The organism is Bradyrhizobium sp. 186, assembly GCF_023101685.1.
Classification (GTDB): Bacteria; Pseudomonadota; Alphaproteobacteria; order Rhizobiales; family Xanthobacteraceae; genus Bradyrhizobium.
This window is the reverse complement of the sequence record NZ_CP082164.1, coordinates 3,313,448-3,369,010: the sequence shown is the minus strand read 5'-3', so window position 1 is coordinate 3,369,010 and position 55,563 is coordinate 3,313,448. Positions and strand designations below refer to the sequence as shown.

56 protein-coding genes and 7 pseudogenes (1 of these 63 running past the window's edge) are annotated in these 55,563 nt (G+C 60.7%); 28 read left to right on the top strand and 35 right to left on the bottom strand.

Annotated features, from left to right (window positions below; translation table 11 throughout):
• Positions 1–116: 116 nt before the first annotated feature.
• Positions 117–1,097: a LysR family transcriptional regulator gene (locus tag IVB18_RS16100; protein WP_247990020.1), complete on the top strand. Its 981-nt coding sequence runs from the start codon at positions 117–119 to the stop codon at positions 1,095–1,097.
• Positions 1,084–1,491, top strand: a complete 408-nt coding sequence (locus IVB18_RS16095) for a hypothetical protein (RefSeq protein ID WP_247990019.1) — start codon at positions 1,084–1,086, stop codon at positions 1,489–1,491. Before IVB18_RS16100 ends, IVB18_RS16095 begins: the two co-directional genes overlap by 14 nt.
• A gap of 138 nt (positions 1,492–1,629) precedes the next feature.
• Here the strand turns inward: IVB18_RS16095 and IVB18_RS16090 are convergent, their stop codons facing one another.
• From IVB18_RS16090 to IVB18_RS16045, 10 genes are all read right to left on the bottom strand, one after another.
• A complete protein-coding gene (locus IVB18_RS16090) occupies positions 1,630–2,598 on the bottom strand; it encodes a branched-chain amino acid ABC transporter permease (protein WP_247990018.1) in 969 nt (322 codons plus the stop codon).
• A complete protein-coding gene (locus tag IVB18_RS16085; protein ID WP_247990017.1) occupies positions 2,598–3,464 on the bottom strand; it encodes a branched-chain amino acid ABC transporter permease in 867 nt (288 codons plus the stop codon). Before IVB18_RS16085 ends, IVB18_RS16090 begins: the two co-directional genes overlap by 1 nt.
• Before the next feature lie 29 nt (positions 3,465–3,493).
• Positions 3,494–4,207 (bottom strand): ABC transporter ATP-binding protein, encoded by a 714-nt coding sequence (locus IVB18_RS16080; protein WP_247990016.1) that lies wholly within the window; start codon positions 4,205–4,207, stop codon positions 3,494–3,496.
• Positions 4,200–4,955, bottom strand: coding sequence for an ABC transporter ATP-binding protein (locus tag IVB18_RS16075; protein WP_247990015.1), 756 nt, complete (start codon positions 4,953–4,955; stop codon positions 4,200–4,202). The genes IVB18_RS16080 and IVB18_RS16075 overlap by 8 nt, the downstream gene beginning before the upstream one ends.
• Before the next feature lie 147 nt (positions 4,956–5,102).
• Positions 5,103–5,744: an isochorismatase family protein gene (locus IVB18_RS16070; RefSeq protein ID WP_247990014.1), complete on the bottom strand. Its 642-nt coding sequence runs from the start codon at positions 5,742–5,744 to the stop codon at positions 5,103–5,105.
• Positions 5,741–6,721 (bottom strand): 2,5-dihydroxypyridine 5,6-dioxygenase, encoded by a 981-nt coding sequence (locus IVB18_RS16065; RefSeq protein WP_247990013.1) that lies wholly within the window; start codon positions 6,719–6,721, stop codon positions 5,741–5,743. The genes IVB18_RS16070 and IVB18_RS16065 overlap by 4 nt, the downstream gene beginning before the upstream one ends.
• A 105-nt stretch (positions 6,722–6,826) precedes the next feature.
• The gene (locus tag IVB18_RS16060; protein ID WP_247990012.1) at positions 6,827–7,645 is read right to left on the bottom strand and encodes an alpha/beta hydrolase; all 819 of its coding nucleotides are present in this window, start codon (positions 7,643–7,645) and stop codon (positions 6,827–6,829) included.
• Positions 7,646–7,674: 29 nt separating this feature from the next.
• Complete coding sequence (locus IVB18_RS16055; protein WP_276581217.1) at positions 7,675–8,427, bottom strand: Asp/Glu racemase; 753 nt, start codon at positions 8,425–8,427, stop codon at positions 7,675–7,677.
• Between the two features lie 19 nt (positions 8,428–8,446).
• A complete protein-coding gene (locus tag IVB18_RS16050; protein ID WP_247990010.1) occupies positions 8,447–9,334 on the bottom strand; it encodes an amidohydrolase family protein in 888 nt (295 codons plus the stop codon).
• 224 nt (positions 9,335–9,558) lie between these two features.
• Positions 9,559–10,761, bottom strand: a complete 1,203-nt coding sequence (locus tag IVB18_RS16045; protein WP_247990009.1) for an ABC transporter substrate-binding protein — start codon at positions 10,759–10,761, stop codon at positions 9,559–9,561.
• 191 nt (positions 10,762–10,952) lie between these two features.
• On the opposite strand from IVB18_RS16045, the gene IVB18_RS16040 reads away from it, so the two are divergent.
• The 4 genes from IVB18_RS16040 to IVB18_RS16025 all read left to right on the top strand — a co-directional run bounded on the left by IVB18_RS16040 (position 10,953) and on the right by IVB18_RS16025 (position 14,225).
• The gene (locus IVB18_RS16040; protein ID WP_247990008.1) at positions 10,953–11,501 is read left to right on the top strand and encodes a MarR family winged helix-turn-helix transcriptional regulator; all 549 of its coding nucleotides are present in this window, start codon (positions 10,953–10,955) and stop codon (positions 11,499–11,501) included.
• Between the two features lie 113 nt (positions 11,502–11,614).
• Entirely contained in the window at positions 11,615–12,634 is a 1,020-nt protein-coding gene (locus IVB18_RS16035; RefSeq protein ID WP_247990007.1) for an ABC transporter substrate-binding protein, read from the top strand.
• The gene (locus tag IVB18_RS16030; RefSeq protein WP_247990006.1) at positions 12,621–13,409 is read left to right on the top strand and encodes an ABC transporter ATP-binding protein; all 789 of its coding nucleotides are present in this window, start codon (positions 12,621–12,623) and stop codon (positions 13,407–13,409) included. Before IVB18_RS16035 ends, IVB18_RS16030 begins: the two co-directional genes overlap by 14 nt.
• 36 nt (positions 13,410–13,445) lie before the next feature.
• A complete protein-coding gene (locus tag IVB18_RS16025; RefSeq protein ID WP_247990005.1) occupies positions 13,446–14,225 on the top strand; it encodes an ABC transporter permease in 780 nt (259 codons plus the stop codon).
• Positions 14,226–14,449: 224 nt separating this feature from the next.
• Here IVB18_RS16025 and IVB18_RS16020 read toward each other — a convergent pair whose 3' ends face one another.
• From IVB18_RS16020 to IVB18_RS16000, 5 genes are read right to left on the bottom strand one after another with little or no spacing between them, the layout of a single operon-like run.
• The gene (locus IVB18_RS16020; protein ID WP_247990004.1) at positions 14,450–15,595 is read right to left on the bottom strand and encodes a 2Fe-2S iron-sulfur cluster-binding protein; all 1,146 of its coding nucleotides are present in this window, start codon (positions 15,593–15,595) and stop codon (positions 14,450–14,452) included.
• Between the two features lies 1 nt (position 15,596).
• Positions 15,597–16,433, bottom strand: a complete 837-nt coding sequence (locus tag IVB18_RS16015) for an FAD binding domain-containing protein (RefSeq protein WP_247990003.1) — start codon at positions 16,431–16,433, stop codon at positions 15,597–15,599.
• Positions 16,430–18,805: a xanthine dehydrogenase family protein molybdopterin-binding subunit gene (locus IVB18_RS16010; protein WP_247990002.1), complete on the bottom strand. Its 2,376-nt coding sequence runs from the start codon at positions 18,803–18,805 to the stop codon at positions 16,430–16,432. The genes IVB18_RS16015 and IVB18_RS16010 overlap by 4 nt, the downstream gene beginning before the upstream one ends.
• Before the next feature lie 59 nt (positions 18,806–18,864).
• A complete protein-coding gene (locus IVB18_RS16005) occupies positions 18,865–19,383 on the bottom strand; it encodes an aromatic-ring-hydroxylating dioxygenase subunit beta (protein ID WP_247990001.1) in 519 nt (172 codons plus the stop codon).
• Positions 19,384–19,408: 25 nt separating this feature from the next.
• On the bottom strand, positions 19,409–22,264 hold the full coding sequence (locus IVB18_RS16000) for an FAD-dependent oxidoreductase (protein WP_247990000.1): 2,856 nt from the start codon (positions 22,262–22,264) through the stop codon (positions 19,409–19,411).
• A gap of 333 nt (positions 22,265–22,597) precedes the next feature.
• Between IVB18_RS16000 and IVB18_RS15995 the strand changes: the two genes are divergently transcribed.
• The gene (locus IVB18_RS15995; protein ID WP_247989999.1) at positions 22,598–22,939 is read left to right on the top strand and encodes an SDR family NAD(P)-dependent oxidoreductase; all 342 of its coding nucleotides are present in this window, start codon (positions 22,598–22,600) and stop codon (positions 22,937–22,939) included.
• 228 nt (positions 22,940–23,167) lie between these two features.
• Here IVB18_RS15995 and IVB18_RS15990 read toward each other — a convergent pair.
• The 8 genes and pseudogenes from IVB18_RS15990 to bioB all read right to left on the bottom strand — a co-directional run bounded on the left by IVB18_RS15990 (position 23,168) and on the right by bioB (position 30,889).
• Positions 23,168–24,009, bottom strand: a pseudogene (locus tag IVB18_RS15990) (IS5 family transposase).
• A 94-nt stretch (positions 24,010–24,103) separates the two neighbouring features.
• Positions 24,104–24,941: pseudogene (locus tag IVB18_RS15985) on the bottom strand (IS5 family transposase).
• Between the two features lie 404 nt (positions 24,942–25,345).
• Positions 25,346–26,149 (bottom strand): 3-methyl-2-oxobutanoate hydroxymethyltransferase, encoded by an 804-nt coding sequence (gene panB, locus IVB18_RS15980; RefSeq protein ID WP_247991651.1) that lies wholly within the window; start codon positions 26,147–26,149, stop codon positions 25,346–25,348.
• Positions 26,150–26,356: 207 nt separating this feature from the next.
• A complete protein-coding gene (locus IVB18_RS15975) occupies positions 26,357–27,622 on the bottom strand; it encodes an adenosylmethionine--8-amino-7-oxononanoate transaminase (protein WP_247989998.1) in 1,266 nt (421 codons plus the stop codon).
• Positions 27,619–28,251 carry a dethiobiotin synthase gene (bioD, locus tag IVB18_RS15970; RefSeq protein ID WP_247989997.1) on the bottom strand — a complete coding sequence of 211 codons (633 nt, stop codon included), beginning with the start codon at positions 28,249–28,251 and terminating at the stop codon, positions 27,619–27,621. The genes IVB18_RS15975 and bioD overlap by 4 nt, the downstream gene beginning before the upstream one ends.
• Positions 28,248–29,402, bottom strand: coding sequence for an 8-amino-7-oxononanoate synthase (locus tag IVB18_RS15965; protein WP_247989996.1), 1,155 nt, complete (start codon positions 29,400–29,402; stop codon positions 28,248–28,250). Before IVB18_RS15965 ends, bioD begins: the two co-directional genes overlap by 4 nt.
• An 86-nt stretch (positions 29,403–29,488) precedes the next feature.
• Positions 29,489–29,842 carry an aspartate 1-decarboxylase gene (panD, locus tag IVB18_RS15960; RefSeq protein WP_247989995.1) on the bottom strand — a complete coding sequence of 118 codons (354 nt, stop codon included), beginning with the start codon at positions 29,840–29,842 and terminating at the stop codon, positions 29,489–29,491.
• Between the two features lie 3 nt (positions 29,843–29,845).
• Positions 29,846–30,889, bottom strand: coding sequence for a biotin synthase BioB (gene bioB / locus IVB18_RS15955; protein WP_247989994.1), 1,044 nt, complete (start codon positions 30,887–30,889; stop codon positions 29,846–29,848).
• Positions 30,890–31,018: 129 nt separating this feature from the next.
• On the opposite strand from bioB, the gene IVB18_RS15950 reads away from it, so the two are divergent.
• The 7 genes and pseudogenes from IVB18_RS15950 to IVB18_RS15920 form a co-directional block, all read left to right on the top strand.
• A complete protein-coding gene (locus tag IVB18_RS15950; protein WP_247989993.1) occupies positions 31,019–31,654 on the top strand; it encodes a GntR family transcriptional regulator in 636 nt (211 codons plus the stop codon).
• A 169-nt stretch (positions 31,655–31,823) separates the two neighbouring features.
• Positions 31,824–32,117, top strand: a complete 294-nt coding sequence (locus IVB18_RS15945) for a Dabb family protein (RefSeq protein ID WP_247989992.1) — start codon at positions 31,824–31,826, stop codon at positions 32,115–32,117.
• Between the two features lie 128 nt (positions 32,118–32,245).
• A pseudogene (locus IVB18_RS15940) lies at positions 32,246–32,509 on the top strand (aminodeoxychorismate synthase, component I); the annotation flags it as partial.
• A complete protein-coding gene (locus tag IVB18_RS15935) occupies positions 32,449–32,736 on the top strand; it encodes a hypothetical protein (protein WP_247989991.1) in 288 nt (95 codons plus the stop codon). The pseudogene IVB18_RS15940 and the gene IVB18_RS15935, both read left to right, overlap by 61 nt.
• Before the next feature lie 103 nt (positions 32,737–32,839).
• Positions 32,840–33,037 carry a chorismate-binding protein gene (locus tag IVB18_RS15930; protein ID WP_247989990.1) on the top strand — a complete coding sequence of 66 codons (198 nt, stop codon included), beginning with the start codon at positions 32,840–32,842 and terminating at the stop codon, positions 33,035–33,037.
• 46 nt (positions 33,038–33,083) lie between these two features.
• Positions 33,084–34,109 (top strand): transposase, encoded by a 1,026-nt coding sequence (locus tag IVB18_RS15925; protein ID WP_247989989.1) that lies wholly within the window; start codon positions 33,084–33,086, stop codon positions 34,107–34,109.
• A gap of 69 nt (positions 34,110–34,178) precedes the next feature.
• Positions 34,179–34,374: pseudogene (locus IVB18_RS15920) on the top strand (chorismate-binding protein); the annotation flags it as partial.
• A 105-nt stretch (positions 34,375–34,479) separates the two neighbouring features.
• Here IVB18_RS15920 and IVB18_RS15915 read toward each other — a convergent pair.
• Positions 34,480–34,800 carry a 2Fe-2S iron-sulfur cluster-binding protein gene (locus tag IVB18_RS15915; protein WP_247989988.1) on the bottom strand — a complete coding sequence of 107 codons (321 nt, stop codon included), beginning with the start codon at positions 34,798–34,800 and terminating at the stop codon, positions 34,480–34,482.
• Positions 34,801–34,810: 10 nt separating this feature from the next.
• A complete protein-coding gene (locus IVB18_RS15910) occupies positions 34,811–35,992 on the bottom strand; it encodes a cytochrome P450 (protein ID WP_247989987.1) in 1,182 nt (393 codons plus the stop codon).
• 142 nt (positions 35,993–36,134) lie between these two features.
• Between IVB18_RS15910 and IVB18_RS15905 the strand changes: the two genes are divergently transcribed.
• Positions 36,135–37,043, top strand: a complete 909-nt coding sequence (locus tag IVB18_RS15905) for a LysR family transcriptional regulator (RefSeq protein WP_247989986.1) — start codon at positions 36,135–36,137, stop codon at positions 37,041–37,043.
• A 201-nt stretch (positions 37,044–37,244) separates the two neighbouring features.
• Here the strand turns inward: IVB18_RS15905 and IVB18_RS15900 are convergent, their stop codons facing one another.
• Together IVB18_RS15900 and IVB18_RS15895 are read right to left on the bottom strand one after the other, a co-directional pair.
• On the bottom strand, positions 37,245–37,478 hold the full coding sequence (locus tag IVB18_RS15900) for an NAD(P)H-dependent oxidoreductase (RefSeq protein ID WP_247989985.1): 234 nt from the start codon (positions 37,476–37,478) through the stop codon (positions 37,245–37,247).
• Between the two features lie 35 nt (positions 37,479–37,513).
• Positions 37,514–38,005 (bottom strand): annotated as a pseudogene (locus IVB18_RS15895) (pyruvate ferredoxin oxidoreductase); the annotation flags it as partial.
• A gap of 4 nt (positions 38,006–38,009) precedes the next feature.
• Between IVB18_RS15895 and IVB18_RS15890 the strand changes: the two are divergent.
• A pseudogene (locus IVB18_RS15890) lies at positions 38,010–38,186 on the top strand (Lrp/AsnC ligand binding domain-containing protein); the annotation flags it as partial.
• 29 nt (positions 38,187–38,215) lie between these two features.
• Here the strand turns inward: IVB18_RS15890 and IVB18_RS15885 are convergent.
• A complete protein-coding gene (locus IVB18_RS15885; RefSeq protein ID WP_247989984.1) occupies positions 38,216–38,701 on the bottom strand; it encodes a MarR family winged helix-turn-helix transcriptional regulator in 486 nt (161 codons plus the stop codon).
• Positions 38,702–38,846: 145 nt separating this feature from the next.
• On the opposite strand from IVB18_RS15885, the gene IVB18_RS15880 reads away from it, so the two are divergent.
• From IVB18_RS15880 to IVB18_RS15855, 6 genes are read left to right on the top strand one after another with little or no spacing between them, the layout of a single operon-like run.
• Positions 38,847–39,968: an ABC transporter substrate-binding protein gene (locus tag IVB18_RS15880; protein ID WP_247989983.1), complete on the top strand. Its 1,122-nt coding sequence runs from the start codon at positions 38,847–38,849 to the stop codon at positions 39,966–39,968.
• 13 nt (positions 39,969–39,981) lie between these two features.
• Positions 39,982–41,145 carry a glycoside hydrolase family 88 protein gene (locus IVB18_RS15875; RefSeq protein WP_247989982.1) on the top strand — a complete coding sequence of 388 codons (1,164 nt, stop codon included), beginning with the start codon at positions 39,982–39,984 and terminating at the stop codon, positions 41,143–41,145.
• A complete protein-coding gene (locus IVB18_RS15870; protein ID WP_247989981.1) occupies positions 41,142–41,471 on the top strand; it encodes an antibiotic biosynthesis monooxygenase in 330 nt (109 codons plus the stop codon). The genes IVB18_RS15875 and IVB18_RS15870 overlap by 4 nt, the downstream gene beginning before the upstream one ends.
• A 23-nt stretch (positions 41,472–41,494) precedes the next feature.
• The gene (locus IVB18_RS15865) at positions 41,495–42,532 is read left to right on the top strand and encodes a branched-chain amino acid ABC transporter permease (protein ID WP_247989980.1); all 1,038 of its coding nucleotides are present in this window, start codon (positions 41,495–41,497) and stop codon (positions 42,530–42,532) included.
• Positions 42,529–44,301 (top strand): branched-chain amino acid ABC transporter ATP-binding protein/permease, encoded by a 1,773-nt coding sequence (locus tag IVB18_RS15860; RefSeq protein ID WP_247989979.1) that lies wholly within the window; start codon positions 42,529–42,531, stop codon positions 44,299–44,301. Before IVB18_RS15865 ends, IVB18_RS15860 begins: the two co-directional genes overlap by 4 nt.
• A complete protein-coding gene (locus IVB18_RS15855) occupies positions 44,298–45,056 on the top strand; it encodes an ABC transporter ATP-binding protein (RefSeq protein WP_247989978.1) in 759 nt (252 codons plus the stop codon). The genes IVB18_RS15860 and IVB18_RS15855 overlap by 4 nt, the downstream gene beginning before the upstream one ends.
• Before the next feature lie 67 nt (positions 45,057–45,123).
• Here IVB18_RS15855 and IVB18_RS15850 read toward each other — a convergent pair whose 3' ends face one another.
• On the bottom strand, positions 45,124–45,444 hold the full coding sequence (locus IVB18_RS15850) for a LysR substrate-binding domain-containing protein (protein ID WP_247989977.1): 321 nt from the start codon (positions 45,442–45,444) through the stop codon (positions 45,124–45,126).
• Positions 45,445–45,483: 39 nt separating this feature from the next.
• On the opposite strand from IVB18_RS15850, the gene IVB18_RS15845 reads away from it, so the two are divergent.
• Both IVB18_RS15845 and IVB18_RS15840 read left to right on the top strand, forming a co-directional pair.
• Complete coding sequence (locus IVB18_RS15845) at positions 45,484–45,804, top strand: hypothetical protein (RefSeq protein WP_247989976.1); 321 nt, start codon at positions 45,484–45,486, stop codon at positions 45,802–45,804.
• Between the two features lie 27 nt (positions 45,805–45,831).
• The gene (locus tag IVB18_RS15840; protein WP_247989975.1) at positions 45,832–46,770 is read left to right on the top strand and encodes a LysR family transcriptional regulator; all 939 of its coding nucleotides are present in this window, start codon (positions 45,832–45,834) and stop codon (positions 46,768–46,770) included.
• On the opposite strand, the gene IVB18_RS15835 is transcribed toward IVB18_RS15840, so the two are convergent.
• Both IVB18_RS15835 and IVB18_RS15830 read right to left on the bottom strand, forming a co-directional pair.
• On the bottom strand, positions 46,743–46,985 hold the full coding sequence (locus IVB18_RS15835) for a DUF2274 domain-containing protein (protein ID WP_247989974.1): 243 nt from the start codon (positions 46,983–46,985) through the stop codon (positions 46,743–46,745). The genes IVB18_RS15840 and IVB18_RS15835 overlap by 28 nt on opposite strands.
• A 1-nt stretch (position 46,986) precedes the next feature.
• Positions 46,987–47,481, bottom strand: a pseudogene (locus IVB18_RS15830) (TrbI/VirB10 family protein); the annotation flags it as partial.
• Between IVB18_RS15830 and IVB18_RS15825 the strand changes: the two are divergent.
• Complete coding sequence (locus IVB18_RS15825) at positions 47,480–48,013, top strand: hypothetical protein (protein WP_247989973.1); 534 nt, start codon at positions 47,480–47,482, stop codon at positions 48,011–48,013. The pseudogene IVB18_RS15830 and the gene IVB18_RS15825 overlap by 2 nt on opposite strands.
• Before the next feature lie 83 nt (positions 48,014–48,096).
• Here the strand turns inward: IVB18_RS15825 and IVB18_RS15820 are convergent, their stop codons facing one another.
• On the bottom strand, positions 48,097–48,879 hold the full coding sequence (locus tag IVB18_RS15820; RefSeq protein WP_247989972.1) for an enoyl-CoA hydratase/isomerase family protein: 783 nt from the start codon (positions 48,877–48,879) through the stop codon (positions 48,097–48,099).
• A 165-nt stretch (positions 48,880–49,044) separates the two neighbouring features.
• Between IVB18_RS15820 and IVB18_RS15815 the strand changes: the two genes are divergently transcribed.
• Complete coding sequence (locus IVB18_RS15815) at positions 49,045–50,442, top strand: caspase family protein (RefSeq protein WP_247989971.1); 1,398 nt, start codon at positions 49,045–49,047, stop codon at positions 50,440–50,442.
• On the opposite strand, the gene IVB18_RS15810 is transcribed toward IVB18_RS15815, so the two are convergent.
• Positions 50,439–52,532 (bottom strand): molybdopterin-dependent oxidoreductase, encoded by a 2,094-nt coding sequence (locus IVB18_RS15810; protein WP_247989970.1) that lies wholly within the window; start codon positions 52,530–52,532, stop codon positions 50,439–50,441. The genes IVB18_RS15815 and IVB18_RS15810 overlap by 4 nt on opposite strands.
• A 233-nt stretch (positions 52,533–52,765) precedes the next feature.
• Between IVB18_RS15810 and IVB18_RS15805 the strand changes: the two genes are divergently transcribed.
• Entirely contained in the window at positions 52,766–53,740 is a 975-nt protein-coding gene (locus tag IVB18_RS15805) for a tripartite tricarboxylate transporter substrate binding protein (protein ID WP_247989969.1), read from the top strand.
• An 18-nt stretch (positions 53,741–53,758) separates the two neighbouring features.
• Positions 53,759–54,460, top strand: a complete 702-nt coding sequence (locus tag IVB18_RS15800; RefSeq protein ID WP_247989968.1) for a substrate-binding domain-containing protein — start codon at positions 53,759–53,761, stop codon at positions 54,458–54,460.
• A gap of 15 nt (positions 54,461–54,475) precedes the next feature.
• Here IVB18_RS15800 and IVB18_RS15795 read toward each other — a convergent pair whose 3' ends face one another.
• Positions 54,476–55,282 carry an SDR family oxidoreductase gene (locus tag IVB18_RS15795; protein ID WP_247989967.1) on the bottom strand — a complete coding sequence of 269 codons (807 nt, stop codon included), beginning with the start codon at positions 55,280–55,282 and terminating at the stop codon, positions 54,476–54,478.
• A 22-nt stretch (positions 55,283–55,304) separates the two neighbouring features.
• Positions 55,305–55,563: the final stretch of a TRAP transporter large permease gene (locus IVB18_RS15790; protein ID WP_247989966.1), read on the bottom strand. 1,034 nt of this gene lie beyond the right edge of the window; 259 of the gene's 1,293 nt are visible here — the last part of the coding sequence; its start codon lies beyond the right edge, outside the window; the stop codon is at positions 55,305–55,307.

Genomic DNA, 55,563 nt, shown 5'->3' with positions numbered 1-55,563 from the left:
AAATGTTCAAGCTTCGGTCCTCGATCACAGATACTCCACGATTAGTCGGACGGCGGCCTTTAAGTTGCAATGGCTATAATTCTTATGTATTCATATGTTTTCGATTATGAAATGCCATGAACATCACCATCCGACAGATCCAGTCGTTCCTGAACGTCGCAGCCCTCGGCAGCTTCACGCGCGCCGCTGAGAAGATGCACACAATGCAGCCCGCGCTCTCGCAGCAGGTGCGCGATCTGGAAGCCGAACTGGGCATTCGCTTGTTCGATCGCACCACGCGCCGAGTGGAACTGACCGAGGGGGGCGCCGAATTCCGCAACATCGCAGCGAAGATCATCGAAGATCTGGAATCGGCGGCACGCAACGCGCATGAACTCGCGGAGCGGAAGCGCGGACGCGTCATTATCGCGGCGCCGCCGTTGCTCGCAGCCGCCATTGTGCCGCGCGCGATCGCCGATTTCCGGAGCAGATACCCCGGCATCGAGGTCAGGCTGATCGATGCCAGAACAGACCAGATCATCGAAAACGTCCGTTCCGGGCAGGTCGATTGCGGGCTCGGCACGTTCCACGCGGGTGAAGAAGGTATCAGTGCGACGCTGCTGGCGCGCGACAGCCTGATGGTGTTCTGCACCTCGAACCATCCATTGGCACAGCGGCAAGCGGTCAACTGGCGCGAGCTTGACGGCCTTCCGCTGATTACGTTGACGCGTGACAGCGGCATCAGGCTGCTGGTCGAAGTCGGCTTTGAGACTGCTCAAATCAGGCTTGTTCCCGCCTACGAAGTCGGACAGATCACAACGGCGCTGGCGATGGTCGAGGCCGGCTTAGGGATCGCCGTGCTGCCGACCTATGCATGGGCCGGCGCCAAAGCAATGAAGATATCAGCCACGGCGCTCACTCCAGGCATCGCTCGCGACATCGCGATGATCACCCGGACCGGACGCAGCATTGCTCCCGCAGTCTCGGCATTCGCGCGGTTCCTCGCCAAATACACCAACGTGTCGGTGCCGGGCGGAGCCACTACTGCAGGGAGACTTCCATCTGCCCGCAAGCCAGCGCGTGTCAGCACGCGGGGCGAAATGAATGCTCGAAAGTAGGCCGGCGCAGATCGAGGAACCGCCGAAAACGCCGACCGACGCGCGATACGATATAAATTCAACTGAAATGCGCAAAGGGCTGCGCAGCGAGCGACAAAAGGTTTCGCAATCATCAGATTTCTGTCACCGAGATCGCCAGTTTGTGCAGCGCACCGCCATTCAGACCTTCGAGCATGCTAAAATGATGGCCGGCAACGATTTGCGACTTCGGCGCGCTCCAAGCGATCGAGAGTTGATGCGATTGCTGTTTGAACTCGTCAGATTCGTCTTCGCCGACAGCGATGCCCCACCGGCATTCCGGCGGGCGGAGGCAGCATCACGGGCGAGAGCGCCGCCACGCGACGCGGCTTCAACTTCAGCAACTTCCCGATCGGCAGAAGCGCTATTGGCGTGAGGTCGAAAAGACCCGAAAGCAGCAGCACCGATCGAATGGTCGCGACAGTGCCGCGTGTTGCCAGCATTGCAACAATATGCGCGCCGGCGGAATGTCCTGCGAGATGCAGCCGCGCGCCATCGATGCCGAGATTATTCATCAGAGATTCAGCCTCAGAAGCGCGGCAAACTCGCCGACGACTCCCCGCCGGAACGAAAGCACGCCGACCACGAAGATGAGCCCTTGGATCACGGTCACCCACTGACCGAAGCCGGCGAGATACTGCTGCATGGCGACGATGACGAATGCACCCACAACCGGACCGAACATCGTCCCCAGTCCGCCGACGAGCGTCATCAAGACAACTTCGCCGGACATCGTCCAGTGAACGTCGGTCAACGAAGCGTTCTGCGCGACGAACACCTTCATTGCACCGGCTAGTCCCGCAAGCGTCCCGGAAAGCACGAAAGCCAGAAGCTTGTAGTGATCCGTGATGTATCCCAACGACGTCGCGCGCGGCTCGTTCTCTCGGATCGATTTCAGCACTTCGCCGAACGGCGAGTTGACCGCGCGATGGATGAGAACAAAACCGCCTATGAAAATCACGACGACGACGTAGTAAAGCGTTATCGGGTTTTCGAGGTCGAGCAATCCGAACATGCGGCCGGCAGGAACTCCCTGGATGCCGTCTTCGCCATGGGTAAAGGGTGTCTGCAGGAACACGAAATAAAGCAATTGGGAAAGCGCCAGGGTAATCATCGCAAAGTAAATGCCCTGACGGCGGATGGCAACCAGACCCGTTACGAGAGCAAGGACGCCCGCGGCCGCTGCGCCGGTGACAATTCCGAGCTCCGGAACGAAATGCCATTCCTTGACGACGTGCGCAGTGACGTAGCCCGCGGTGCCAAGGAACATTGCGTGACCGAACGAAAGCAACCCTCCGAACCCGATCAGCAGATTGAATGCGCACGCAAACAGAGCGAAGCACAGTGCTTGCATCACGAAGTACGGGTAGATTCCGGTCAGCGGCAACAGCAGCAGCATCGCCGTCATCAGAAGGAAAGCGGTCGTTTCGCTCCCAAGCGAGCGGACAGGCGCTTGGGCGGGTATGTCTGCAATCGCGGTCATCAGGCGGTCCGTCCGGTTAGGCCTGCCGGCTTGAGCAGGAGAACAAGCACCATCAGGACGAACACGACCGTATTGGATGCTTCGGGATAGAAATACTTGGTCAGCCCTTCCACAATGCCGAGGCTGAACCCCGTGATGATGGATCCCATGATGGATCCCATGCCACCGATGACGACGACGGCAAACACCACAATGACGATGTCGGCCCCCATCAATGGCCGTACCTGGTTGATCGGCGCGGACAGCACGCCGGCTACCGCCGCCAACGCCACTCCGAAACCGTAGGTCAAGGTCAGCATGAGTGGCACGTTGATGCCGAATGCGCGAACCATGACCGGGTTTTCGGTGGCCGCACGCAAGTATGCGCCGAGTTTGGTCCGCTCGATCAGGAACCAGGTCGCCAAGCAGGTCAGCAGCGAGAATAGGACGACCCAAGCACGGTAGGTTGGAAGATACATGAAGCCGAGATTGAAACCACCCTGCAGCAATAGCGGAATGGCGTATGGAAGCCCTGACGAGCCGAAGTAGTTCTGGAATACTCCCTGAATGATGAGCGCAAATCCGAACGTAAGGAGAAGACCGTAGAGATGGTCCAGACCGGCGAGCCGATGCAACATGGTCCTTTCCAGCAGCGTGCCGAAGCAACCGACTGCGAGCGGAGACAGTAGCAGCGCCCACCAGTAGTTAAGCCCGAGCAGATTCAGCAGGAAGTAAGCAACGAACGCTCCCATCATATAGAGCGCCCCGTGAGCGAAATTGATGATGCTCAACATCCCGAAGATCACTGCCAACCCCAAGCTGAGCAGCGCATAGAAGGAGCCGTTGATCAGTCCGACCAGAAGCTGCGCATAGAGTGCCTGATTCAAGAATAATAATCCCCCTTGGTCCGTAGCCTTCACACGCCAAGATAGACGTGGAGCTTGTGCATGTTGGACTTGAGCTCGGCGTTACTGAATCCGTCGATGACCCGTCCGTGCTCGACGACGTAAAACCGGTCGGCCAGCGTCGATGCGAATTTGAAGTTCTGTTCGACTAAAAGAACCGTGAGGCCTTCCGCCTTCAGCCTGGATATGAGCCGGCCGATCTGCTGAACGATCACGGGCGCCAGTCCTTCCGTTGGCTCGTCCAGCATCAAGAAGCGCGAGCCGGTACGCAATATGCGAGCGATTGCCAGCATCTGCTGCTCTCCGCCCGACAGCTTCGTTCCCTGACTGCGCAGCCGCTCCTTGAGATTAGGAAACAGATCGAAGATAGTCTCGAGCGAGAGGCCTCCGTCACGGATGACGGGCGGAAGCATCAGATTTTCCCCCACGTCCAAGGTCGAGAAAATGGCCCTCTCCTCCGGACAGAACGCGATGCCGAGCTTCGCGATCTTGTCCGAACTCAAATGAATGACGTCTTTGCCCTGAAACTTCACTTGTCCCGACCGCTTGCCGAGAATGCCCATAATTGACTTAAGGGCGGTCGTCTTGCCTGCGCCATTTCGCCCAAGCAGGGTCACGACCTCACCTTCCCTGACGTCGAAGCTCATCCCGTGGAGAATGTGGGATTCGCCGTACCAAGCCTCCAGATTGGAAACTTCGAGCGACATCTTCGTCGAGCTAGTCATGACCAGCTCCCAAATAGGCTTCCTTGACTGCTTCGTTCGTCAAGAGTTCTTGATAGCTGCCCTCCGCGAGGACGCGACCGCGGGTCAGTACCGTGATCTTGTCCGAAAGGCTCGCGACCACGTTGAGATTGTGCTCCACCATCAGGATCGTGAATTTTGCGGAAATACGCTTGATGAGCGTCGCCGTCCTGTCGATATCTTCACGACCCATTCCGGCCATGGGTTCGTCGAGCAGCATGATCTTCGGATCAAGCGCAATCGTAGTGGCAATCTCCAGCGCCCGTTTCCGTCCGTATGGCATCTCCACGGCTGGCCTGTCCGCGAATTCCCCGAGGTCCATCTCGTCGAGCAATTCCGCGGCTCGGTGATCGTATTTCTTCAGCACCGCCTTTGAACGCCAGAAGTCGAATGACATACCGTGCTTGCGCTGCAGCGCGATGCGCACGTTCTCAAGACCGGTGAGATGGGGAAACACGGTCGATATCTGGAAGGATCGCACCAATCCCAATCTTGCAATTCGCGCCGGCGGGATGGATGTGATGTCCCTGCCCTCGTAAAAGATCTGACCGCGAGACGGAGTCAGAAACTTTGTCAACAGATTGAAGCAAGTGGTCTTGCCTGCACCGTTCGGGCCGATCAACGCGTGAATGCTCCCGCGGCGGATCTTCAAGTCGACGCCGTTCACCGCGGTGAACCCTGCGAAGTCCTTCGACAGCCCGCTTGTCTCCAGAATTAGGTCGTCAACCATCGGTATGAGCCTGAGTTTTCAAAGCATTCATTTCCGAAGTCGAACCCATGAATTGCGTCTTTTCTAATGATCGCGTGATCTCGGACATGAGACTAAATCCAACACGCTACTCGCGGCCTACTGTTGCTTACAGCCATTGGCCGTCGCTTAACCAGGCGCTACCGTGCCCGTACTATCGATCGCTGTGAGCGCTTGATCCCTCGTCATCACGGATGCGTACTTTTGCTCAATATCGAACAGATTTGCGTTATGGGGGCCGATCGCCCGATCACCAACGCAATCACTCAAAACTAGCGGTCGGAGACCGAGCGACATGGCGTCGACGACGCTTGCGCGCACGCAGCCGCTCGTCACGCAACCCGCGACGACCAGCGTGCGGACGCCGCGCTGGGTAAGCCACGGTGCCAACGACGTCGCAAAGAACGCCGAAGGCACCGTCTTGCGGACGACCAATTCGCCCGGCTCCGGAGAAAGTTCGGGTACGATAGCGCTGCTCGGATCCCCCTCCTTCAGCGTCAGCATTCCCGGCACCTTCATCGCGAACACGTTTCGATCCCCGTCGTCGTCCGCGAAGACGATCCTCGTGTGTGCGATGGGCCACTTTCGATGGCGCGCCTCCCGAAGTAGGACAACCGTGCTCTTCATCGCCGACGGGATGTTACCTCCACCGAACTTATCGGGATCGAGAAACCCCCGGACAAAGTCGACGATCAGCAAACCGTATGGGGGAGCGAGCTCGAGATCGCTCCCGAATCCCTGACGTTGGTAGATCGGTGTTTCATTGCTCATTCTGCGGCCTGCTTTACCGGACCGCCGTCGAGGACTTTGCCTTCGCGGACGACCTCCTCGCCGTCGAGCGCGACGGTGCAGTTGCGCATCGGAATGTCGATATGGCATGCGGTCGTCCGGCTGCCGCCGGCTTCATTATTCGGACCGAACGAGAACAGGAAGTTGCCCTCGAAGGCGCGCGCATCCATTCCGATGGTCGCCTCGCGGTCATAGAGGCCGAGCGTCGACCACTTAGCCCGGGGCTGGAGACCCCAACCGATATGCGACATCGCGTAGGCGTCCGGATCGTCGTAGGACGCCATGTATTCTCGCAGTATCGCCGCGTCGACGCCACCCTCGATCGAGGTGACGAAACCTTTCTCGATCTTGAAGTGAATCCGTTCCTGAATATAGGACTTCATCGGAAGGACGATGTCGCCCTTTTCAAGCACGATTTTTCCTTCCGCTTGACCCTCGTTCGCCCAGGTCAGCGCGAAGCCGCTTGGCCAGTGGTCCCAACGGCCCGGCTCGTCGACGAATCCGTATTCGCTGATCGCCGGGAACTGCCCGAGGCTGAATCGGACATCCGTGCCTGCGGGCGACGTCACGTGCATTTCCTTGGCTTTGCCAAGCTTGACGCTTGCCGCCATTACGCGGGTGCGGTCCGCAAGGGTCGGAACCATGCGAACCAGCACTTCCGGTGGCTCGACGGCGAGGAGTATCTTCGTGCCGGACTTCAGGATGTCGTGCTGTTCGGGGGAGAACAGGAGTGTCATCAGGTCCAGCACAAGGTCGCTTTCCTTTAGAGCGGCGATGGCGGCGCGGTTTCCGGTCAGGGGCGTGGTGCCCAGATAGGCCAGGGAATCGCGGCTCAGCGCCTTGTCGCCGTTTACGGGAAGGACATCGAGCCGATTGACCGTAGCGCCCATAGCCGCCGCAGCGAGAATTGCGGTCGACAGCGTCTGGGGATGAGTGGACGAACTGGTGAGCACCGTCACGAGTTGGCCGGGCTCCAGTTTTGAGAGCGTAAGTACCTGCTTCCAAGCCTGGATCAGATCATGATCGCTAACTGACATATGCCATCTCCTCGCTCTTTGATGCCTCTAGAAGTCCAGTGTGACGCCGAGAAAATCAGCGAACGCAGCGTAGAAGCCTTCCTCGTTATCCCACGGGATCATGTGCCCAGCGTTATCAACGCGTACGACCTTGATTCCGGAAACGAGCGAACAAATCTCTTCGATGTCTTCGTTCCGGATCACGTCGCCCCGCCCGGCCACAATCAGGCGCGCTGGGACGTCAAGGTGAGGCAGATCAGAATGGATGTCGTCGGTGTGGAAGCTCTCAAAGCTGGAGCGGATCGCTCGCTCGTCGCAGGTATGCAGCCACTCGGAGCGTAGACGCAGTTGCCCGTCCGTCCAGGTCGGACAGAACGACCGCATCCCCTCCAGGTCGCAACCCTTCCTCGCGAGGTTGATCGAGTCGACGTACCAGGACAGGTTGGACGGATAGGCTCGTCGACCGGGTCCGGAGATTGGCGGGTCAACCATCACGATGCGAGCCAACCCCGCGGGCTGACTGCGCGCAGCACGAATCGCAATGCGCGCACCCATCGAGTGACCGACGACCGAATATCGAGACAGACCGAGCACCGACGTTAGTTCGATCAGGTCGGCAGCCTGTGCATCCAGGCTGTAGTCGAGCGAAGCCGAGGCTTCCGACAGGCCCCGCCCCCGGATATCGACGACGTAGGTATCGAACTCCTGGCCGAAGCGCTCACCGACGAAGCCCCAGGTAATTGCCGGGCTCGTGATGCCTGGGAGAATAATGACCGGGTCACGGTGCGGTCGGGTGCCGCCGTACCGCAGATAGTGCTGCCGAATCCCGTTGGCGTTTACATTCGCGCCGTACTGAAAAGTGGTCATCGTCTCATCCGTATTGATTGGTCGTGCACTCAATAGGCGCCGGACAGGAGCGCTCCCGCACCCGGGACCAGGGTCTTAAGCTTGAGCACCTTGAGCATCGCGTAAGTCGTGGCGACGGCCGCGGTAATGACCGGCTTGCCTGTGCGGGCCTCGACCTCGGCAATCGACGGCAGCGACGGCATCTGAACACACGCCGACAGCACGATCGCATCGACATCGGATACGTTCATTCCGGCAACGATCCCAGGCAACTTCGCCGGATCATGGCGGCCGACCTCGATATTGTCCGGAATTTCCAGCGCCCTGGAATCCGTAACCTTCACGCCCTCATGCTCGATGTACTCTATCACAAGCTGCGTGAGCGGCTTCATGTACGGCGCCACTACCGCGATCCGCTTGGCTCCAACGACTTTGAGCGCATCGACGAGGGCGCCGGCGCTGGTGACCACGGGGGCCGGCGCGCCGTTTTCGACGGTGCAGCCATGAAGCCGATCTTGCGACACCCGGTGATATGACTTCCCCATACTCATGATGGCGACAAGACATGCATAACCGAGCACGTCGACGCGAGCGTCAGACAACTCGAGCGCGCAGCGATCCGACTCCGAGTCCATCGCCGCGAGTTCTTCCTTCTTCACAGTCTTCATCCGCATGCGGCTGGAATGGAACGTGAAGCGTGCGCCGTGCGCGACGGAATGCGCATTCAGCATCGCCGGAATCTCGGTTTCCATGGTCGTGTTCGAGCTCGGAACGATTTGTCCGATGCGAAAGAGCTTCTGCATGTCTAACTCCGAAAATTGGTCAGCGTCGATCGAGCTTCAGAAGACGTTCCGCGTTTCCGGAGCAGACAAGCTCCCTGACGTCGTCCGCCATCGGCGAGCTCTCGATAAAGTCAGCGGCTATGGCCGTGGATTCGTAAGGGTAGTCGACCGAGAACATCACCGCGTCGGTTCCCATCTCGGCAATGGCGCTAGTGAGCGCGGCCGGCGAACAAACCCCAGACGTCGTGATGACGATGTTGCGACCGAGGTACGCGGATGGCGCGTGTTGAAGCGTGATGCCATGCGAATAGACCGCAAAGCGGCTGTCGAACCGCCAGCGCATCATCGGCAACCCCTCGCCCATGTGTCCCAATATGATCTTGAGCTTCGGGAAACGGTCGAATACGCCGCCAAACAGAATGCGCAGTGCGTGGGTACCCGTTTCCACGCCCCAGCCCCAGACTGCGCCGACCAGTTCGGGATGTCCGTCGTAGGCTTTCGGGATCACGAACGGGTCCGTGGGATGCAGGTACAGCGGGACGTCCAGTGCCTGCATGCGCTCCCAGAATTCGTCGTATGACGGGTCGTCGTAATAGACTCCATGGGTATGTCCGTTTACCAGCGCACCCTTGAAGCCCAGGGATTCTACAGCGCGCGTCAGTTCGTCCGCGGCCGCCCTCGGCGAGTGCATGGCGAGCGAGGCAAAGCCACCGAACCGCTTTGGATGACGCGCGACTTGCCCCGCAAGAAAATCATTATTCTCGATGGCGCGGCGAGCGGCGGTCTTCGGATTGAGTTCGCCCTGCACACTCGGACCGGTCTGGGACAAGACGACGAAGTCAATCCCGGCCTTGTCCATTTCGGCAAGCCGCATGTCGTCGAAGTCGCCGAGGCGCGATGCGAGATAGGACTGCGCCGCGACATCCATGTGCTTCGTGAACACCTTCGAGTACGTCTCAAAGCCGGGCGCCATAAAATGCTCTTCGAGAGCGATCTTGCGAATTCTGTTTGCCATATTCCCACATTTCGGAATTAGATTTGCTGCCGCGCAGCGCCTTTATCGGCGCCGCGAGAATTCCAGCAAGACCGGAGCAACGACTCTGTTTGGACGGCGACGAAAACGCTTCTCGCCGCCACCATTGATTGGCTCGACTACTTCTTGACGAGCGGACACTCGCTTTCCGCAAGAGGCTTGAACGCCTCAGCGGCGGGAATCGTCGCGAGCACCCTGTAGTAATCCCAAGGAGCCTTCGATTCCGCGGGCTTCTTGACCTGGACGAGATACATGTCGTGCACCATGCGCCCGTCTTCGCGCACCGTTCCGGTCTGGGTGAAGGAGTCGCGCACTGGTAGTTCGCGCATCTTCGCGGCGACCGCCATTGCGTCATCGGTGCCTGCGGCAGCCATCGACTTCAGATAGTGGAGGACGCCGGAATAGACGCCGGCTTGCGCCATGGTGGGCATCACCTTGCGACGCTTGTAGAACTTTTCGGCGAACGCACGCGTCTTGTCGTCGAAGTCCCAATAATAGCCTGTGACGAACGTCAGTCCCTGCGCTACCGAGAGACCGAGGCTGTGGACGTCGGTAATGAACGTGACCGGCGTGACGAGGGTCTGCCCGCTCTCCACGATCCGGAATTCGTTCGCCTGCTTGACCGCGTTAACGGTGTCGCCGCCGGCATTGGCCAACGCAATGACCTTCGCCTTGGATCCCTGCGCTTGTAGAAGGAAGGATGAGAAGTCCGGCGTGTTGAGCGGATGTCTGGCACCGCCGAGAACTTTTCCGCCCGCTGCCTTGACTGCCTTCGACGCTTCCGCCTCCAGCGACAGCCCGAACGCATAATCCACGGTGATGAAATACCAGCTATCGAAGCTCTTCTTCACCAGCGCCTGAGCGACGCCCGCCGCGTTGGAATAGTTGTCGTAGGTCCACTGGAAGCCAGTCGGAGAACAGGCCTTTCCGGAAAGGTCCATCGTCGCGGCGGTCGAATAGATCGCGATCCTCTTCTTCGTGCGCGCGATTTCCTGTACGGCCAGGGCGACGCCCGAATTCGGGAAGTCGATGACCATGTCCACATTATCGACATCGAACCAGCGGCGAGCCAGCTGCGAGCCAATGTCCGGCTTGTTCTGGTGGTCGCCCGAAAGAACCTTGATCGGTTTGCCGATGACGCTGGTGCCGAATTCCTCGATCGCGATCTCCGCGGCAGCGACGGAGCCCGGCCCGCCGAGGTCCGCATAGACGCCGCTGAGATCGTTCAGCACGCCGACCGTAATGGCATCCGGCCCGGCCTTGGCGGACGTTTGTCCGAGCACTAGTATTAGTGCGAGCACGGGAAACGTGAATCTGCGCATGAGCTACCCTCCGTTGGCGGTAAAGGCCGATCGCTTATTGGCTCTTTTTTCGTACGGGCCCTGAAGCGAACAGTATCGCCCGCAATAAAACGACGTACACTGAGTAATTATGACCCCGAAGCGACGGGAGTCAATAGGCCGCGCGCCTGATTTTGGGGCTGCCGCCGCCTAAAGAATGGAAGGATCTGACGTTGTCGAAGAAGCAAACCAACAAGTCGCCGAAACCGGAACCGAAGGCGGAAGGGTCGCCGCGAATGCCCCTAAGCGCCCGGCCCGGGTACCTTGTGCGGCGCCTGCACCAGATACATTCCGCGATATTTCTCGAAGAATGTCAGGCGTTTGCCATCACTCCGGTGCAGTACGGGCTCATATCCACGTTGCTTGCCAATCCCGGTATCGACCAGGTGACGCTGGGCGGAGAAGTCGGCATTGATCGCACCAACGTAGCAGATGTTTTGAAGCGCCTGTCCGAACGCGGCCTTGTGCGCCGCGAGAGAAGCAAGACCGACGGACGCTCGATGGTAGCGTTCCTAACCAAAGAAGGAGAGAGCGTCGCCGAGGAGATGTACGACAGTATGCGACGCGCGCAGGACCGCCTGTTATTGCCGCTGCGGCCGGAGTTTCGAGCAGCCTTTCTTGCAATGCTGACTGAACTTATCGAAGGAAATAGCAAGTACGGTTTGCCGGACGCAGCCTCGGACACGAAGAGCCGCAAGCGAGCTCCCGACCTGGACGACTGACCAGACTTACGCCCACTAATGGGCACTAATTTAATCAGTGTACATCGTAATTGTGCTTGTAATGCCTCTCTTCCTGCATGTAGGTTTCCCCCAATTCAAAAAGGGAGGCGTCAATGCGGGTTCTCTCGGCAATCTATCTTCTGGCGGTTCTTTCACTTTCGGCGGCTGTTGCCGACAATGCCCACGCGGCGGACACCCTCAAGGTACGCCTGGACTGGACGCCTTGGGGCGTTCAAGCACCATTCCATCTGGCGGCGAAGAAGCAGCTCTTCACCAACCATGGTTTGGACGTTGCGCTGGAAGACGGTAACGGCTCCGTCGCCACCGTGCAGATCGTGGGAAATGGTACCTACGACCTCGGCCATGCATCTCTCGCCACGATGGCGATCGCCCGTTCGAAGGGACTTCCGATCCGGGCCATCGCCAACTTTATCAGGCGGAACGATATCGGATTGATGGTGGGCACCGATCTCGGCATCGACGGGCCGCGAGACCTGAAGGGAAAGAAGCTTGCATTCACCGCAGGATCGTTGGAGACGCCGTTTCTCGATCGGTTTCTCGCCAAAGGAGGTCTGAAGCGCACGGACGTTGAATTAACGAACGTCGATGCCGCGAACAAGGGCGGCCTCTATATCTCGGGCCGAGTAGACGGCGCATTCTCATCGGCACCCTTTATGCAGCCGGTTCTCGAACAGCAAAGACCGACCAAGACGATCCGCTTCAGCGACTACGGTTTCGATCTACCGAGCTTTGGTCTCTTCGCTACCGAAGCCTCCATCGCCAGCAAGGGCGATGCACTGAAGAGGTTCGCGAGCATCACGGCGGCGTGCTGGACGTACATCTTCGACGGCCATGAAGACGAGGCAGTCCAGGCGATCATCGATGCGCGACCGCAGGCCAAGCTCAATCCGGTCGTGCTGCGTCGTCAGATCGAGACCTTGAAGGGCCTCGTCGTCACTCCTGCCACTCAAGGCAAGACGATCGGCCTGATGACGGACACCGATTGGGAAAAGTCGGTGGAGACGCTCAAGCAGGCAGAACTGATCGATCGTATCGACCCGCCCGGCTTCTTCTACACGAACGACCTGATCGACGATCGTCTGGTTCAGGAGGTCGCCCGTGAACTCAAGTAACGCCCCGGCCCCCCTTATCTCGGCATCCGGAATCGTAAAGCGCTTCGGAGGCACAAATCCGCTCACGGCGATCGACAACATATCGATCGATATCGCCGAGGGGGAATTCGTGAGCCTGCTCGGACCGAGCGGGTGTGGCAAGAGCACGCTGCTGAGGTGCCTTGCCGGACTGGAGACCCAGACGGCGGGATCACTCCTGCTGGACGGCTCGAAGATCGAAGGTCCGCCGGAGCGGCTCGGCATAGCGTTCCAGCGCGACGCGCTGCTGGACTGGTTCAACATACTCGACAACACGCTGCTGCCGGCGGACTTCGGAGGGCTCGACAAGAAGGCGTATGAAGGACGGGCGCGCGAGCTTCTCGCGATGGTCGGACTCAAGGATTTTGCCGGCGTGTATCCGAATGCATTGTCTGGCGGCATGCGGCAGCGTGCGGCGATCTGCAGGTCCCTCCTTCTAGATCCGCGGCTGCTTCTCATGGACGAGCCGTTCGGCGCCCTGGACGCACTTACCCGCGACCAGTTGAACGTCGATCTTCATCACTTCTGGGCCAGGCAGCGAATGACGGTGGTCTTCGTCACGCACAGCATTACCGAGGCTGTCTTCCTGTCCACTCGCGTCGTCGTGTTCAGTCCCCGTCCGGGAACGATCGTGGAAGACATGGTTCTCGACCTTCCCGCGGAACGAAAACTTGCCGTGCGCGAAACGCCCCAATTCGCCAAATACACCCAGCACATCCGCGGGCTGTTCGAGAAAATGGGCCTCATTCACGATTGATGCGCCAAACAACGAACTCGTTGCACAGGAGTTATCATGAAAGCTACCTCACCCGTCGTTCGCGCCGCTTTACCATTCGTGGGAGCCCTCATTTTCGTCCTGGCGTGGGAATTGGTGGTCCAAATTGGACATGTACGGCCTGTCTTCTTTCCGGCCCCTTCGCTCATCATCTCGGAACTCTCGAAGGAGCCGATCTGGTTCGCCGAGCAGACAGCCTACACGATCGGAATCACGCTGTTGGGGTTCGCGCTCGCGACGGTCGCGGGAATCCTGTTCGCCATTGTCATCGTCGAGTGGACGCTTCTGGACCGGATGCTCTTCCCCCTTTTCATCGCTCTCAACAGCGTACCAAAGGTGGCGATAGCACCACTCTTCATTATCTGGTTCGGAACCGGAGCCACGCCGAAGGTCGCCATCGCCTTTCTGATCGCAGTCTTTGCGGTCGTGATTGGAACGGCGCTCGGTCTGCGGTCCGTGTCGCCGGATCAGATCGATCTTGGGAAGGCTTTGCGGGGATCCCGTCTGAAGGTGTTGCTGCGCATTAAGATGTACTGCGCCCTGCCCCACATATTCGCGAGCCTGAAGGTGGCGATGTCGCTCGCGTTAGTGGGTGCCATCGTGGGCGAATTCGTCTCCTCGCAGCGGGGACTCGGCTTTGTTATCCTCACCGCGCAAGGGTCTTTCGATACGCCCCGCGTATTCGCCGCCATCCTCATTTTGTCGGTTCTCGGCGTCGTTCTGATCGGTATCCTGGATATGGCCGAACGGTTGGCGCTTCCTTGGCACGTGAGCTCAAAACGCGCGACAGGGCATTGACCCGCCAACTTAAGCCGGTTTTCACGGTACGAGACGCGAATGAGGAACTCAGCATAAGCTTCGCCAGCGCAAATACTGCCGCGCGAGAACTGCTCAAGGCCGGCATACTTTCCGTTCCGGAAGACATGAGTCGCAATCGGTTGTTTCACGCCGACGCCGTGCTGAACATCTTCGATCGTTTCCGGGTTCAGCCTGTGCCCATGAGCGACCTAAGCCGGAAGACACTATCGCCGCGAAAAGCGAGCCTTGAGAATCGACCAAATCAGTCCGAAGCCTCCCAACACTGCGCCCGCCTGGGCGGGCGGCGCGGTGCCAGTGATGGTCGCCTCCAGATTTGCGGCGAACGTCGCCGCGAGACGGCGCACGATGTCCTGGACAAGGCCTGCCCGGTTGAACTGGGCGAGGGCCCCGCTCAGTTTCCAGGTCAATGTGACTGCGACAACCGAGTCGTTGTTGCCGCCATTGACGACCCTCCATCGCGCGGCACCTTCGGCGGAAGATCCAAGACCAGAGTCGCGGCCCTTGCCCGTCATCCATCCTTCACGCTTGGCATCGTCCATCCCAACGGTAGCCTGACCGCTGAAGGACGCCTTGATCGGTCCAAGTGCCATTTTCACCTTGCCCGTGAGATTTTCACCCTCGAGCGTGGTGATCTCGACCCCCGGAACGCATGGTACGACGCGTCGAAGGTCTGAAAGGACATTCCATACCTGCTCCGGCGTGGCTCCGACACGGATGCGCTCCTCGATGGAGATACCGCCGTCGATCTGGCCGGCGGCCGTCGCCGGCGTCGAGGCCTGTCCGGAACTTGGCTTGGCCTTCTCACGCGGCGCCGGCGTGACGGGTGCCGGCCTTAAGCCGTCGAATTTCTTCGCGGCGACCGCGGCGGAGGCCGCCACCGCGTTAGGTACCTTTCCCGCGGCGACCTTTTTCACGGCTTCCACGATGCCGACGTATCCGGTGCAGCGGCAAATGTTTCCGGAGAGTTCCTCCCGAATCCAGCTTTCCGGAATGTCGCCGAGCCGCAGCACGATGTCGCGAGCAGTCGTCAGCATTCCGGGCGTGCAAAACCCGCACTGGAGCGCATGAAATTCGGAAAACGCATCCCTGAGTTCGATCATCGTCGGGTCATCGTCGAATCCCTCGATCGTCGTGACATGAGCGCTTTCGCAGTCCGAAGCAAACGTGATGCAGGAACGCTGCATCTTGCCGTTCACCATCACGGTGCAGGCCCCGCAAACGCCCTGCTCGCAACCCAGATGCGTACCGGTCAGTTGAAGGTCGTTACGCAGGAAGTCGGCAAGCTGGGTTCGCGGTTCGACCTCCGCAATCACCGCGTCGCCATTCACCGACATCGACACTCGAACCATTTCAGTCGTGCTCCTTGACGATCTGCATCAGGGCGCGCCGTACGGCGACGGCATGGAGCTCGCGCGTATCGGCATTCGAATTCGGAAGCATTTCTTCCAATTCGTCGGCGACCAGCAGGCACGCGGCCTCGGGGCCGGCCTCGGCCAATCGGACGGCCGTCCTCGGGAGCACCGCGGGCGAACCGTCGGTCGCGCCCGCGAGTACTCTTGTCATGCCGGTCTTTTGGTCGAGGATCGCAACGCCGATCGCATTGGCGAACTCGCCGGTCTTGCGGCAGATCTTGTAATAGGCCCATTTCGCGCGCGGGGAGAGCCGCGGAACTTCGATCGCGACGATCACTTCGTTCTCGGCCAGTTTCGTCATAAAGGCGCCTTCGACGAACGTCTCCGCCGCGTAGCGCTTCGGTTGCTTCGCCGTGCCCTGGGCGACGATCGTGGCGCCAAGCGCTCCCAGCGTCGTCACCCAGTCCGCCGCGGGATCGGCGTGCGCGAGGCTTCCGCCCATCGTACCGCGGTTGCGCACCGCGCGGTAAGCGATGCCGTGGGCGACGAACTTCAGCAACCCTTGGGTAGGATCTTCGATCATGCCGTCTTCGATCTCGCCGTGCGTCCAACCCGCGCCGATCGAGAACACCTTGTCGTCGGCCGCGAATTCCCGAAAACCCTCGGCGCGCTTGATATCAACGAGAAGCTTCGGCCGCGTCAGCCGCAGATTGAGCATCGGCCCCAACGACTGTCCGCCGGCCATCACCTTGCCGTTCCCGTCGGACCCGGCGAGAATTTCCACCGCGTCGCCGACGTTGCGTGCATGTTTGAGGTCGAAGACTGCCGGTTTCATTCGGCAGCCAGTACGGTTTCGGCCGACGTCGGCCGGCTGGCTCGGCGGATCGCGGTCCGGATGCGCTCAGGGCTGGCGGGTACTGTCCGGACGGATGCGTTCAGAGGCGACAGCGCGTCATTAATAGCATTGACGATGGCGGCCGGAGGGGCGATTGCACCCCCCTCGCCGACTCCCTTGATGCCGTGAGCGGAATAGGGTGACAGCGACTCCCGGTGCTCGATCCGGAATTTCGGCAGTTCGGTCGGCCCCGGCAAGATGTAGTCGAGTAGCGTCGATGCGAGCGGCTGACCGTTGTCGTCGTAGGGGCTTTCTTCGAACAGTGCCGTGCCGATGCCCTGCGCCGCGCCACCGTAGGTCTGGCCCTCCACGATCATGGGATTTACCATCCGGCCGCAGTCTTCGACGATCACATAATCGAGGATCGCCACCAGACCGGTCTCCGGATCGACGGCGATCTTCGCCGCGTGGGTTGCGTAGGAGAACACGCCGCTGTCGACCAGCGGCTTGTATCCTTCAGTCGTCTCGAGGCCCCCTGTGTCGACAGACTCCGGCAATTGATCAGGGCGCAGGTACCAGGCGCGTCCGATATCCGCATAGCTGACGCTGGCGTTACCCGAATATATTCGCCCCTCAGCGAAACTCACGCTCTCGGCGTCGACTTGCAGCAGGTGCGCGGCAATGGCCTTGATGCGCTTCGCAACGACCTCGGCGGCGCGGGACACCGCGCCGCCCGACATGACGATTCCGCGGGAGGCGTAGGCGCCCGTCGAGAACGGCGTGTTAGCTGTGTCTCCGAGAGTCACGCGGATGTCCTTGATAGGCACGCCGGTCTGCTCGTGGGCGATCTGCGCCAGCGTGGTTTCAAGCCCTTGCCCGATGGTGTGAATGCCAGCCTTGACCTCGAGCGCGCCATCCGGCGTCAATTTGACGTGTGCCTGGTCGAAGCCCGGAACGAGCGGAAGCCCCCAGGCAGCGAAAACCTTCGTGCCATGCGCGGATTGCTCGGTGAAGCTGGCGAAACCGATGCCGAGGTAACGGCCCTTTTCGTCACGATTCGGCCCGCTGCGAAAGGCCTCCAGTCCGATCATGTCTTTGGCGGCGACAAGCGCTCCCGGGTAGTCGCCCGAGTCGTAGTGCTTCTTTGTAATGTTCGTGTAAGGCATCGCGTCGGCACGGACCAGATTATCGCGCCGGACCTCCCAGGCTTCGCGTCCGACAGCCTTTGCCACCGCGTCGATTACCTGCTCCATGGCGAAGCACACGCCGGGACGAGCGACACCCCGGTATGGGGCAAATGGCGGCTTATTAGTGGCTACCGAATAAGTGCTGCAGCGGTATGCCGGCAGGTGATACGGACCCGGAAGGTTGCCGCCGGCCTGCGCCGCTTCCAGGCAGGCCGTGAACGGCCAGACCGAATACGCGCCCGTGTCAACCGAAACCTCGGCATCCAAGGCCAGAAGCCGTCCTGATTCGTCGGCATAGGCCTTGATCTTGTACTCGTGCTGCCGCGCATTGGCGCCTGCCACGAGATGTTCACGGCGGTCTTCGGTCCACCTGAACGGTTTTTTGAAGGTATAGGCCAGCCATGCGATGGCAACCTCCTCCGGTTGCAACAGGCATTTGTAGCCGAAACCTCCGCCTACATCGGGCGCTACCACCCGGATGATCGCTTGAGGAATGCCCGTGACCTCGGAAAGGCCCGCCCGGATCAAGTGCGGCACTTGTGTCGACGGATGTACTACGAGCATTCCTGCGCGGTAGTCCCACCATGCCATGACACCCTTGCCTTCCATCGGATGCATAGCTTGGCGAGAGCAAGCCATATCGAGTTCGATCGAGACCGGAGCCTTCGCTATGACCTCCTCAACGCCGCTATCGAAATGGGCTTCGAGAAACAGGTTGTCGCCCCACTTTTCATGCAAAAGAACGGCATCGCTACGCCGCCCCGAGGTGCATGACGCGATGACCGGAAGCTCCTCGTATTCGACCTCGATCTGCTCGATCAGGTCCTCCGCGAGGGCCCTCGTCTTTGCCACGCACATCGCAACAGGTTCGCCGACAAAGCGGACTTTCTCCATGGCCAGTATCGGGTAGCTCGACGACTTGTAGCCTGGAATTGAAGACTGGGTGACGATTGGCGAGACGCCGGTCAGATCCTCGCTGAAGAACGTGCGGGCGGCATGGTCCGGAGATTTGACCTTGGACACGACGCGTGCGTGCGCCATCGGGCTGCGCAGGAAGGCCACTTCCTGCAGCCCGGCCATGTGGTAGTCGCCGACGAACTGACCGCGTCCTCGAAGGTGCCGCGCATCCTCCTTACGTCGAACGCGGGCGCCAATTCCCTCGCCTGATGTTTCTTGCTTACTCATCGGTGATCTCCATCAGGCGGTGCGGGAATTGGAGGCGGCCGGAACGATACCGCCCTCCGCTACACCGGAATGCAGAGCGCGTTAGGCACGAGCAGATTGTCGTATACGCAGCGGCGCTGCGCCAGCTTAAGTCCAACCTCGGTCCGCCGGAAAATATCGTTATAGGTGCCTGCCTGATGGATTGTCGCGTCCGGCCTGTCGAACAGTACTTGAAGGACAAGGTAGTTCGAACGGGCGCGGATGCCCCCGCCGTCGGCCTCGCCCGTCAATTGGACGTTGCTGATCATATGACGAAGATAGCGCGGTGCAAACATCGCGGTCTTCTTGAGCGCGAACGCCCGGTCTCGTATCATGCCGCGGTTTTCGCAGTAGATCAGGCCGACGGGATGACCGCGGTCCTCATTCTCGCGCGAGAGGACAACGTAACTCGCGTCCTCCGTGAACATCTCTGCCCAATCGGCCAAGCGCTGGTCGTCGAGCGCCGAAGCGTAGACGGAGTTGAACTGTTCGATCTCGTAGCGCAGAAGCATTGCACTGATCTGCTCGTCGTTCGAAAGCCGTGGGTTTTTAGCCAACATGAAGAATTGATCCCGTGTTTATTGATCAGAGATCCATTGCGCTGCGCCAATGTTGGTACATCGCGCGGATCGACGCTTCGGAAATAAGAGTGTCAGACGTCCCCATCACTCCGGGGTCGAGTTCGACGACGTGCTGGCCATTGGGCACGCTGATCATACCGTCCTGCACGAACTTGATCGCTTCGTTATCCTCGAGTCCGAGGAATCCGGCCGGTCCCATGAGGTTGCCTTGCCGCAACCGGTGCCGAGTCATCTCCTCGTCGTCGCCTTCGAAACCGAACATCGTCCATTTCATGATGAATTCGTTCGGGCCTGTCGGCACGATCTGTCGGACGCCAAGCGTGTTCATCTCGCGCTGTACGATGAGGTTAGGCCAGATCGTCGACATCGTGACGGACCAGGGACTATCGAACTCGGTCACGAAGTCCATGAAGCGCGGCTCTTCGAGGGTCATGCCCTCCTTGTATGCGCGCATTTCCTTCTTTGTCTCGCTGGTGAGCTTGCTCGCATCGGATTTCGCAGAGGCCATTACGCCGTGACGGCCCGAACTGTCCGCGATCATCGACGACTTGTTGCCGGCAACCAGCAATCCGAACGTGACCAGGAACGTGTGAAGAAGCGTCGCGTGGTACGGGTCTTTCAAATTCTCGTGGTAGAGCTTCCAATTGCCCGGCAGGCTGTGACGATAATGACCCAGGACCTTCGGCTTGCGTCCGTCGAACGTCGCCTCGAATTCGCGCAGGATCTCTGGTCCGAGATAGTCGGCCAGCGGCTCCATATCCTCGCAATACGACGCGAAGACCACGCCGCGATGCTCCGTCACCTTGAGGCGTTTCAGGCCGTGCTCCGAGGGCTTGAAACTCGCGGGCATTCCACCTTTCCCGTTGACGCCGCGCCGGAACGGTATGCCGGCGAGATTTCCCTTCAGGTCGTAGGACCACTGATGATAGGGGCAGACGAATTCCTTGGCGTTGCCGCTCAGGTCCCGGCAAAACTCGGCGGCGCGGTGCATGCAACGGTTTTCGAACACGTTGATGGAACCATCCTCCGCGCGCGACACGACGACGGGTGTCGGGCCGACGTTCGAACGGATGAAGTCGCCGGTGTTCGGCACCTCACTTTCCAGCGCCACGTAATTCCAAGTTCGGCCGTGGAAGATCTTTTCGATCTCCCGTTCGTAGATGTACTGGTCGGTGTAAACCCAGTCGGGAACGCGCGTCAGACCCTCCCCCGGCCAGACGTAGTTTTTCGAACTCGTCGATGAATCGGCTTGCACGGGACGCTTCTCCTCATTGACCTTGTCTTCAAGAAATACCGCGTTGACCTTGGCAGAATCGAAGCTGCCGCCCTTCTCGAAATCCTTGCGTGCCTGTCGGATCGCGCCCGGATCTGAAAATGCGATGACGCTCGTCAGCTTGCCGGTTGCAGGATCGACCGTCCTGTAGACGGCGCCGCTTTCACCATCCCGGCCTGTCACCGCGACCCGGTCGTCGGCTGCGGATACGCCAAGGATCTGGATGTTGAGGCCGAACTGTTCGGTCCAGAACCAAGGCTGTTGCGCGGCCACGACTTCGGGAGCGCACCCCGCGATCGATTTTCCTGCGGCCGCGCCCTGCTCTTCGGCATTGTGCCAGCTTTCGAGACGGCCCCGGCGGCCCCGAACCGGCGAATGGTGAAGCGCGCAGTCTCCGGCCGCCCAGATGCCCGGCACGTTCGTCCGCTGTTCGCTATCGACCACGACGCCGCCGTCAACTTCGCAGCCCGCTGCCGCGGCCAGTGCCGTCTCCGGGACCAGGCCAACGCCGATGCAGACGGTATCCGCGTCGAAATCTCCGGCCGACGTCCTAACCGTCAGACCAACGCCGGTGCGATCGATTGCCTGAACGGAAGTCGCCAATCGCACGGTCACGCCGTGGTTTTCAGCAAGCGTCCGGAAGGTTCGCCCCAATGGAGCCGGCAGAACCCTGGCAAGAAGCTCGGCCTCACGCTCCAGCACGACCGCGGACTTGCCCAGCGACGATGCAACCGACGCCAGTTCCATGCCGATGAAGCCGCCACCGATGATGACGATGCGTTTCGCCGTGGAGAACGATGCGGCGATCGCCGTCGCATTCTCGATGGTCCTCAGGTAATGAACGCCCGGAAGGTCACCGCCCAGGATGTCGAGGCGGCGAGGAACGCCACCGGTCGCTAGAAGTAGCGCTGCGTACCGGAACTCGGTCCCGTCCTCGAGACGGATCGTCCTTGCCTCCGCGTCGACGCCCACGACGCGGCGATTGAGATGGGTAGTGACTTTCAGGTCGTCGATGTCGGTAACGGGCAGACGAATGCACGACTCGATCGTTGCCTTCCCGAGCAGGATATCCTTGGACAAGGGAGGTCGCTCGTATGGAAGGTGCCGCTCGCTTCCGACGAGCTTGACCGGCCCCGAAAAACCCGACGCACGCAACGCCCTGATCGCTGCGGCAGCAGCCTGTCCCGCTCCAACCACGACGACGGGATCTTGTTCCTGGCAAGTAATGGAATCCTCTTGCGGAGCCTTCGCAATCGTGTCGGGGACTTTGCCGGCGACAGCATCAAGGTCGACGAATACTGTGCCATTTTCGGCCTTAACCGCAAAAGTTTGGATATCCTTTGTCAAGGGCGCGCAAAGCGCTTTCCCGGACCGAATGTCAAACAGCCCCTGATGCAGAGGACATTCGATCTTACCGTCTTCGAAGAACCCGTCGGCAAGGAATGCGAGAGCGTGCGTGCAGATGCCGTGGGTAGCGAAGACGTCGTCGCCAAGTCGATACAACGCAACAGGCGTACCGTCTACATCGATACCCTTCACCGTGTCTGGATGAAGTTCATCCAGGGAAATCACCTCGCGCCAAGCCATTACCGCTCTCCAAAGCAGCTTCCCGAGTTCATCAGTATACATCTCATTATTTCAAAGCGCAACGCTCTGAAATTGGCGTCACGCAATACAAATGAAGGGAAAATAACGAGGAAGATTGAGGGACTTGGAGCCTTCGGGCGTAAATCAAGCGCCACAATTCCAATATATACTGACTAAATTGTGCTTTCAGCCACTTCGAGTTAGCCGCGGCGGTCGAAATAGGCGGGTCGAATAAGCCCGCGGTCAGCGTCGAGAAGGACGTGACAAACGAAGAGCAGGTGAACGCCGGCATCGCCCGAGCGGTCGCCGTATTCGAAGGCGGGCATCCAGATCGTGGCGCCGGTCGGCGAGTTCTACTTCGCGAAATGGAAACAGATGCTCGCCATTCATCTGGACGGCGCCTTTCTTACGACGCACGCCACACTGCGCGAGATGTACAAGACGGCCGAGGCGGTAGCGTATTTATATGGGTTCAGCGCATTCCAAAGAAGCATCGGCGCCAAGGCGCCATATGTGACCGCCAAGCATGGTTTGATTGGTCCGGCCAACGTTGTCGGCAAAGAAGGTGCCAAGGATGGCGTGGGCGCAGACGTCACATGCCCAGAGTTCGTGCGCACGCCTCTGGTCCAGTCGAACGAATCGCTCGCCCGTGTTCGCTGGCGGCGGCGTGCGTAGAGTCGCTGCTCGCGAACGCGCTCGGTCGGCAGCTTCGGTGGCGAGGTCGAAACACACGAACGCTCCGAATGGATGGCCGTCCAGATCGGCCTCTGCCGCCTTGCAAAAATCGATGGTTGCGGGGAGGCGCAACCATCTCAAATTGCTATTCGAAGCAGCGGCTTGAGCAGCCACTTAATGTTGGTGGCAGACGGTATTCAGCTTGGAAGTCTTAGAGTCTGTCCGGGATCATGCTGTTTTTTGGCAGAGCTTTCGCAGCATGAGGCGGATTGAGGCGAGGCGCAAGAACGCCAATGCCTTTCGGTTGAGGCACTCCCAATCCTTGGCCAAACGGCGGCAGCGGTTGAGCCAGGCGATGGTGCGTTCGACGATCCATCGCTTGGGCAAGATCGCAAAACTCTTTGCTGTATCGGAGCGCTTGACTATCTCGACGTCGATTTGCCGGAGGATTTTGCGAACGGCGGACTGAAAGATCGGCCCCTGATAGCCGCCGTCAGCATAGAGCTTCAGCAGGAATGGATGCAGGCCAAACAGCGTGGCCATCACCAGCACCCCACCGTCACGATCCTGGATGTCCGCCGAATGCACGAGGGCGTGGAGCAGCAAGCCTTGAGTATCGACTAGGATGTGGCGCTTCTTGCCCTTGATCTTCTTGCCCGCATCGTAGCCATGCGGGTCGATCCACGCCCCCCTTTTTCCGCGCTCTTGACGCTTTGACTGTCGATGATGGCGGCGCTCGGGCTGGGTTCTCGGTTAGCCAATTCTCGACATTGTACATAGAGCGCGTGATGGATGCGATCGAGCGTGCCGTTCCAAGCCCACAAGTCAAAATAGTCGTGCACCGTGCTGCGTGGCGGCAGGTCCTTCGGGATCGCTCGCCATTGGCAACCGGTGCTCAGCACATACATCAGGCCATTGATCACCTCGCGCACATCGACCGTGCGCTTGTTGCCGCCTCGCTTGGCTGGCGCAATCAGCGGCTCCACCAACGCCCATTCCTCATCAGTCAAATCGCTTGGATAGCGTAGCCGGCTTCGGTCGTAACGACCGCGGTTCTCCTTCGTCCACATGGGCGCCCCTTCGAATCGGACCGCCACCCTTGAATCACAAATGATTCCGATGATTCAAGATGTTCCCGGACAGACACTTAGAGTCTGTCCGGGATCATGCTGTTTTTTGGCAGAGCTTTCGCAGCATGAGGCGGATTGAGGCGAGGCGCAAGAACGCCAATGCCTTTCGGTTGAGGCACTCCCAATCCTTGGCCAAACGGCGGCAGCGGTTGAGCCAGGCGATGGTGCGTTCGACGATCCATCGCTTGGGCAAGATCGCAAAACTCTTTGCTGTATCGGAGCGCTTGACTATCTCGACGTCGATTTGCCGGAGGATTTTGCGAACGGCGGAAAGATCGGCCCCTGATAGCCGCCGTCAGCATAGAGCTTCAGCAGGAATGGATGCAGGCCAAACAGCGTGGCCATCACCAGCACCCCACCGTCACGATCCTGGATGTCCGCCGAATGCACGAGGGCGTGGAGCAGCAAGCCTTGAGTATCGACTAGGATGTGGCGCTTCTTGCCCTTGATCTTCTTGCCCGCATCGTAGCCATGCGGGTCGATCCACGCCCCCCTTTTTCCGCGCTCTTGACGCTTTGACTGTCGATGATGGCGGCGCTCGGGCTGGGTTCTCGGTTAGCCAATTCTCGACATTGTACATAGAGCGCGTGATGGATGCGATCGAGCGTGCCGTTCCAAGCCCACAAGTCAAAATAGTCGTGCACCGTGCTGCGTGGCGGCAGGTCCTTCGGGATCGCTCGCCATTGGCAACCGGTGCTCAGCACATACATCAGGCCATTGATCACCTCGCGCACATCGACCGTGCGCTTGTTGCCGCCTCGCTTGGCTGGCGCAATCAGCGGCTCCACCAACGCCCATTCCTCATCAGTCAAATCGCTTGGATAGCGTAGCCGGCTTCGGTCGTAACGACCGCGGTTCTCCTTCGTCCACATGGGCGCCCCTTCGAATCGGACCGCCACCCTTGAATCACAAATGATTCCGATGATTCAAGATGTTCCCGGACAGACACTTAGAATTTTCGCAATGTTTTCAAACGCTGTTCCGAGATTTCGCAGCTTTCTGGGCGATTGAGATCACTACGGAATTTCTCTTTGTCGGAATGGCGCTTGCGAGCCCCATGCACGTCCTTTTCCTCAATTACTGACCGGCCACCATGACCCAACTAGGTGGCGTATCCATGTGCCGTGCGGCCCGGAAGGGCCCGTCCCCAATCCGCACGCGCCTACACGGTCAGGGGAGCGCTACCGCTTTTCCCACACGTCGGCCGAACCTACGATATTTTCTCCGATCGTCTGCCCGAAAGGATCGGCGGAAAGCTCCGGAACTGCGGTATCGACTATTTCGCGGATTTCTGAGGCGCATCACCGAAGACATGCTCTGATGTCGGAAATTGCCTGGTGCGCACCTCAGCTGCATACATGGCGATCGCCTGGTTGGCATCTCGCCCGAGTTCCGCGTAGCGCTTAACGAACCTCGGGCGGAAATCCGTGAAAATACCAAGCATGTCGTCCGTGACCAGAATCTGACCGTCGCACGCAACAGATGCGCCAATCCCAATAGTCGGAATGGGGATCTTTCCTGTAATCAGGCGGGCCAATGATTCAGCAACCTTTTCAAGAACGACGGCAAACGCACCGGCCTCCGAGATAGCGACCGCATCTCGCATGATCCTCTCGCCATCGGGGCCTCGACCTTGCACCTTGTAACCACCGAATGCGTTCACGCTCTGCGGAGTAAGGCCAATATGAGCCATCACCGGAATGCCACGTGCCGTTAGGAAACGAACCGTTTCCGCCATGTTTTCACCGCCCTCAAGCTTGACAGCCGCACACCCGGTTTCAGCCATCACTCGCGCGGCACTCCGGAATGCTTGTTCTCTGCTTTCCTCATATGCTCCAAAGGGCAAATCAACGACCATAAGAGCTCGACTAATTCCGCGGCGGACCGCCTTCCCATGCAAGATCATCATGTCGAGAGTAACGCCGAGCGTCGATGGAAGGCCGTGAAGAGCCATTCCCACGCTATCGCCCACCAGTACCACGTCACAATGTTGATCAACTAACAAAGCGATTGGTGTGGTATAGGCGGTTAAGCAGACGATCGGCAGCTCGCCCTTTCTTGCCAAGATGTCCGGCGGCATTAGCGCTTTTTTTGGTAACTCCGAACTCACGTTCTCTCCTCTTCTTCGGTTTCATATTCGTTTATGAGACGATTGCGCGAACTTGAACTCATCCGAACAGTACTCTCACTATGAAGCAGGTTGTTCTGCGTCCATCGGCGACGACTGAGTTCGCCGCAAAAAACGTGGCAGCTGCGTTGCGACAAATTAAGCGCCCCTAGTTCTCTTTCAAGCCAGCGCGTCGGCTGCATCGCTGATGGCGGCGTATATCTCCTCGAGGTCTGCCGCCGTGACGCAATAAGGCGGCATGACATAGATCGTGTTGCCGAGAGGACGCAGCAAAAGATTTCGACTGTTAAAGAAGGCTTGAAGCTTCGGACCGATGCAGGCGAGGTACCCTCCATCGCGCACCTTTAGATCAAGTGCCGTAATGGTGCCAGTCCGCCGGACGTTTTTGAAACGCGCGTCGGCGCGGAACGGCCCAATTCCCTGTTCCTGCATCGCAACAACGGAAGCTACCCGCTCGCTAGATTCCTGATTTTGCCAAAGATCTAGGTTCGCCTTTGCGGCGGCACACGCCACTGGATTCGCCGTATATGAACTCGAGTGGAAGAACGTGCGCGTACGATCTTTCGAATAGTGCGCGTAAAAGATGTCGGCGCGGCAGAGTGTTACCGCGAGCGGAAGCGACCCGCCCGTGAGACCTTTGGAATAGCAGGCGATATCCGGCGACACATCAGCCTGCTCGCAAGCGAACAATGTCCCCGTGCGGCCCCAGCCGGTCAGGACCTCGTCCGCAATGAAAAGGACGTCCGACGCTTCGCAAATCCGCTTCATCTCTTTCAGTACCCAGGCGGGATACATCAGCATCCCGCCCGCGCCCAAGATCAGCGGCTCCACAATAAAGGCTGCTGGATTTTCATTCCGGCATGCAACTTCGAGCGCGTCGAGTGTCGCCTGTTCATGCCCGACCACCGGAAACGGGACTGAAGTGACATCGAACAGCAGCGGCCTGTACGCCGCATTGAATACGCCTCGTGCGCCGACCGACATCGTCCCTACCGTGTCGCCGTGATAAGAGTGCTGCATTACGACAATGCGTGCGCGCGGCTTGCCGATGTTATGCCAGTAACCGAGCGCCATTTTCAGCGCCACTTCCACACTGGTCGAGCCGCTGTCGGAGAAGAAGACGTAGTCGAGACCACGCGGCGCAAGTTTCAAAAGCAGAGCGGCAACCTCTTCGGCCGGTTCGTGAGTGTGGCCGGCAAAGATAATCTGGTTAAGCTTTTCTGCCTGTTTCTGAATGGCGCTGACGATATTTGGATGGCAATGACCGTGGGTCACGACCCACCATGATGCGATCGCATCGATGATGCGACGGCCATCCGCCGTATAAAGATAGGCGCCCTCCCCGCGCACAATTTTGGTCATCTCGTCCTGAAGCGCGTGCTGCGTGAATGGATGCCAGATCGGCGACTTCTTTTTTGACATCATCGATTGAAATCATCGCGGCGGAATGAGTTATTGAACGCGGCTTGTAGCGTGTTTGCCGTGAGAGGAGAAAGCCGAAACAACCGACCGAGCCGCCGGACCCGTCCGATCTCGCAAATAGCGCTCTCACTTTCAGAATTTCTTTCGCCAATGAATGCAATCCCGAGAATTTCGATCGCACGGTAGCGCAACGCCGCGATCGACAGCAGCGAATGATTGATGGTGCCCAGCTCAGTGCGCGCACAAAGCACGACCGGCAACTGCCATCGCGCAAAGATGTCAATATAAAGCGTGCTGCGACTAAGCGGCACCATCAGCCCACCCGCGCCCTCAATCACAAGCGGGCGCCCGCCGGTATCAGGCACATCGAGCGACTCCGCGTCGATGCGAACTCCTTCAATTGCTGCGGCATGATAGGGCGAAGCGGGCGTTTCCAGGCGGTAACGCTCCGGCACAATGCGATCGTCGGAGAGCCCGCCCAACCGCGCGACGCGCTGGGAATCGGTCCCTCCACCGAGGCCAGCCTGAATCGGTTTCCAATAATTCGCGCCGAGGAGACCGGCGAGCCCTGCAGAGAAGACCGTCTTCCCGATCTCGGTGTCCGTACCGGTGACCACGATCCGCCGGCTCATCGAGCTCCGCCTCTCGTCTCCTCGATTAAGGCATCGAGCATCGCCCGCACGTCATCCTCTGCGACGTTAAGTGTCAGGGAAATTCGCAACCGTGCCGTGCCCGCCGGCACGGTTGGCGGCCGGATTCCACGGATATCGAACCCGCGAGCCTGCAGGGCGGATGCCAGCGTCATCGCACGCGCATTGTCGCCAACGATGTATGGCACAATCTGCGAGTCGGAAAGACTCCGACCACCGCGCTTGCCGATCTCCCGATGCGCGAATGCGACCAGGTTGGCCAGACGCCGTTGCCGGTCAGGTTCCTGCTGCAGGATTAACAGTGCCTCCCGCACTGCGACGGCTGTCAAAGGTGACGGCGCGGTGGCAAAAATAAACGGACGGCAGCGATTGACCAAGAAGTCGCGCAGCACGCGCGTTGCGGTGACGAGCGCGCCGGCGGCACCCAGCGCCTTGCCGCAGGTGTGAACGACCACCAGATTTTCGCGCCCCTCGTAGGGAGCGGTGAGTCCTCGTCCCTGCTCCCCGTAGACGCCCGTGGCATGAGCCTCATCCACCATCAGGAATGCATCATGCCGATCCGCGATCGCAAGGAGCTCTTCGAGCGGCGCGAAATCGCCATCCATGCTGTAGAGACTTTCGACCACGATCCAGACGCGGCCCTTTCCGCCTTCCTCTCGCCAGTCGCGAATCGTGTTTTCGACCGACTGGGAGTCGTTATGTGCGCTTTCGCGAAATTCAGCTCGGCCAGCCTGTGCGCCTTCACGAATACTTGCGTGCACGAGAGAATCGAGAACGAGAAGATCACCGCGTTGCGGCAACGTCGTCAGGACGGCAAAATTTGCGACATATCCGCTGCCGAAAAAAAGCGCCGTCTCCGCTCCGAAGAACCGGGCAGCTTCTGTTTCGAGACTTTCATGCTCCTTGCAGTTTCCGCGCAGGAGCCGCGACCCGCCGGCTCCGATCGGTGTGCCGGCCTCAAGCGCGGCCGAGACAGCCTGTTTCATACGCGGCGCGCTTGCCAGCGCGAGATAATCATTCGATACAAAATCGATACCCGCACGCGGCTGGAGGCCCCGCAGCCGATTGTCGTCTTTCAGGGCATCCAAGGCTGTGACATAGCGGGCAACCTTATCCGCACGGGTTGGATTCATCGTTCACTTCCAGGCAAGCCATCAGTCGCGCAAAAGTCTTTGACGGCCGCAAAATGCAAAAGTTCTCAGCATAGGCCTCGTCGCTTTCAACTGGGTAGGATGCGATTTTCTTCGTCGACCAGCACGACACGCGGTGTGAATGCTCTCGCTTCGACCTCCTCACATGAGGCATATGCTACGATAATCACCTTATCTCCAATCATCGCTAGTCTCGCAGCGGCACCATTGAGGCCTATCATGCCTGACCCCTGGGGCGCCTCTATCACGTAGGTGGCAAAGCGCGCGCCAGTGTCGATGTTGTAGATTTCGACGCGCTCATTGACCAGAAATCCCGCAGCGTCCATTAGCGCACGATCAATCGATATCGAGCCCTCATAGTGCAGATCGGCTTGGGTCACCGAGGCGCGATGGATTTTGCCTTTCATCAGAGCAATTTGCATTTTTTACCTACACTTAAGTTTGCGCGCCGGCTGCGCGTTGAGCTGTTTCGCTTGGTTGAGACGGGACTTGATGCCGAGCCGATCCAGCAAATCCGCATCGTGATCGCGCTGCGGGTTCTTGGTGGTCAAGAGCACATCGCCGATGAAGATCGAATTCGCGCCGGCCAGGAAGCACAGCGCCTGCAATTCGTCGGTCATGTATTGCCGCCCGGCGGACAACCGCACGACGCTGCGCGGCATCAGGATGCGGGCGACCGCGATCAGCCGCACCAGCGCGATCGGATCGGGACGCTCCGCCGTCTCGTTGACCGGCACGCCCTTGACCTCGCTCCAGAGGTTGATCGGCACGCTTTCCGGATGGCTGGGGAGATTGGCGAGCAGCACGATCATGCCGAGCCGGTCCTCGACGCGCTCACCCATGCCGACGATGCCGCCGCAGCAAAGCTTGATGCCGGCGTCGCGCACATGCGCGAGCGTATCGATGCGGTCCTGCAAGGTGCGCGTCGTGATGATCTTGTCGTAGAACTCGGGCGAGGTATCGACGTTGTGGTTGTAGAAATCGAGGCCGGCGTGATGCAATCGTGAGGCCTGAGCAGTCGTCAGCATGCCGAGCGTGACGCAGGTTTCCATGCCGAGACCTTTGACCGCGCGCACCATCTCGCAGACATGGTCGAGGTCGCGGTCTTTCGGATTGCGCCACGCCGCTGCCATGCAGAAGCGGCTGGCGCCGGCATCCTTGGCGCGCTGCGCATTCGCGACCAAATCGGCCTGATCCATCAAGCGCGTCGCCTTCAGGTCGGTGTCATAATGCGCGCTCTGTGAACAGTAGCCGCAATCCTCCGGACAACCGCCGGTCTTGATGCTGAGCAGGCTCGCGGTCTCGACGTGGTTTGGATCGAAATTGCTGCGGTGGATGCTTTGCGCCTGAAACATCAGGTCGGCGAATGGTAAGCCATAGAGCGCCTCCGCCTGAGAGCGCGTCCAGTCGTGGCGGACAGGTTCTGTTTTGTGGCTGCCGTTCTGCCTCGCTCCCCCGGCATGACTCATGAGACCTGCCCTTTCTGCATTTTTATAGATAATATCAGCTATTATCTATGATTATGACAATGACCGTTGCTAGGATCGATGCTAACTTGGGCAGTACGCAAACGCACTCGATTTTATGATAGATAATCTATGATATCTGCCGATGAGAGTGCGACGACGGCGAGCCGCATTGCGCAGGTCATTGGCGAGCGCATTATCAGTGGCGCCCTGCACCCTGATCTGCCGCTGCGACAGGACCACATCGCGCGGGAATTCAGTTCAAGCCACGTCCCGGTGCGTGAGGCATTTCGGCAGCTAGAAGCCCAACATCTTGTCGTTGCTGTGCCGCGTCGCGGCGTGCGTGTTGCGCCGCTCGATACCAATTCGGTGAAGGAGATTGCCGAGATGCGGGCCGCGCTGGAAGTGGTCGCGCTGCGGAATGCCGCACCGAAGCTGACGCCATCCCACCTGGCACGGATCGAGTTGGCTCTGATTGAAGCAGACAATGCCGAGACGATTCAGGAATTTGAGGCCGCCAACCGCGCCTTTCACCACGCACTGGTGGCGCCCTGCGCCATGCCGCGACTGCTCGCCAGCCTCGATGAATTGCAGCTTGCAAATTCTCGGTTGGTGTTCGCGATGGGCAGTGCCGGCTGGCGACCGCGGTCCAATCAGGATCACCGCTTAATTCTACAAGCACTGCGAACGCGCGACGTTGATCAAGCCTGCAGCCTGCTCGCGCGTCACATTCAAACCATTGAGCGCCTCACGATTCCCGCGTCGTGATCGGAGATGGCCGATCTGGCGCGTTCACGTTGCAATCGTATGTCGTCGCACTGTGTGCAAACCCAGCCGTCTCGCTGCTGGCACGAAGCCTCAGTAACGTTAGCGTTGCGTCAGACTTGATCGCAAGATAGGCATGCCATCTGCATCAAATCTGACTCTACGGCTAGCCATGATTCGCCATATCGTCTTATTCACCGCTAAGGACAAGGCCGACATCGATCAAATGATCGACGGCCTATCGGTTCTCACCACGATCCCATATGCGCGCCGGCTCGAGGTCGCTCGCAACCGAAAACCCGACCAGCTCGGCAACGACATCGACGTCGACGTTTATGGTGAGTTCGACAACGAGACGGAACTCGCAGCGTATAAGGCGCATGATCGATATCAAGAATCGATCGAGCGGGTGCGACCGCTTCGGGAATTACGATTCGCAGCCGACTACAATGTTTCAGCAGAGTAAGAAGTAAATTCTGACGGTCAAATTCAAAGGTGTGCGGGTTCCAGCGGAGAGCTGCCTTCGTTGGAAAGGGAAGCACAAGTCAGGGAATCTCTCTCAGCACGGCCGCCGTCGTTGGTGACGTAAGCTCGATGCATGTTCGTGAGATACATTGGATTGATCCTGTCACGGCGATGCGATGCCTCGCACATTGGCCGAACCTCACGTTTTTGGATAGCGCAGCGAGGCACGAGGCACTCGGGCGGTATTCATACGTGGCCTGCGACCCGTTCAGCACCTACACGATTGCCGACGGACAGGCGAGTTGCGGCGGAGAAGCTCTCGAAGGCGATCCATGGAAAGCTCTTCGCACCCTTCTCGCCGAGTATCCACAGGAGCATCGCCCCGATCTTCCCCTATTTCAGGGGGCGCGGCCGGCTTTTTTGCCTATGATCTTAACAGGACATCCGAGCGATTGCCGCCCCCAGAAATCGCCGGTCAGGGATTGCCCCAATCGATCCTGCATTTCTATGACGTGGTAATCGCCTACGACCATCGCGACGAGAGATGTTGGATCTTTTTAACCGGGTGGCCAGAGCAGGATCCTGCGCGACGCGGCGAGCGCGCGCCGTCGAGCCGATGAGTTTGCGGCGCTACTTGTACGCCCAGAGTCCCCGCGGAATGGCTCTTGCAATACAGCGGGCGCCTGGCATTCGAATTTCACCAGCGAGCGCTACATCGCAGCGGTGCAGCGCGTCATCGACTTGATTCTGGCGGGAGACGTCTTCCAAACCAACATCGCGCACCGCTTCAGCGCCAGGCTGTCGACCTCGTTCGATCCACTCGCCTTCTTCTGTCGGCTGCGGTCATTGAACCCGGCGCCATTTGCGGCCCTCCTGCTCTACGGCAAACTGACCATTGCATCTAGGAGCCTGTCCGAGTAATCGGATTTTTCTCGACGAAGCACAAGCGTCGTGATTCAAACGGCGGATGAGCAAGACATTTCGTCCTTGGGACGTTGATCAGGTTTGGCTGCTGCCGCCGTCGGTCCAGGATTTGGTGCCTCCCGGGCACGTGGCCCACTTTGTTCGCGACACGGTTCGCACGGGTTTGGACCTGTCGGCGATCATGGATGCCTACGACGAGGAGCGCGGCTTTCCGCCCTATCATCCTGGCATGATGGTGGCGCTGCTGCTTTATGCTTACAGCCAGGGGATCTACTCGTCGCGCAGGATCGCTCGGGGCTGCGAGGAGCGGCTGGATTTTGCGGCAGTAACGGGGATGCAGCGTCCGGACTTCCGCACGATCAGCGAGTTCCGCAAGGCCGCGCTGGAAGCCGAAGCCAAGGCTGCTGCCGAAACCAAAGCCGCCTCGAAGCCGGACGACGACGGCTCCGGCGACGGCGGCAGGGGCCGGCCGGGACGCAAGTCCAAGCCTGTCACGGCAGAGCCGAGCGACAAGGCGCAACGCAACTTCACCGATCCCGACAGCCGCGTGATGCCGACCAAAAACGGCTTCATCCAGGGCTACAACGCACAGGCCGCCGTCGATGGCGCCCATCAGATCATCGTGGCGCACACGCTGACCAACTCGCCGAGCGATCAGGCGCAGCTCGCACCCTTGCTCGATGCCATCAAAGCCAATCTCGGGACGAACCCGGATGAAGCATCGGCCGATGCGGGCTATTGCTCGCAAGCCAATCTTCGCACGCTCGTTCGACGCCGGATCGAGGGCTACGTCGCCACTGGACGGCAAAAGCACGGCACCAAGGCGGCCACGGCAAAAAGGAAGCTCAAATCCGGCACGCTGATCGCCAGAATGAGCACAAAGCTCAAGCGCGCAGGCTATCGAAGCCGGTATCGATTGCGAAAACAGATCGTCGAGCCCGTCTTCGGCCAGATCAAGCAGGCAAGAGGCTTCCGCCAGTTCCTCCTGCGCGGCATCGACAAGGTCAAAGCCGAATGGGCCATGATCTGCACCGCCCACAACCTCACAAAACTCGCAGCAGCACGCTAAGGAGAAACTTGTCTCCAAAAAAACGCTCAGAACTCGATTCGCTTGATCCCAAGTCCATTACCGGGACAGGCTCCTAGCTCGCCGCAACGATTCCTGAAGCTCGACGGACAACTGGTTGAAACGCGACCAATCAAGGGCACGAGCGCGCGTTCCTCTGAAGGAAGACCAGCGCCGCGCTGAATTGCTATATGCGTCCGAGAAGGACCGTGCCGAAAACATTATGATCGTCGACCTCCTCCGTAACGATTTGTCACGCGTTTGCACCGCGCCGCGAAAGCCCAGGCCGCGCAATTTCAACGCGGCGGAGCTTCCGGCTTGCCCGGCTCCGACGATGACGACGCGGGTCATGTGGATTTTCCCTGCAGTGCGTCTATTGCATGGATGGCAGGCGTACAGTCATGCCCTCCATCTCCGCCACGACGCTCACCTGGCAGCTCAGGCGGCTCTCGGCCGTTCGCTCGGCAGCCGTAAAATCCAGCATCTCATTCTCGTGCTCGCCGACTTCGCCGGTGCAGCCGGCGTAGGCCGGATCGAAGTAGCAATGACAGGTTGCACAGGCGGCCGCGCCGTTGCACTCGGCGACGATACCAGGCACGCCGGCGCCAAGGGCCGCTTCCATGACCGATTGGTCTGCGCTGGCGGCAACCTCGTGGGTGGCGCCGTCCGCGCCAACGAATAAGATCTTCGGCATCTCTCCTCCTTCAGGCGTCCCAACGAACAGGCAGCGACACCGGACCGCGGAATACCCAGCCCCGAAGGAGAGGCGGAGCGTCATCGCGCAGCCGGAGATTGGCGAGGCGTTCGAACAGCATCGGCACCACGATCCTGCCGACGGTCTGCCGCGAGACCCAAGTGCCGGCGCAGAAGTGCGCACCGGCACCGAACGCCAGGTGCGACTGCTTGGGCCGGAAAATGTCGAACCGGTCCGGATCGGTGAAGCGCCTGTCGTCACGGTTCGCCGCTCCGACGCAGAGACCGATCTGGATGCCTTCGGGCAGCGCCACTCCAGAGAGATCAGCGGCGCGGACGACGCGGCGCGGATACATGCCGATCGGCGAGATCCAGCGCACCGCCTCCTCGAACGCGGTTGGCCATAGCTCCGGCTTGGCGAGAACGATCTCCCTTTGCGTTGGATTTGCCAGCAGGCCGAGGGTAAGCGTGAGGATCGCATCGCGCGGCTCGTTCAGACCGCCGCCGATGATCACCTTGATGTTGGCCCGGATCTCCTCGATCGGCATCGGCGGATCCGCATGCACCATGGACGACAAGATCGAGGGGTTGGGGTGGGCGCGGTGATGGTCAAGCACCGCCTCGATTGCCGCATCGATTCCGGTCCCCGCCTCCATCGCCTTCCGCTCGATCTCGGCATCGCGTGAGTAGTTGCCCGCGCCGTCGATCAGCGATTGGGACCACAAGGCCAGCGTCTCCCATGGCATCTCCTTGAAGCCGATCATCTCCATCAAGGAGAGCGACGCCATCGGTGCGGCGAGCGCCGGGAATAGATCCGCCTCGCCCGCCTCGTTCAGCGAGTCGATCAAGCCTTCGCAGATTTCGGCGAATTTCGGCGCCCAGTGCTCCTTGATCGTGCCGGGCCGGAAAGAAGGCTCGATCGCCTTGCGGCCGGTGGCGTGCTCGGCGCCGTCCTTGCGCATGAAGGTCGGCCCCATCACCTTGTTGACCAGGGAAGCCGGGTTGTCGGATGAGTAAGTCGCGGGGTCGCGCTCGATCTTCATGATGTCGTCGAAGCGCGTGACAAGCGTGAGGTTGGCCGCCGCCACGAAGACGGCGGAAGCCGTGTCGCGAACGCGCCTGAAGATCGGATAGGGATCGTCGAGCAGTTCCTGATACGAGATATCCGTGATGACAGGTGCAGCGCTCGTCATCTTCCTCCTCCCTTGCTTATTTCGGAGCAGGCTAACGGCCGTGCGCCGACCGCTCAATTCGATAGGCTCAATAGACATCATCGAAATCTTGCATGACCTGTGATACGCTGACCAGGTTGGGACCTCGCCTGGAACTCACGCCGTGACGATCAATTCCGCCCTCGATCCTGTCGACTTCGGAGCGCTGCGCACGCTTGTCCTGGTGTACGACCTGCGATCGTTCTCCGCCGCGGCGGAGCGGCTCGACGTCAATCAATCCACGATCAGCTATACGGTCGAGCGCTTGCGCAGTGCGTTTCGTGACCCGCTTTTCGTCCGCCAGGGCAATGGCGTCACCGCAACCGACCGGTGCGCGGCGTTGGTGGAGTGGGCGCGGCAAACCCTCGGCGAGATCGAGGGCCTTGCCTCGCCAACGGAATTCGATCCCGCCGTCGCGAAGGGCACCGTGACGATCTCCTGCAACCATCACGAACGGCAGACTCTGTTTCCGCAGTTCAGCGTCCGGTTTCGGACCGCGGCGCCGCGCGCACGGCTCGTGCTGCTGGACGCGGCGGGACACGGCAACGTCCACCTCAAGCAAAATGAGTGCGACATCGTCATTGGTCCGGTCGGTATCGTCGGCGACAGTTTCTATCGGCGTCACATCCTCACCGACCACTATGTGTGCGTGATGGATCGGGCCAACCCTCTGGCACGCGGCCGGATCACGCTGTCAGCATATTGCAAGGCGGAACATGTCTTCGTAACGCACAACGGCGAATGGCAGCCGCTCTACATCGATGTCCTCAAGGCCAAGGGCATCGTGCTGGAGCCGGCGGTCACGCTGCCAAGTCATGACTGTCTGGAGCGCATCATCCCCGGCACTTGTCTCATCGCAGCCATCCCGCATCATCTGGCGCGTGCCATGCGGGACGGTCTGCATATCGCGCCCCTGCCCTTCCGCGTGCCGATCAGCATCGATATGTACTGGAGCGCAAGAACCGCCAAGTCGGGCCTTCACAAATGGGCGCGCGGTCTCCTTGCCGCAGTGGCCAAGGAGAGCGCCGCCTAAGCGCTCGTCTGCGGCGACAAGCGCTACCAACGAGCGAACGAGATCGTAGAAAATCTGGTGGCGGGGGGAGCGCTGCCGCTGTTCTCCGAACCTACGACAACCTCTTCAATCGTCCCAAATGCTCTGGCGGATTCCGCTGGAGGCAAGTTTCCGATCCAAGGCTGTTGGAAGTCGGCCATGGACGGGACCGCGTCAGAAATCTCATGCCAGCTCCTCTGCCCGCCGCTTTCCTTCAGCTCTCGTCTCTAAATCGACCTCAGACCCGAAAAGGATCTTCTCAACAACAATCTCGCGAATGTCCGAAACACCAATAAAGCGGAGCCATAGGTCCATATAAGGACGCTGCAGGTCGTAAGCCTTCTGTGGAGCAATAGAAGAGTCCGAGAAATAGTCCAACCCTCGAGCATAGACGACGACCGCCCGCTTGGCCTTCACAAAGGCCGCCGAAGCCGTGCTCGTCAAACGAGAGGATAACCGTATTCGCCGAAGCTGAGATAATCCGCGACGCTCGACGGGTTCAGCGTCGGCATGAACCACGCCATGAAGGCGACGTCCGACTGATGGGGCATCGACGACGACACGCAGCCATGATCGTCGCCGGCGACGACCAGCACGCCGCCATGCCGCGACGAACCGTAGGCATTGCCATGCTTCAGCGCGTCGCCGGAGCGGTCGATGCCGGGGCCTTTGCCGTACCAGAGGCCGAACACGCCCTCGACCTCCCGCTGGGGATTCGTCTCGACCTGCTGCGAACCCAGAACGGCTGTCGCCGCGAGGTCTTCGTTGACGGCGGGTAGGAATTCGATGCGGCGCTCCGTCAGAAAGGTGTTGGCGCGCCACAGCTCCCTGTCGACGCCGCCGAGCGGCGAGCCGCGATAGCCCGACACGAACCCGGCGGTATCGAGACCATCGGTGCGATCGCGGTCGCGCTGATCGAGCAGAATACGCACCAGCGCCTTCGTACTGCTCGAGTGTTTCGCGACCACGGGCGATGCCGACTACCACCTTCGCGTCGTCGTCAGCGACATGGCGGCCTACAACCGCTTTCTCGACGATTTCATGTTCAGGATTCCCGGCATCCGTCACGTCCGGACCAACGTCATCCTCAAGGAGATCAAATACGAGATCGCATTGCCGTTTTGACGCGCGGGCAGTGAGGTCCATCCATCGGCCTATGGCGCTTCGCTCTTGGTCTTTCTGTAAAGCTCGCCAAGAAGCTTCCTGAGGCTCCTACGCTCCGGCACGGTCATGAGATCGAGCAGGTCGCGCTCGATGTCCCGTGCGGTGGGCAACACCTGGTCATAGACGGACCAGCCTTCCGCCGTCAGTCGAAGCAGCTTCCGACGCTTGTCGTCGGCGCATTCCTCCCGGCGGAGCAGTCGCCTGGCCATGAGTGCCTTCACCGCGCGGTGGACGGCGACCTGATCGAGACGGGTTAGTTTCGAGATGTCGATCGCTTGCGCATTCCGGTTGCACGCGACGACCGCCATCAGCCGCCATTCCGCGATGGTCAATCCAGTCTTTTCCTCCAGCCGCACCTGCAGGCGCTGGATCAGCAGACCCGACAGCGAAGCGAGCCAGTATGGAAAATAGTCGTCCAGGTCCAGGACCTCGGTCCCGCTCCGACGCGCCGCCGATTTGGATTGTCGCTTCTTCATAGTCCGGTTCCGTTCCCGCCGTCTGCACCGAATACACCAAGAGGCGCCGGAGCCAAAGCGTTCCGTTCGCCGTCATGGCCCGTTGACGTTCGCGCGGGCCCATCCTAATATACTTTCAAATGTAAGTATATTAGGGGAGGTCGATATGAAGCGCCTGGTGTGTACATTCATGCTCCTGATGTGGGCTGACGCGTCCTACGCCGACGTCAAGGTCGGCGTGGTGCTTTCCCTGACGGGGCCCGCGGCTTCCGCCGGCCTGCTGGAGCAGAAGGCGCTGGCGATGCTGCCGAAGACGATTGGTACCGAAGCCGTGGAATACGTGGTACTGGACGACGCGACCGACACGTCGACCGCGATCAAGAGCGCGCGCAAGCTGATAGTGGAAAACAATATCGACGTTCTCGTCGCCGCGACGGCGACGCCGACTTCGTTCGCCGCGAGCACGGTCGCGGACGAGGCTCAGGTGCCTCAGATCGCGCTCGCGCCATTCGGCATCGGAATCCTCAAGTGGTCCTTCATCACGCCACCTTCGTTTGCGACCTTCGCCAAGGCGGTCGTAGCCGACATGTCGCGCAGGAAGATCAAGAAGGTAGCGTTCCTCGGCTATGCGGATGCGCTTGGTCAGATCTGGCTGGAAGCTGTCACCGCCGCAGCCGCCGGGACCGACGTGAAGATCGAGTTGGCCGAGCGCTACAATCGAACCGATACGAGCATATTGTCGCAGGTGCTTCGTGTGGTCGGCGCGCAGCCGGATGCGGTCGTTGTAGGTGCCACATCGGCTTCGGCGGCTGAGCCGCAAAAGGCTCTGGTGGAACGCGGCTACAAGGGGCCGATCTACCATACGCAGGCGGCAGCGACGAAGGAGTTCGTCCGTGCCGCCGGTCCTTCCGCAGAGACGGCCATCCTGCCCGTCTCGCTTCCGATCGTCGCCGAGGCGCTTCCCGACGACCATCCGAGCAAGGCGCGCGCGCTCGAATTCGTCCGGACGTACGAAGCCGCCAACGGCGAGGGAAGCAGAAACAATTTCGCGTCCCATCTTTGGGATGCTGGCCTTCTGCTTGAGGCGGCAGTGCCCGTCGCCTTGAAGACCGCCAAGCCGGGCACGTCCGAATTCAGGAAATCCCTTCGTGACACGCTCGAGAGTATCCGCGACCTCAAAGTCTCGAACGGCGTCGTCAACATGACCGCAGAAGATCACTACGGATACGACGATCGCGCGGCAGCGCTGGCGCGCGTTGAGGGCGGTCGCTTTGTGCTGGCGAAATAAAAAGGAGGCCGACATGACGGGCCACATCTTCAAACCGGAATGGCAGTGCGCACTGGACGACCTCTGCGCACGCGTCTACGGCATCCGCTCGGCGGTCGGCGACGCGTGGCCGTATCACTGCGATCCGAAGGACGGCGCCTGGGACACGACCGCCGACGGCGACTGGTGCGGGGGGCACTGGGTCGAGTGCCTGCGCATCGTCGGCGAGTTGACCGGCCACAGGGCGATCGAGGCCGAGTCTGCCCAGCGGGCCGAAAGTCTGCGGCCGTACCTCGAGCGCGACGACGCGTTCAGAGGCCACCGATTCTACTACGGCGCCGCGCGTCAGTACGCCTGGACCGGGAACGAGCGCTTCAGGACGCTCGCGCTCGCTGCCGCCTATGCGGTGCGGTCGATGGCCATGAAGGGAAGCGGTGCGATGCCGATCGGCACGCAGGTTCAGGTCCGATCGACGAAGCTCGTTGGACGCGACAAAGCCTGCGTCGACAACGTCCATCCCAATCTCATCCTAGATTGGTGGGGTCACAAAGAGACCGGCGATCCGACGTTCGTTGTGGGCGCCCGGCGGCATCTGGACCACACCATCGACCAGTACGTATGCGAGGACTACTCGACGATCGAGTTTCGCGACTACGATCCCGAAACCGGCATGCCGAAGGGCGCACACTATACCCTCCTGGGCGCTAACAACGACAGTTGCTGGTCGCGGGGGCAGGCCTGGGCGGTTGCGGGCTATCTTCGCGCCTGGGAGGCGACGCGCGATCCGCGTTACCTTTCGGTCGGCAGAAAGCTTCTAGAATACTGGATCTCGAACAGCGACGAGTCCCTGGTGCCGCCGTACGACTTCAAGGATCCGCTGCTGAAGACCGACAGGGCCTCGGTGCCGCTGGACACGTCGGCATCGGCCGTCGTCGTCGAGCAACTGGCCCGCATGTCGATACTCAAGGATCTGCCGCCCGAGGCGGAATACGTGGCATCGAAAACGCCCCTGTTCGTCGAGGGGCTTCTCCGCCATTTGACTTCCGTGGACGACAAGCGGGCCAAGTCGCGCGGCGTTCTTCTCAACGGATGTTTCAACCGGCCGAAGAACTATGCCACCGCGAGCGAGCTGATCTGGGGAACGGCTTATCTGCTCTTCGCGCTGTACTATCTCAAGACTGGTCGGGTGGTCGAATGAGTTCGGATGCCGGCCCGGTTCTCGAAATCGTGCATTTTCGGATCGACCCGCGCGCCGTGGTTCCTTTCGCCGAATGCGCCAGGGAGGCCTTCGGACTCCTGGCGGGCGTGGAGGGATGCGTCTCGCACGACCTGAAACGAAGCGTCGAGGAGCCGTCGCTCTTTGCGCTTATCATCGAATGGGTTTTGCGGGTTGACCTGAACAGGTTCCGCGAAGCAGCGGCTCACCATCCGTTCCAGGAGCTGTTGAGCCGCCACCTCCTGCAGGCGGAAGTCTATCATTTCGCGGACGCGTCCGGGTCCGGGCAAGACGTCGACTGGGCCTAGCGCGACGGTAGACGGAGAGACATTTGAGCTTCGACATCGGCTTTATCCTGGTCCAGAACGGCGTCGCGAACGGTGCTCTATACGCGCTGCTCTCCCTTGCGCTCGTGCTGGTATTCTCGGTGACACGCATCGTCTTCGTGCCGATAGGCGAATTCGTCTCGTTCGGCGCGCTAACGCTCGCGGCCTTCCAGGACGGCAAGGTGCCGCAGATCGCCTGGTTCGTTCCGCTGCTCGGCGCATGCGGCGGGGCGCTGCGCTGCTGGAGCGAGCGCGAAGGCCTTTCCGGCCGAGACTTCCTGAGGGTGGCGTTGCTGTATGTGGTTTGTCCCGTGATGACCCTCGGTCTGTCCGTCGCCTTCAGATCCTCCGCGATGCCGGTGTGGCTTGCGATCCTGCTGACCGTGCTGCTGCTCTCGCAGCTCGGTGTGTACATCTACGACCTGGTCTACAGGCCTCTGGTGGAAGGCAGCGTGTTGGTGCTGCTGATCGTCTCTGTCGTACTGCATGTATTGATGGTCAACGTCGGCCTTCTCCTGTTCGGAGCCGAGGGCTCGCGTAGTCCGGCTCTCCTTTCCGCGGGACTGGAAATCGGCTCGTTGCGGGTCGACGGTCAATCCATCGCGATAGTCGCCATCACGGCGGCCCTGATCGTCCTTCTGTACGGCTTCTTCGGGAGGACCTTGCTGGGCAAGGCGCTGCGTGCGACGGCGGTAAATCGCCTGGGTTCACAATTGATGGGCGTCTCGCCCGCCGTCTGCGGCAGGTTCGCCTTGGTGATCGCGACCTCTATCGGGGCGCTCTGCGGAATCCTGATCTCCTCGACGACGACGATCTACTACGACACCGGCTTCCTGATCGGGCTCAAGGGGTTTGTCTCCGCGATCATCGGCGGGATGATCAGCTATCCGCTGGCCGCACTCGGAGGGCTGATCGTGGGACAGATCGAGTCCTTCGCGTCGTTCCAAGCGAGCGCCCTGAAGGAAGTGATTGTCTTTACGATGATCATTCCCGTCCTGCTGTGGCGGTCCTTCCGCACGGTGACGGTAGAGGACGACGAATGAAATCCAATGCGCTTTGGTGGCTCGCCTTGCTTACCGTGCTGGCGGCGGCCCCCCACGTTCCGGGTTTCCCCGCCTATTGGGTCGTGGTCCTCTGCTACATCGGTATCGCGACAATCGTCACGACGGGATTGGTGGTGCTCGCGGGCGTCGCTGGCCTGATCTCGTTCGGCCAGGCGATGTTCGTCGGTATCGGGGCGTACACCGCCGCGATCACCGCGACCCGGTACGAGGTTTCCCCGCTGATGACGTTACCCATGTCCGTCGCCATTTGTGTGATCGTCGCATGGGCCGTCGGCGCGATCACTCTTCGCCTGAAAGGGCACTACCTGGCGGTTGCGACGATCGCTTGGAACGTCAGCTTCTTCTTCCTTGTCGCCAATCTCGACTTCTTCCGTCGCTACGACGGAATAAGCGGCATTCCGCCGCTCTCGTTCTTCGGACACAGGCTGCTGAACCCGAAGGACTTCTATCCGGTCATCCTCGTTGCCGCGGCCTGCTCGTTTCTGTTGACAGGCAATCTGCTCGAGTCGCGCACGGGCCGCACCATCCGCGCGCTGCGGGGAGGTGCGATCGCGGCCGAATCCTTCGGCATCGACACGTTTCACGCCAAGGTCGTGGCTTTCGTCTACGCCGCGGCCCTTGCGGGATTCGCAGGCTGGTCGTACGCGCACTTCGAACGTGCGGTCAATCCGACGTCTTTCAGTCTCAACGTCAGCATCGATTATCTCATGATGACAACGATCGGAGGTATTGAGCATATCCCCGGCGCCATGCTGGGCGCGGCGGTGGTCGGCGCACTCAGGTACTTTCTCCAGGACCTGTTGTCTGGGATCTTCCGCGTGCAGGGTGGCCTCGAGACGATAGTCCTATGCGTGGTCCTGATCGTGATTCTTCAACGCAATCCCGACGGCATCTGGCCGGCGCTGGCCCGACGGTTTGGTCGGCCGGCGGGTGTCACGCCTTCCGGTACGGAGAAAGGCGTCGTCGCGCATCGCGTGCAGCCGATGTCCGGAAGCGAGCTGATGCGCGCCGAAGATCTTTCGAAGTCCTTCGGCGGACTTCGCGCGGTCGATCAAATCGATTTCACGCTCAACGCGGGAGAGATCGTCGGGTTGATCGGACCCAACGGCGCAGGAAAGAGTACGACCTTCAATCTGATCACGGGGGTACTTTCGGCAAGTAGCGGCCGCGTCACCCTGGAGGGGCGCAAAATCAGCGGCCTCCCTGCCCGGCAGATCGCGCGGCTCGGCATCGCGAGGACGTTCCAGCACGTGAAGCTCGTGCGCGGGATGAACGTCGTCGAGAATGTCGCGATCGGAATGCATTTGTCGGGAAAGGCCGGCGTGTTGAGGGCGATGCTGCGGCTCGATCGCGGCGACGAGGCGCGGATATTCGCCAACGCGAGGGTCCAGTTGGAGCGTGTCGGGCTCTCCAATCACGTCTATGCGCGCGCGGACGAGTTATCGCTCGGTCAGCAACGGATGGTCGAGATCGCGAGGGCGCTTTGCCTCGATCCCATCCTGCTCCTTCTCGACGAGCCCGCTGCCGGTCTCCGTCACCTGGAGAAGGCTGCGCTGGCGCGGCTGCTTTCCAAATTGCGCGACGAGGGGATGACGATTCTGATGGTCGAGCACGACATGGATTTCGTGATGCAGATAACCGACCGTCTGGTGGTGATGAACTTCGGATCGAAGCTTGCGCAGGGCAAGCCGGAGGAGGTCCAACGCAACGAGGCGGTCATCGAAGCCTATCTCGGGGCCGAAGCATGAACGACGGCGACGAAATTCTGACGGTGCGCAATCTGAACGTCTCATACGGCAAGATAGCTGCGCTCAACGACGTGTCGATCGGTCTCCGCAAGGGCCAGATAGTCACGATTCTCGGGCCGAATGGTGCCGGAAAGACATCCCTTCTCGCAGCGGCGATGGGCGTGGCCGCGTCGAACGGCGAGATTCTCTTCGAGGGGATTTCGCAGGCCAGGCGCACGATAGAATGGCGTGCGGCGAACGGGATGAGTCTGGTTCCGGAGAAACGCGAACTGTTCGGTACGATGTCGGTTGAGGACAATTTGCGCCTCGGCCGCTTCCGTTTGCGGAAGCAAGGCGGCGCGGACCGTATGCTGGGGCGGATGTGGGAGATGTTCCCGCGGCTGAAGGAGCGTCGCGCTCAGCTTGCCGGCACGCTGTCCGGCGGCGAGCGGCAGATGCTCGCGCTCGCCAGGGCGCTGATGGGCGAACCCAAGCTATTGATGCTGGACGAGCCCAGCCTCGGGCTCGCGCCGCTGATCGTCCGTGAGATCCTGGCCACGGTTTCGGCGCTGCGCTCGACCGGCATTTCCATCGTCCTCGTCGAACAGAACGCCCAGGCGGCCCTGCGGATCGCCGACTACGGCTACGTGCTGGAGGCCGGCAGGATCGTGCTCGAGGGAAAGGCCGCCGACCTCCGCGAGGATCGGCGTGTGATCGACAGCTATCTGGGAATCAAACCTTCCAGATCGGCAGCGCAGAGCGCGTTGCACGCCTGATTGAAGGATTTGGGCCGGTCCTGTCGGTTCAACGTAACGACGGGATAATTGGTCGGGCAACTACGCTTTAGACGAGCCGCTGATTAAGCGCGGCTACCGGGAACGCGACAAGCGGGCTGGAGGCGAAGTGGTTTCTTGCGGCTTTGACGAACGTGGCCACGTTGGCGGACGCGACCCGACGGGCGGGGTAGATCGCGCTGACCGGCGAAGCCGGCATCGCGAATTTTCCGAGAACGGGTACGAGCCGTCTCGCATGAACGGCGTCCCTTACCTGATAGGACAACGAGCGGGTGATCCCCAATCCGGCCTCGGCTGCGACAATCACCGCATCGGCGCTGTTGACGACAAGCCGCGGCGCCACGCGGATGATCTGGTTTTTCGCGACCATATGGTAGCCTCAAGGCGCGTCTTGCGTCATGAAAGCCTGATGTGCAGAGATCGCGACTTCGATCTGAAGCATGCTCTGCCGCAAAATGTGGACGCGCCCGTTCAGGATCTTGAGATCGAGACGCTGTTTGAGGCGATTACCGCCGGAGATCGACTCATCCACGAAATCGCCCGCATCGCCGCGCTGACAGGCGCCAAGGTGAAGCTGGAAGAAATCAGCTATCATCAGCGAGCCCTGGACGACGCCCTACGCAACCCAGCCGTTGTGCGTAACGAGTACGAACACGCTGGCGAGGCGATCGAACGAGAGAAAAGCTCCACGCTGGCCTCTTTCGTGACTCTAACACCATTAGTCGAATAACGGCCTGCTCCTTTGGAGAACGAGTTGATGGACCAGCCACGCATGCTCGGGACGAATGCTGTTGATCTACGGCAACTCCAGTTTGCAGTCGCAGCGGCAGATTATGGGAGTATTCGGCAAGCCGCCGAATTATTGTCCATACGACACTCGATCATGAGCCGATCTATTCGTCAGCTTGAGCATCGGATTGGCGTCCGCGTATTCGAACGCTCACGCGGAGGGGTAAAGCCAACGCCAGCTGGGCGAAGCGCGCTGAGAATGGCTAGGCTAATTTTGGAGCAAGTCGATGTATTTGTTGCAACAGCAAAATCAAGTGGGCGCGGCGAAGCTGGCCGCCTTTCGATCGGCTTTTGCACCTCCATTTCCGCGGGCAATCTGCGCGCGACGCTGGCCGAATTCAAGAACCGCCATCCTCGGATCGAACTCGCAACGGTCGAGCATTCGCGAACGCGTCTCGCGACGGCGCTGCGGAATGGCACGACGGACGTTCTGGTCGTAACTGGGGACGTGCCGTTGCCGGACAATAAGGTGCGGCCGCTCTGGAGCGAGCGCATCCTGGTCTCTCTGCCAGAAAATCATGCGTTGGCAGCAGGCCCCGTAGTTCATTGGACCGACCTCCGAAACGAGACCGTCCTTCTAAGTCAGCACGACCCCGGACGCGAGCTTGAGGATCTCTTGATATCAAAGCTTGTTTCTCCTGCCGATCGACCGAAGATCGAACGCCACGACGTCAGCCGAGGTATCATCAAGAGTCTCATCAGCATGAAGCTCGGGATCAGCCTGGTCCTGGAATCAGATATTGGCGCGAGCTTCGCTGGCTTGGTCTATCGCGAATTGCGCGATGGGACGGGACCGACGCGCGTTGACTTTTCGGCACATTGGCGAGCCGATAACGACAATCCCGCCTTGGATAGTTTTCTTAAGCAGTTGGCTGAACGCTACCCCTTGCCGGCCGCAGGTGAATGAACCGCGCGCCGGAGCTTCGAAAAGCCGCGATCCGTAGCCATGAACCGCGCCAGCATCGGTGCGATAAGCTTACCGGGATCGCTGATGGGCTGTCCCGATTCGCTTGCAACGGCTTTCGCGTATGCAAGCAGATCTCGATGCACGGAAGCTGGCAATTCGATGCTGACCTTGACCGGTCTCTCGTCTGAAAGCGCCCCAATCTTGAGCTTGGTCATTTCATCCTCTGTACGGCTCGAGAACGAGATCGCGATTGACGATAACACGCACCGGAAATCCCGGACGGATGGTCAGGGTCGGCTGAGTATTGAGGCTGCGACGGACAACCTGCTGGCCGGTTTGATTCAACGAGTCCCCGGCTCCGTGGCGCAATGCCTGGATAATTGCACTATCATTGCTATTGGTGTCGGAGCCTGCACCAAGCTCGGTTCCGACAGCCAGCAGCGTCGACAGGGCGGCAGCTTTGAGCAATTCGCCCCAATGGTTGTCGACTTCGTCCTCGAGGCCGGCATATCCTGCCGCGTCTGCACCCGGCTGCCGCTCGAGAACGATCGAACGGCCATTCGGCATGATGAGGCGGGTCCAAACCAGCAGGACGCGGGACTGACCGAAAGCGACCTGGCTGTCGTATACCCCGATCAAGCGCGCCCCCTGCGGGACTAGCAGAAGGCGTCCCGTCGGCGAATCGAAAACGCTTTCTGTTACCTGCGCGGTGTTCGGCGCCTTCGAAATCTCGCACTATCGGCCAACTGAGCGACCAAACAGCGTAAGAATTGTGCATCCGAAGAATGGCGAGGAAGCTTGGTGGCCACTATTCGACGAAATGGGCGACCCTCTCTTCCCCGAATTGATGGCGGAGCTCGACGCCATCAAGGCAGAGACGGTTTGGGGATTGGTCTTTCGGCGCGACCATGAGCATCGTAGGTCACCTGCCCCGCTCCCATGGCCTACAGAGCGCAAAGATCTGCGTTATCTTCGGAGTGTCGTAAAGAAGATTGTTGCAGCAGCTGGGCTACGCAGCGAACTCTCCTTTACCTCATTCCGTCACGGTGGCTTTACCGAAGGTGCGGACAGCGATCTCACGGATGCTGAATTGCGGGCCGCTGCCCGCCATCGATCGAGCCACCAAATGCCTACCTATGCAAAGCGCACGCGTAAACAGCTGATCGCAGGCTCCAAGAAGCGCCGTGAGGAGCGGGCAAAAGCAGCTCTTGTCGGACTAGCTGCTAGTCGTTCGTCGGAATGACGGCGCGGGCCCGCGACATAAGCCATTGATTTATTTGGTGGGGCGCTCCAAGCCTCGAACGGAGAACCTGCGCGTTAAGAGAGCTATTTCCCCGTCCAGGAGGGCTTGCGCTTCTCGCTGAATGCCTTCAGGCCCTCCTTGGCGTCCTCGGTCATTGCGAGCAGTGCGATCTGGCTTTCGGTGTAGGCGATGCTCTCGTCGAACGACATCGACGCGATCGCTCGCATAGCATATTTGCCGCGCCGGATTGCGGTCGGCGACTTGTCGACGACGTGGCCGATCAGCCAGTCAACCTTGGCGTCGAGCTCGGCCGCTGGCACGACATAGTTGAGCAGCCCCGCCGCATGCGCCGCCTTGGCGTCGAATGGCTCGCCGGTGAGCGCCCACTCGTTGACGAGGCGCGGCGGCGCGATCCGTTGCAGCAGGCTCAGCACCTGCATCGGGAACACGCCAACCTTCACCTCCGGAAGGCCGAAGATGACGTGATCGGCCGCAATCGCCATGTCGGTCATGCACAGAAGGCCCATGCCGCCGGCCATGCAGACACCGCCGACCCGCGCAATCGCCGGTTTCGTGGCGTTCTGTGACAAACGTAACAGATCGGCATAGTCGACATTTGGTTTGGAATGATCCATCGCGAAAGCCGCGCCGGAATTCTGTAAGTCGGCGCCGGCGCAGAACGCCTTGTCGCCCGCGCCCGTCAGCACGATGACGCGGACGTCCTTGTCGTCATGCGCCTCGCGATAGCCCTTTGTGATGCCGGCGATCACGTCGCCGTTCAGCGCGTTGCGTTTCTCGGGCCGGTTGATGGTGATCCAGAACGCCTGCCCGCGCTTCTCGGTGATCACGCTTGTGGTGTCGGTCATGGCGCGCTCGCTTTGTTGCTCCCGTTTGCAGCCATTTGCGGCAGATCAGGCGGCAGGCGCAAGGGCAATCTACGGCGCCGTGTCACCATAGCGTGTGGGCGCAACTTGGCTTCGCGATTGAATTGTGGGGTGCGGCCGCTATCCTGACTGGAGATTTTATCACCCATGAGCCATTTCATGCGCGCCGCCATCATGTTGTTTCTGGCAGGCTTGATCGTCGCGAGCGGCAACACCGCAGGCCGAGCCGCCGATGCCGCGAAGATCGCACTGGTGATCGGCAACGCAAAATATCCCGACAACGAACTCGTGCTCACTGACGCCGCCAATGATGCACAGGACGTCGCCAACGAGTTGACGCGTGACGGCTTCGTCGTCGACCGGCAGATCAATCTCACCGGCGACACCATGCGGCAGTCGCTGGATCGCTTCTATGCCCGGATCGAACGGGGCGCGGCCGCGCTGATATTCTTCGACGGCTTTGGCATCCAGTCCAACCGGCAGACCTATCTCTTGCCGGTCGATGCGCAGATCTGGACCGAGCCGGACGTGTCGCGCGACGGCTTCAGCCTGGATGCCATTCTCGCCGAGATGAATACACGAGGCGCCGCGATCAAGATCGCGGTGATCGATGCCTCCCGCCGCAATCCGTTCGAGCGGCGTTTTCGTCGCTATTCGGCTGGCCTGGCGCCGGCGATCGCACCGAGCAATTCGCTGATTCTGTATTCCGCCGCGCTCGGCGCGGTCGTGGCGAGCGGCAAGAATGATCGCAGCCTGTTCGTCACCGAGCTGTTGCGCGAGATGCGCGCACCGAACATCAGCGCCGAGCAGGCGCTGACCAACACCAAGAACGGCGTGGTCGGCGCGACCAACCGGGAGCAGGTGCCCTGGCTGTCGTCGTCACTGACGACGGAGTTCTCGTTTGCCGGTCCTGTGGCGCGGCCGCCGGACAACACGAGCTCCGATCAGAGTCCGTCCAAGCCCGAGCCGCAAAAACCGGAGCCGCAGAAACCGCTCTGCGAAGTGCCGCAGCCCGACGCGGCGCAGAGCGCAGACGACCTCGCCAGGGATCCGGTCGTTGCCGACCTCACTCGCAAGATCGCGGCCAACGCCACCGACGCCGTCTCGCGTTACAAGCGCGGCCAGGTCTATGCGATCAAGCGGGCCTACGCGCTCGCGATGCGGGATTTCGATGTCGTGATCCGCCGCGACCCCAGGGATGCGGAAGCCCTGAACAACCGCTGTTGGACCCGCGCTGCGACCGGAGACCCGCAAGGCGCGCTCGCCGATTGCAATCTGGCGCTCCAGATCGATCCCGGATTGAGCGATGCGCTCGACAGCCGCGGACTGGTCAACCTCAAGCTCGGCCGGACAGCCGAGGCAATCAAGGACTACACGGATGCGATCCAGCGCAACCCTCGCTCCTCGTCCTCGCTGTTCGGCCGCGGCATCGCCACCCGCAAGAGCGGCGGCGACGGCGCCGCGGACATCGCGCAGGCAAAATCCATGAACCCGAACATCGCAAAGGAGTTCGCTGGCTACGGCGTGACGGAGTGCGTGCCTTAAGCGGCCGCGACCGCTTTCCTGATCCAGACCTTGTTGTCGTGGAACGCCGCCCCGCCGATCGGCGCCACCGCCTCCGCGCCCGTCAGCATGTTGATGCCGCGGCCGCCGATATGATCCTTGTTCGGGTGAACGGACTCGGCGATCAGCACGCCGCGCCGCACCCCCTCGAACAGGGTTGCGACCAGCGTGGTCTCGCCGCGGGTATTGCCGAGCGTCACGGCATCACCGTCAGCAATGTCGAGCCCAGCCGCATCCAGGGGGTGGATCATCACGCTCGCCTTGCCCTCGCGCGCCTGCGAGGACGGCGTCTCGTTGAAGGTGGTGTTGAGGAAGCTGCGCGAGGGGCTGGTTGCAAGCCGGAATGGATGGGCCTGGTCGGCGTGCTCGATCACGGCCCAATGGTCCGGCAGCGACGGCATCTTGTCGAGCTCGCCCATCATCAGTCCGAACGGCGGGTGTGCCCAGTCCGCCTTGAAGTGGAATTTCTTGTCGGCATGGGCAAAACCGTCGAGATAATGCGCCGTGCGGAAATCCGGTTGCAGATCGCGCCAGATATCGGCCTCGAGGCCAGCGATATCGCCGTGGTCGCTCAACTTCAGCGTCGCGTCGATCAATTCGCGCGGCGTCATCTCGAAGCCCGGATGCTTGGCGCCAAGCCGCGGCGCCAGCGCTTGCAGGACTTGGTGGTTAGAGCGGCATTCGCCGGGCGGATCGATCAGCTTGGGGCCGACCGAGATGTGCTGATGACCGCCGCCGTAATAGAGATCGTCATGCTCCATGAACATCGTCGCCGGCAGCACGATGTCGGCCATCTGCGCCGTCTCGGTCATGAACTGCTCGTGCACCGCCACGAACAAATCCTCCCGCGCAAAACCCTGGCGAACCAGCGCCTGCTCGGGCGCCACCGTCATCGGATTGGTGTTCTGGATCAGCATCGCCTTGATCGGATCCTTGCCGTGCAAGGCCTCGGCATCACCTGTGAGGATGCGGCCGATCTGCGATTGGTCGAGCGCGCGGGTGGTCTTGTCGATCGCGTCGTGGCCTTCGATGATGGATTCGTCGAAGTGCCACAGCGCGTAATTGTTGAAGAAGGCGCCGCCGCCTTCATGCTGCCAGGCACCGGTGACCGCGGGAATGCAGAGCGCCGCATGCATCTGCGTGGCGCCGTTGCGGGAGCGGGTGAAGCCATAGCCGAGACGAACGAAGGTCCGCCTGGTCTCGCCGACTGCCTTCGCAAAGGCCTCGATCTCCGACACCGGCACGCCGCAGATCGCGGAGGCCCATTCCGGCGTGCGCGTCTTCAGATGCGCTTCGAGCTCGGCCGGGCAATCGGTGTATTTGTCCATGTAAGCGCGGTCGGCATAGCCGTCGCGAAACAGCACATGCATGACGCCGCAGGCGAAGGCGCCGTCAGTGCCGGGGCGCAGGATGATCTTGATGTCAGCCTGCTTCATGGTCTCGTTGTCGTAGATATCGACCGCCGCGATCTTTGCGCCGCGCTCCTTCCGCGCACGCGCGGCATGCGTCATCACGTTGACCTGGGTGTTGACGGGGTTGGTGCCCCAGATCACGACGAGGTCGGAGAGCGCCATCTCGCGCGGATCGACGCCGGCGATCTTGCCAGTGCCGATCGCATAACCGACCCGCGCGACGTTGGCGCAGATGGTCGAATAGAAGCGCGAATATTTCTTCACATGCGTGAGGCGATTGAGGCCGTCGCGCATCACCAGCCCCATCGTGCCGGCATAGTAATAGGGCCAGATCGATTCCGCGCCGAACTCGCACTCGGCTTGATTGAAGCGGTGCCCGATCTCGTCCAGCGCCTCGTCCCAGGAAATCCGCGCGAACTGGCCAGAACCCTTCGGCCCGGTTCGGCGCATCGGATAGATCAGTCTTTCAGGGTGATGGATGCGCTCGGCGTAGCGGGCAACCTTGGCGCAGATCACGCCGGCCGTATAGGTCTGCTTTTTCGAACCGCGAACCCGGCCGATGCTGCGGCCTTCGACCACCTCGACATCGAGAGCGCAGGCCGAGGGGCAATCATGCGGACAGGTTGAGTGGCGGATTTCGATCTTGGCGTGCTGGTTCATGGCCAAATTCGTAACACCAAAATACCGGCCAGCCGAGCGTATTTATCCGGCAATGCCCATGCGATTTGCTCAAACCGCGCGCGTAGCCGGTTCCTGCCGCGAGCGCGAAATGCGGCACAGCCACACCGAAAACCACCGGATATTCCGTCCACGATCGACCTTGTGAGGCGTCGACAGTCCGCTCGCCCTGCCGCTACAGTGTCGGCCAAAGGGATGACATCAGGGAGGTGGGCATGACGGCCCGAAGATTCGCGCTGACGCTGGCGGCCGGCCTGCTCGGCGCATTCGCCGCAGCCCCGTCTTTCGCGCAAGACTATCCTGCGCACGCAGTCCGCATCGTCGTGCCCTTCGGCGCCGGCGGGCCCGCCGATGTCGCGGCCCGGCTGATCGGCAGCGCGCTCCAGGAGAGCTTTGGCCAGCCTTTCCTCATCGAGAATCGCACCGGCGCCGGCGGCGTCATCGGCACGGTCGAGGCGGCGAAGTCGCAGGCCGACGGGTACACGCTGTTGATGATGTCCAACACCCAGACCGCGAACGAATCGCTGCTGACCCTCGAGCAGCGCAAATACGACCTGATGCGCGACCTCGCGCCGATCGCGCCGGTGAACTCGTCCGATCTCGTCATCGTGGTGAACCCGCAGGTCGCCGCGAAGACGCTGCAAGAGTTCATCGCGCTCGCCAGATCCCAGCCGGGCAAGCTGAACTTCGCCTCCTCCGGCCAGGGCACGCCCTATCACATGGCCGGCGAGCTGTTCAAAGCGATGGCCGGCATCGAAATCGTCCACGTCCCCTATCGCAACAGCGGCGAGGCGCGCAGCGGCGTGATCGGCGGGCAGGTGCAGATGATGATCGATGCTGTGCCGGCGATGGCGCCGAACATTGCCGAGAATCAGGTCCGCGCGCTCGCCACCACGGGCAAGCAGCGCTCCGCGGTGCTGCAGAGCGTGCCGACCGCGCTTGAGGCCGGCGTGCCCGGCTATGAGGCCACGATCTGGCTCGGACTGATGGCGCCCGCAGGCACGCCGAAGCCGATCATCGACAAGCTCAATGCCGCCCTGACTGCACTGGTGAAGCGGCCGGACATCGTCAAGCTCTGGACCGAACAGGGCGCATTACCGATGTCGATGACGTCGGAGGAGTTCGATAAATTCCTGCGCGGCGATATCAAGAAATGGGCCGACGTCGTGAAGCGGTTCGACAAGTCCTGAAACCTCACGGGAGCCTGCATGGCCGATACTGTGAACATCCTGAGCGGAGGCGCGGCGCAAGGCCTCGTCCGCGGCCTTGCCGAGGCCTTCAAAGCGAAGACCGGGTTCGCAATCGAAGGCGAGTTCGGCGCCGTCGGTGTGATGGCGGACAGGCTGCGCACGGGAACGCCGGCCGATCTCGTGATCCTGACGCACGCGCTCCTTGCAAGACTTGCCGAGGAGAAGCTCGTCATCCCCTCCTCGATCGCCGACATCGGCCGGGTGGAGACGGCACTGGCGGTGCGCAGTCGCGATCCAAAAGTGACGGTCAAAACCGAAACCGATCTGCGCGAGGTGCTGCGCAGCGCCGACGCGATCTTCGTCCCGGACACCAAGGCCTCGACCGCGGGACAGCACGTCGCAAAAGTCCTGGATCAGCTCGGCATCGCCTATGAGGTCGCATCTCGCCTCAAGATCTTTCCGAACGGCGCGACGGCGATGCGGGAGCTAGCCGCATCCGTCGCGCAAAGGCCGATCGGGTGCACGCAGGCGACCGAGATCATCGCGACCGACGGCATCGTTCTGTCGGGTGCGCTGCCGCCGGGATGCGAGCTCGTGACGATGTATATTGCCGGCGTGACCGCGCGGGCCGCACATCCGAAAGAGGCAGCCGCACTGATCGCATTGCTGGCCGGCGCAGATCAGAGCGAACTGCGCCAGCGCGTGGGCTTCGCCGGCTAGATGCGGCTGGCCGCCCTATTTGTTCAGCTGGGTGAGGCCGGTCGGCGGACCATCGACCGCCGTCCAGCCGCCATCGACGAACAGCGTGCTGCCGCTGACATAGCTAGCGGCATCCGAGGCGAGATAGGCCACCGCGGTCGCGACCTCGTCGGCGCTGCTCCAGCGATTGAACACGGTGTGGCCGGCGTAGAGATTGTAGATGTCGGGGCGCTGCTTGAACGGGCCGGTCAGCGCGGTCTCGGCGATGCTCGGCGCAATCGCGTTGACGCGGACGCCGGCGCGGCCGACCTCGGAGGCGAAGCCCTTCACCAGCAGGCCGATCGCCGCTTTGGTCGAGCCATACACCGCAAGGCCGGGCTCGATGGTGACGGCGCGCACCGAAGAGCAGGCGATGATGCTGCCGCCCTTCTGCTCCACCATGATGCGGCCGAACGCCTGGAAGAACCAGACCGTGCCCTTGACGTTCAACGTGATGACGCGGTCGAGGTCCTCCTCGGTGTAATCGAGGATTGTCTTGCGGATGTTGAGCCCGGGCGTCGTCACGGCGATATCGAGCCGCGTGAACTTCTGCATCACGGTCGCAGCCAACGCGGTGACGTCCGCAACGCTTGCAGCGTCGCACGCGGCGGCTTCCGCCCAGCCGCCCTTGTCGCGAATCCCGGCGGCAGTCGCCTCGGCGGCGTCAAGCGCCCGATCGGCGCAGATGATGCGGGCGCCGAGCCCGGCCAGCGCCTCCGCCGACGACTTGCCGATGCCGGATGCGGCGCCGAGCACCACGGCCGTCTTGCCGGTGAGATCGAAGAGCTTGCGATAGTCAGTCACGGACAGATTCTCCCTGTTGCTGCTATCCCTTGTAGCCCATCAACAGGCGGGGCAGCCACAGCGAGAAGGCGGGAACGTAGGTCACGAACATCAGAGCTGCGATCAGGGCGGCGTAGAACGGCAGGATGGTGCGCATCACCGCGCCCACCGAGATGCCGCCGATGGCGCAGCCCACGAACTGCGTCGTTCCGACCGGCGGGGTGTTCAGCCCGAGGGCGCAGTTGATCAACATCAGCATGCCGAACTGCACCGGATCCATGCCCGCCTTCATCGCGATCGGC

Excerpts from the sequence above, each read along its gene's own strand:
- IVB18_RS16100 (WP_247990020.1), top strand. The coding sequence starts at position 117 with ATGAACATCACCATCCGACAGATCCAGTCGTTCCTGAACGTCGCAGCC.
- IVB18_RS16095 (WP_247990019.1), top strand. The coding sequence starts at position 1,084 with ATGCTCGAAAGTAGGCCGGCGCAGATCGAGGAACCGCCGAAAACGCCG.
- IVB18_RS16090 (WP_247990018.1), bottom strand. The coding sequence starts at position 2,598 with ATGACCGCGATTGCAGACATACCCGCCCAAGCGCCTGTCCGCTCGCTT.
- IVB18_RS16080 (WP_247990016.1), bottom strand. The coding sequence starts at position 4,207 with ATGACTAGCTCGACGAAGATGTCGCTCGAAGTTTCCAATCTGGAGGCT.
- IVB18_RS16075 (WP_247990015.1), bottom strand. The coding sequence starts at position 4,955 with ATGGTTGACGACCTAATTCTGGAGACAAGCGGGCTGTCGAAGGACTTC.
- IVB18_RS16070 (WP_247990014.1), bottom strand. The coding sequence starts at position 5,744 with ATGAGCAATGAAACACCGATCTACCAACGTCAGGGATTCGGGAGCGAT.
- IVB18_RS16060 (WP_247990012.1), bottom strand. The coding sequence starts at position 7,645 with ATGACCACTTTTCAGTACGGCGCGAATGTAAACGCCAACGGGATTCGG.
- IVB18_RS16055 (WP_276581217.1), bottom strand. The coding sequence starts at position 8,427 with ATGCAGAAGCTCTTTCGCATCGGACAAATCGTTCCGAGCTCGAACACG.
- IVB18_RS16050 (WP_247990010.1), bottom strand. The coding sequence starts at position 9,334 with ATGGATGTCGCGGCGCAGTCCTATCTCGCATCGCGCCTCGGCGACTTC.
- IVB18_RS16045 (WP_247990009.1), bottom strand. The coding sequence starts at position 10,761 with ATGCGCAGATTCACGTTTCCCGTGCTCGCACTAATACTAGTGCTCGGA.
- IVB18_RS16035 (WP_247990007.1), top strand. The coding sequence starts at position 11,615 with ATGCGGGTTCTCTCGGCAATCTATCTTCTGGCGGTTCTTTCACTTTCG.
- IVB18_RS16025 (WP_247990005.1), top strand. The coding sequence starts at position 13,446 with ATGAAAGCTACCTCACCCGTCGTTCGCGCCGCTTTACCATTCGTGGGA.
- IVB18_RS16020 (WP_247990004.1), bottom strand. The coding sequence starts at position 15,595 with ATGGTTCGAGTGTCGATGTCGGTGAATGGCGACGCGGTGATTGCGGAG.
- IVB18_RS16015 (WP_247990003.1), bottom strand. The coding sequence starts at position 16,433 with ATGAAACCGGCAGTCTTCGACCTCAAACATGCACGCAACGTCGGCGAC.
- IVB18_RS16010 (WP_247990002.1), bottom strand. The coding sequence starts at position 18,805 with ATGAGTAAGCAAGAAACATCAGGCGAGGGAATTGGCGCCCGCGTTCGA.
- IVB18_RS16005 (WP_247990001.1), bottom strand. The coding sequence starts at position 19,383 with ATGTTGGCTAAAAACCCACGGCTTTCGAACGACGAGCAGATCAGTGCA.
- IVB18_RS16000 (WP_247990000.1), bottom strand. The coding sequence starts at position 22,264 with ATGGCTTGGCGCGAGGTGATTTCCCTGGATGAACTTCATCCAGACACG.
- panB (WP_247991651.1), bottom strand. The coding sequence starts at position 26,149 with ATGCCGCCGGACATCTTGGCAAGAAAGGGCGAGCTGCCGATCGTCTGC.
- IVB18_RS15975 (WP_247989998.1), bottom strand. The coding sequence starts at position 27,622 with ATGATGTCAAAAAAGAAGTCGCCGATCTGGCATCCATTCACGCAGCAC.
- bioD (WP_247989997.1), bottom strand. The coding sequence starts at position 28,251 with ATGAGCCGGCGGATCGTGGTCACCGGTACGGACACCGAGATCGGGAAG.
- IVB18_RS15965 (WP_247989996.1), bottom strand. The coding sequence starts at position 29,402 with ATGAATCCAACCCGTGCGGATAAGGTTGCCCGCTATGTCACAGCCTTG.
- panD (WP_247989995.1), bottom strand. The coding sequence starts at position 29,842 with ATGCAAATTGCTCTGATGAAAGGCAAAATCCATCGCGCCTCGGTGACC.
- bioB (WP_247989994.1), bottom strand. The coding sequence starts at position 30,889 with ATGAGTCATGCCGGGGGAGCGAGGCAGAACGGCAGCCACAAAACAGAA.
- IVB18_RS15950 (WP_247989993.1), top strand. The coding sequence starts at position 31,019 with ATGATATCTGCCGATGAGAGTGCGACGACGGCGAGCCGCATTGCGCAG.
- IVB18_RS15945 (WP_247989992.1), top strand. The coding sequence starts at position 31,824 with ATGATTCGCCATATCGTCTTATTCACCGCTAAGGACAAGGCCGACATC.
- IVB18_RS15935 (WP_247989991.1), top strand. The coding sequence starts at position 32,449 with ATGGAAAGCTCTTCGCACCCTTCTCGCCGAGTATCCACAGGAGCATCG.
- IVB18_RS15925 (WP_247989989.1), top strand. The coding sequence starts at position 33,084 with ATGAGCAAGACATTTCGTCCTTGGGACGTTGATCAGGTTTGGCTGCTG.
- IVB18_RS15915 (WP_247989988.1), bottom strand. The coding sequence starts at position 34,800 with ATGCCGAAGATCTTATTCGTTGGCGCGGACGGCGCCACCCACGAGGTT.
- IVB18_RS15910 (WP_247989987.1), bottom strand. The coding sequence starts at position 35,992 with ATGACGAGCGCTGCACCTGTCATCACGGATATCTCGTATCAGGAACTG.
- IVB18_RS15885 (WP_247989984.1), bottom strand. The coding sequence starts at position 38,701 with ATGAAGAAGCGACAATCCAAATCGGCGGCGCGTCGGAGCGGGACCGAG.
- IVB18_RS15880 (WP_247989983.1), top strand. The coding sequence starts at position 38,847 with ATGAAGCGCCTGGTGTGTACATTCATGCTCCTGATGTGGGCTGACGCG.
- IVB18_RS15875 (WP_247989982.1), top strand. The coding sequence starts at position 39,982 with ATGACGGGCCACATCTTCAAACCGGAATGGCAGTGCGCACTGGACGAC.
- IVB18_RS15870 (WP_247989981.1), top strand. The coding sequence starts at position 41,142 with ATGAGTTCGGATGCCGGCCCGGTTCTCGAAATCGTGCATTTTCGGATC.
- IVB18_RS15860 (WP_247989979.1), top strand. The coding sequence starts at position 42,529 with ATGAAATCCAATGCGCTTTGGTGGCTCGCCTTGCTTACCGTGCTGGCG.
- IVB18_RS15855 (WP_247989978.1), top strand. The coding sequence starts at position 44,298 with ATGAACGACGGCGACGAAATTCTGACGGTGCGCAATCTGAACGTCTCA.
- IVB18_RS15850 (WP_247989977.1), bottom strand. The coding sequence starts at position 45,444 with ATGGTCGCGAAAAACCAGATCATCCGCGTGGCGCCGCGGCTTGTCGTC.
- IVB18_RS15845 (WP_247989976.1), top strand. The coding sequence starts at position 45,484 with ATGTGCAGAGATCGCGACTTCGATCTGAAGCATGCTCTGCCGCAAAAT.
- IVB18_RS15840 (WP_247989975.1), top strand. The coding sequence starts at position 45,832 with ATGGACCAGCCACGCATGCTCGGGACGAATGCTGTTGATCTACGGCAA.
- IVB18_RS15835 (WP_247989974.1), bottom strand. The coding sequence starts at position 46,985 with ATGACCAAGCTCAAGATTGGGGCGCTTTCAGACGAGAGACCGGTCAAG.
- IVB18_RS15820 (WP_247989972.1), bottom strand. The coding sequence starts at position 48,879 with ATGACCGACACCACAAGCGTGATCACCGAGAAGCGCGGGCAGGCGTTC.
- IVB18_RS15815 (WP_247989971.1), top strand. The coding sequence starts at position 49,045 with ATGAGCCATTTCATGCGCGCCGCCATCATGTTGTTTCTGGCAGGCTTG.
- IVB18_RS15810 (WP_247989970.1), bottom strand. The coding sequence starts at position 52,532 with ATGAACCAGCACGCCAAGATCGAAATCCGCCACTCAACCTGTCCGCAT.
- IVB18_RS15805 (WP_247989969.1), top strand. The coding sequence starts at position 52,766 with ATGACGGCCCGAAGATTCGCGCTGACGCTGGCGGCCGGCCTGCTCGGC.
- IVB18_RS15800 (WP_247989968.1), top strand. The coding sequence starts at position 53,759 with ATGGCCGATACTGTGAACATCCTGAGCGGAGGCGCGGCGCAAGGCCTC.